Genomic DNA, 57,671 nt, shown 5'->3' with positions numbered 1-57,671 from the left:
TCCCTGGACAAGGATATTACAAATTTAAAAAAAACCGCTTCCGAAGCTGTTGCGGCTTACAAAACATTCCATGAAGTTTATACTCCCCATTCCAGGGCATGGAAAAGGCTCTGGAAGCAGTCAGACATAATCATAAAGGGAGACAGGTTAGTACAACAAACAGCCAGACTGCACATTTATCATCTGCTTGTCACGGCATCTCCGCATAATAAAAATATAGATGCCGGGATCACAGCGCGCGGCCTTAATGGAGAGGCCTACAGAGGGCATATATTCTGGGATGAGATTTATATACTTCCATTTTATAATCGCTGTTTCCCTGAAATCAGCAAAGCATTGCTTATGTATCGCTACAAGCGGCTTGATGCCGCCCGAAAATATGCAAAGGATAACGGATATAAGGGAGCAATGTACCCATGGCAAACTGCTGATGACGGAACCGAAGAAACCCAGATAGTACATTATAACCCCAAAGACGATTCTTGGGGCCCGGATTTAAGCTTGCGCCAGAGGCATGTTTCGATTGCTGTATTTTATAATGTCTGGTTGTATATTAAAAGCACCGGCGATATAAAGTTTTCCGCCGATTACGGTGCTGAAATCATGCTTGAAATAGCCAGATTCTGGGCCAGTATCGCAAATTTTGATGATACAACCGGAAAATATCATATTAAAGGCGTGATGGGGCCTGATGAATTCCATGAAAGACTTCCCGGGACAGATGAACCTGGCATTCAGGATAATGCCTACACCAATATTATGGTTGTATGGCTTTTAGACAAAGCCCTTGATCTGTTTAATGAGCTTGGTGAAAAGAGACTTAAAAAACTATCCGAAAAAATTGGCTTTGATATCAGTGAAACGGATAAATGGCGTGAAATGACCAAAAAAATGAATGTTATTGTGGATAGTAACAGCATAATCAGCCAGTTTGATGGATACATGGATCTTGAAGAGCTGGATTGGGATAAATACCGTAAAAAATATGGCGACATACATCGTCTGGACCGTATTCTGAAAGCTGAAGGGAAGAGCCCGGACGACTATAAACTCGCCAAACAGGCAGACGTCTTGATGATGTTTTATATCCTTTCGCCGGAGGAAGTTGGAAACATTCTGAACCGGCTTGGTTATAAAATAGACGATCCATTAGATTTGCTGAAAAAGAACTATGATTTTTATGAAAAAAGAACCAGTCACGGCTCGACCCTCAGCAAGGTTGTACACGCGGTTGTATCCAGCTACATCCATTCAGGCGCGACGGCCTGGGACTGGTTCCTGGAGGCTGTCAAAAGTGATATTTACGATACCCAGGGCGGCACTACTATTGAGGGAATCCACACCGGCGTCATGGCCGGCACACTGGATGTTATTATACGATATTTCGCAGGAATAGATTTTTCGGGCAGTAATCCGGTTATTAATCCCCATCTTCCGGAACACTGGTATAGCCTGGCGTTCAGGATATGTGACAAAAAAATCTGGTATAATTTTGAATTTACAGAAAAGAATCTCTCTGTAATGGTTGAAGCAAAAGGTAAACCCGATGTTACTATTACAGTAAACGGACAGCAGGTGGTGCTTCGATCAGGAAAGAAAAAAAATATCAAAACAAAAAAATAAATAGATTAAGTATATGGACGAAAAAGTAGGGGCACTGATGTATCGTGCCCCTATATCCTTAGCAGCATGAACTTGTTGAACCGCACCCGGAGCATCCTGCGCCGGCTTCAATCTTTAGACCGGAAGTAAGTTTAAAACCCATCTGCATAAAATCTACCATTATCGGCTTTGCTTTCTCCATAAATTTTTTATCAACAACATATTTAAAATTGTCAATATCATACACATGATCGGTATCTTTTGGCTCATCCAGAGCCATCGCTAAGGAAGGACCTCCTCAACCACCCTCATTTAAAAATATCCTGATCGGTTTAACCTCTTTTCCTTTAAAAAATTCGGTCAGCTCACTTGTCGCTGCCTCAGTAACTTCAAGCATAATTTTCTCCTCATAAAAAAAGTATTTTTAATGTTTAATTCTCTTCATATCCAAATTAGTCACTGGCATTGAATTTGTCAATCCAAACAAAAACATTAAATCAGTTTAGAAATATAATCTTTGTATGTTTTGTAATTATCTAAAGAAAACTGAATAAAAATAACCTGTTTGATAGAGAACTCCTCTTTCAGAAAAGCACAGGTTGTATCAACGGCAACTCTGCAGGCATCTTTAGCAGGATATCCGTAGACGCCACAGCTTATTGCAGGAAAAGCAATAGATTTAACATTATTTTTCAGGGCAAGTTTAAGGCAGTTATGGTAACAAAGAGCAAGCAGTATGGGATCTTCCTTTTTCCCGCTGTATACAGGGCCGACAGTATGAATAACATACCCGGCTTTAAGCTTAAAGCCTGGTGTAATTACCGCCTCACCTGTGGAGCATCCTCCCAGACCCCTGCAATAATCCAAGAGCTCCGGCCCTGCTGCTCTATGTATGGCGCCATCCACACCGCCGCCGCCCAGAAGAGTATTGTTTGCCGCATTGACTATGGCGTCAACCTCAAGAATAGTAATATCACCCTGCATTATTTCTATTCTATCGAGTATCTCTTTATTCATAATAAATATTCCTCGCTAATTAATGCCTGAACGAAAACTAAAAATAGATACCATTTCAGATATTTAAACATTATTCAAGAAACGAAGATTTTCGAAAAGCTGTTAGCATTTAGCCGTTAGCTATTGGCTCAAGGAACTATCTGTGTGATTTTAAAAGCTAACAGCTAAAAGCTATTGGAAAACATCCTTAATCTACCGGAAATATGGCAATTTCAGCTTTTCGTTAAGGCGCTAATTAAATGCATAGATTTAGGTTTGTTTGATCTGCAATCATAAAAGTTGCCGGTTAAAACAAATTTGCGGCATTTTTTTGCATAATTTCAAAATCTTTTTCTGTCAAACCGGCGCCGCGCACTATCCTGGCAGCCTCTTTTTGATTTATAAGGTCTCCAGGCTCATGTGCATCGGAATTAATTACAAGTCCGGCGCCGATGCTTTTTGCAAGTTTTGCAACATGGCCATTGGTTAGAGAATGCCCTTTTCTGGCAGATATTTCCAGCAGGATTCCTTTTTCCTTAGCCTTAACAACCTCTTCCCCTGTAATAAGTCCGGGATGAGCCAGTACATCAATGTCCGCTTCAAGCGCAGCATTATTGGTTCCCGGAGCTACGGGTTCGGCTATGGTTTCTCCATGCACTATAATTATTTCAGCGCCAAGGGAACGCGCCTTTTGTACAGTATTAAAAATAAGAACCGGGGGCACATGCGTAATTTCAATGCCTGGTATTACTTTTATCTTAACAACCCTGTTCAACTCATCAGCTAGTGCCGCTATTCTTGGAATTATAAAATCAATATTGGACGTGTCGCCATGATCCGTAATCCCAACTATTTTCAGTCCTTTAAATTCAGCGCGTCTTACCAGCTCCGCCGGTATCAGGACACCGTCGCTGAAAATTGAATGCATGTGCAGATCTATCATTAGAATCTCACTATTTATGGTCTTATTGTTTTAAACCTTGTATTTCCCAAAATCTTCCGGGGAAAGGTTCTCCAGATAATCAGCCCATTTTTTTCCTTCTTCACTCTTATCCAAAATCTCGGCCGGATCCGAGCCGGCGGTTATTGCAGATTTTTCAATCACCTTCTCATCTACAAAAATCGAAGCCTTAAAGCGTAAAGCAATTGCTATGGCATCACTTGGCCTGGCATCCATGCAGAATGAACTCTCCAGGCCGGTAAAATAGATTTTGGCAAAATAGGTGTTTTCCTCAAGATCGCATATCTCTATCTTTGAAATTGAAATATTGAGCCGGTCCAGAAGATTTTTGAAAAGATCGTGGGTCATTGGTCGTTCAAAATTTATATTTTGCAGGATAGAGGCTATGGATGAGGCTTCAAACAAACCGATCCAGATAGGGATCATATGGTCACTTTCCTGGGATTTTAAAATAATAATCGGTGTGTTTGATGCCGGATCGATGGTCATGCCTGCAATTTGTACTTTATGCAACATAACTATTGTCTCCTTTCTTATCAGATAATCGAGGCTCCGGAACGACAAGCTTACCCTTAAGAGAATGTAATAATGCTTTTTTTATTTTGACGTCAACAAGTTTACCTTCATAGATTCGATCAGACATTGAGCCGTCAGAAATTTTCCGATCATTATCATGGAAAAAATTCACAATTTTATTTGTTGATGTACGCCCGGTCCACTGGAGATTGTTGTTTGAATCATATTGGTTATCCATATCCTGTTTTTTACTTAAACCTTCCACAAGAACAGGTTGAATTAACCCTACCAGTGAACTGTTTTTTTGGGCGGTAAAACCTTCCTGAAGTTTCAGGATCCTTTGTAACCGCGTACGCTTTTCATTTTCAGAAATTTTATCGCTAAATCCGGCCGCCTTTGCATTGGGACGATCAGAATATTTAAACGCAAAGATGCTATCATATTCCACCTGTTTCATCAGTTCAAGCGTATCTTCAAAATCAGACTTTGATTCACCCGGAAACCCGGCGATTAAATCTGTTGATACGGCAATATCAGGGCAAATTTCCCGCAATTTCTCAATTTTTTCCAAATATTCCTCCCTGGTATATTTCCTGTTCATCCTTCGTAAAATTCTATTTGATCCTGACTGCACCGGGAGATGAATATGTTTGCATAATTTGTCAAGATTTGCAAAACATTCAATCAGCTCATCGGAAAGGTCCTTGGGATGTGATGTGGTGAACCTGATACGCTTTAATCCCTCAATTCGATTTATGGAGGCTAACAATTCGGGAAATGTGCTGATACCCTCTTTTTTCCCATAGCTGTTTACATTCTGGCCTAGTAATGTGATCTCTCCGGCGCCGGATTTAACCAGTGCTTTTATTTCCCTAATAATTGCCTCCGGCTTCCGGCTAAGCTCCTTCCCACGCACATAGGGCACCACACAGTACGTGCAAAAATTTTCACACCCCTGCATAATAGTCACAAACTTGGAAATATTTATATTCTGATCATACTGGAGAACCGATTCAAGAGAATTTTTTTGATCTGACATACCGATGTCGACTATCCTGCATCCCTGCTGTTCAATCCGCTCTACCAGTTCAGGCAGACGCCCTGCGGCATGGGTGCCGAAAACCAGATCCAGACAGGGAACGCGTTGAAGGAGCTTTTTACCCTCCTGCTGTGCTACACAACCACCAACGCCAAGAATAAGACCCGGATTTTTTTTTTTCAACCTTGCCAGACGTCCTAAAAGCGAGAAAACTTTCTGTTCCGCCTTTTCTCTGATGGCACATGTATTGACAATAATTAAATCGGCACGTTCGGAAAATGGAATCAGATTATAACCTAACGCTTTTAATCGTATGGCCATCTGCTCGGAATCGTATATATTCATTTGACAGCCGATTGTAATGATGTGCAGATATTTGTTTTTCATAATTTTGAAACTGGCTCTCCGGTATTATTAATTCCCTATAGGGAACGGGTTCGATACTGCTTCAATCATAATGTTTTTTTCAAGGTCTTTAATAATCATTTCAACTTCCTCTTCACATCCTGGAGCAATATTTATCACTACAATCCCCTTGGCAGGGTCTATGGTAGTCAATACTGCTATCCCGTCATAAGCCTCTATGATAAACTTCAGGAAGCAGATCTCCCTGCGGTCAATACGAAAATATTTTTTTATTGTTTTCAAGTCCGACAAGCCTGCATAATCTTTTCAATAGCACCATTATCCATGATTTTTCAATAATAAAATCTCCTGATTATAACGGATTTGGGGCAGGTCCCCGTGCCTCTCCTTTATGCAAATCGTTCCATGGCAACCTCTGAACAAAATCGTACTTATCTGTTGTCCAATCAAGTCTAATATTATATACGTCATTATATGGAAAAAAAATGGCATATCATGCAGCCGGATATTGAATCTGTCCGAAATATTAAAAGAATATTAAAATGTGACTATATAACGGCGGCTTTGCTCGCAAACCGTAATATTATATCAAAAAATAGTCTATCCGCATTTTTTCATGCACCAATAAGCAGCATTCGCAAACCTTTTTTATTAAAAGATATGGATGCTGCGGTAAGAAGAATCCATACTGCTATTATCAATAATGAAAATATTCTTGTATTTGGCGATTTTGACACTGACGGTATAACAGCAACTGCGATGCTTGTTGAATTTTTACGTTATACAGGAGCAAGTGTATCTTACTATATCCCGCATAGAGTCAAGGAAGGCTATAGTCTTCAACCTTCCCATATTTCCGAGTCCTTAATACCTGACAATATAAATCTTATCATAACGGTGGATTGTGGTTCAACCAGCCATGATGCTGTTAACACAGCGAATGCAGCCGGTATAGATGTAATTATCACTGATCATCACAATATATCGAACAGCATACCTGAAGCATGTGCAGTGATAAATCCCAAACAGAAAGATTGCCTTACCGGGGTGGATGATCTTGCAGGTGTAGGCGTTGCTTTTTACCTTATCATAAGCTTGAGAAAGTACCTGCGCAACATGAAGTTCTGGCAGGGAAAGCCTGAACCGAATTTAAGAAAAAGCTGTGACCTTGTAGCACTCGGCACCATAGCCGATATGGTTCCCCTTTTGGAAGAAAATCGAATACTGGCCAGAACAGGTATTGAAGTTATCAATTCAACCCGCAGACCAGGTATTAAGGCTTTGTGTCATCTTTGCGGTATAAATGATTTTTCGTTGGATGGAGAAGATATCGCTTTTAAGATCGCACCGTTATTGAATGCATCCGGAAGAATGGCTCATGCAAAAGAGGCTGTGGAGCTTTTATTGACACACGATAACCGTACCGCCGGAAAAATCGCAAAGGCTCTGATTGATATGAATCTTAAAAGACGGGAAACAGAACAGGTGGTTTTTGATGAGATTAATAATTTTCTTCAAAGAAACCATCATATGCTCGAACTGAAAGCTCTTATATTGTCGGACAAGAGAGCTGATAATGGATGGCATCCGGGTGTGCTCGGAATCGTTGCTGCAAGACTTGCAAAAAAATATCACAAACCGGTCATGCTTATAGCTGTCACAAACGGAATCGGCAAGGGATCAGGCAGGAGCATTCCAGGTTATGATATTCATGCCGGTTTAAAGAACTGTTCCGATCTCCTGGAAGGCTTTGGAGGTCACTCCATGGCTGCCGGATTAAGCATCAAAGCGGAAAATATACCTGCATTTCATAAAATTTTTGAAGATACTGTGCTGAATACTACAAAAGAAGAAGACTTAATACCCGTAATTTCCATAGATTATGAGCTTGATTTTGACGATATTACAAATGCCCTGCTCAATAATATAGAGAGATTAAAACCCTTTGGAACAGCAAATCGAGAGCCGCTTTTTATGGCCGGAAATATCAAAGTGGCCTCATCAAAAATTGCAGGCGGCAGGCACAGGAGCATGCTTTTAAAACAACAGGGATCAAAGACTGACAGGCTTATTAATGCTATTCAATTTAATGTCGATATCAACAAGCCAATGCAAAACCGTTATGATCGCATGGCATTTCATGTCAAATGGAATCGCTGGAACGGATCAAGGACTATGCAAATAATTGTAGAAGAGATGTGAAATATTTCTTGCATTAATATAAGGTAGTAGTTATTACTCTAAAAATATGTTGTAATTACTTATTAATATTTCAAGGTGTATTAAATGGCAAAAAATTTCAGGCCAAGTAATCGTGAAGCAAGCATCCTGTCTAAGATAGAATCATCTAAAGAATATGCGCGAAAAAAGGCAGTATCCGGAATAAAGGACTGTATAGACCCTCTTTCAAATTCCATCGCCATGAAACTTGTAGAAGATAAGCTTGTTGAAACAACAAACAAAAACAAGATTGAGGAACAGATAGTTAAGTGCCTCGACAAATTAAGTCGAGCAGAAGATTTCGATATCGATTATTTTATCGCGCCATATAGACAAATTGCGACGCAGCCGCATGTTGTGAGCCTGTATGTAACGGCTTTTGTGATTGAGCAGCTTATAAACCATAAAGATGTTGTTGATATATTCGGTTCGGATGAAGATATATACTTAAGTATAAACAAGCAGGTAAAGAAATACCTTCCCTGACAATGAGACCGGCCCTTCACCCCAGGCTTATTAATAAGCCTTTTGACGATCCCGGGCTTTTCATATCATTCTTATATGAAAAAAGAGCTATTCTTTTCGATTTAGGCGATATCAGCGCTCTTTCCGCAAAAGATATTCTTAAAATTACCCATGTGTTTGTTACCCACACGCATATGGATCATTTTATCGGCTTCGACAGACTGTTGCGCCTATGCCTGGGACGGGAAAAGAGGCTTTACATTTATGGCCCCAAAGGATTTTTTCTTAATGTTGAAGGGAAACTTGCCGGCTACTCATGGAATCTTGTTAATCATTATAAAAATGGATTGGATCTCATCGTAACCGAGGTTCATGCCGAATACACTATTTCCAGGGAATATAGATGCAAGGATGGATTTATTCCCAAAAAAAAAGCGGAAAAATCAATATTTAACGGGATACTGCTTAAAGAACCAGGCTTGTTTGTCCATGCAAAAATTCTTGATCATAAAATTCCATGTATAGGTTTAGCCCTCAATGAACAATTTCACGTCAATATAATGAAAGACCGTGTCCTGCAACTAGGGCTTGAAACCGGTCCCTGGCTTAGGAAATTCAAACAGGCATTGTATACTTCCAAAGATTCCAATTCGGAGATTGAAGTAAATACAGAAGGGAAAAAAATTTCATTAAAAAAACTGAAAAAAAATATTGCCAGGATAACCCCGGGCCAGAAAATAGTATATATTACAGATGTGGGATTCAATAAACCTAATCTGGGAAAAATAATTGAACTTGCCGGTAATGCGGATCATCTCTTTATAGAGGCGGTTTTTCTTGAGAACCTGCAGGATATTGCAAAAAAAAAATATCACCTTACAGCGCGCCAGGCCGGAATGATAGCCGGCATGGCGAATGTAAAAAAGTTAACCCTGTTTCATTTTTCGCCTCGATACCAGGGAGAGATAAACCTTTTGTACAATGAAGCCAAGGCTGCATATCAGGAGTTTGCCGTTTCTTAGGCATTAGGCATTAGGCATTAGGCATTAAAACAATTCACCTTATTACGGTATGCTAAACTTATTTCCTTTAATCTCTTTTTTTCCTTGATAAAACGGTCTTTCATCCCCTTAAGCCATTTTTTGTGCTCCATCACATCTTTTTTGCTTAAAAACAGCTCATGCTCCCCTCGTGCAATTTCAAAGACAGGTTTGTCGTTAATAATATTAATAACGCCTTTATTGCTGCAAAGCATACACCTGACCATATTATCCCCAAGAAACCGAAAAGTATCTCCACCGCAGAGAGGACAACTCGGTCCTGTTTTTTTCAGCCTGGCGCCAAAAAGGGAGGCCGCCATATCTGATGCGATTTTTTTATTCTCATCACTGAAAAATATTTCTCCGGGCAGCGCCCCGTAGATAATGCGGCTGTATTTATTATCCGCCAGAACAAGCTTCAAAAAACTGTTTATGCAAAGAAGGGTATAACCTTCTTTGCCTTTTATCCCGGCTATACCTGCAGCCACCGCAGGCTTGCCCCATAAACTGTCAACGTGGGCATAGAATGACAGGCCCCTGTCCAGCAATCGCTTTAGGGAGGCATTAGCTCCTAAAAAATACGCCGGTACAGATAAAATCAAAGCATCAGCTTCGATGATAGATTTTAATACCATATCAAAATCATCATTTAATACACATTTTTTCTCCTTAAAAAGGCATCTGTAACATCCTCTGCATGGCTGGATATCCAGTTCAGGAAGACGTATAAGCTGCAACTCATGCGGTTCGGATACCTGTCGACTGATCTCTTTAATCATGATTTCGCAATTGCCGAGCCTGCGTGGTGAACCTGTTAAGCCGAGAATTTTTTTCATTATAGCCGCCTATGGGTTAAGGGTAAGGATCAAATTCATATATACGAAATCTGCTTAATTTTCAATGGTTAGAATATTGATTTTGACCAATAATTATTTTATAGTTACAAATTATGTAGCCCCAAGCAAAGAGTCTCGGAGAAAAACAATATGAAAACAAAAGTAGCTATAGTCAAGTACGAAAAGCCTGTTGAATCTGTGGGAAAAGCAATTGCTCTTTCCGGAGCTTTGGACAAACTGAAAAAGGGGGATAGGGTTTTTATTAAACCGAATATTGTCTTCTGGTCACGCAGTGTTGCCATGCCGCCCTGGGGTGTTATCACAACAACCAGAGTTGTGGAGGATGTGCTGCGACAGGTTATAAAAAGAAAGCCTGGAGAGATTATCATAGGAGAAGGCACTGTCACTTCTGATCCCAAAGATAGAGAAACACCCGAGCATGCTTTTGAAACCCTGGGCTATAATAAAATAGCGCGGAAATATGGAGCAAAGATAATTAATGTTTTTGATAAAAATTTCCGACAGGTTGATCTTGGAGGTGGTATCCGTCTTAATCTGGCGGAAGATCTCCTAAATGCTGATTTTGTTATCAGCCTGCCGGTGCTTAAAACCCATGCCCAAACCAGGGTCTCACTCAGCATGAAAAACATCAAGGGATGTCTGGACATGGAGAGCCGGAAGCTTTGTCATTCTGCTGATATGATAAATGATCTCGATTTTCATGTTTCACGTCTTGTAAAGGCATTGCCTGAAGCATGCACAATAATCGATGGTATTTACACCCTGGAACGGGGACCTGCATATACCGGTAATGCCAGAAGAAGTAACATTATTCTGGCATCTTCCGATCTGCTTGCCGCCGACATTACTGGCGCGGCCCTGTTAGGATTCAATCCCGCGGAAGTACCCCATATAAAAATGTGCTGCAAAGAAGCCGATATTTTTCCGTCACCGGAATCTGTTGAGCTTGTCGGCGAGCCCCTGGAAAATATGGTGAGACCGCATAAGTGGGCTTTCCCGTATAATAAAGATGATACTCTGCCCTTAAATTTGGAAAGAATCGGCGTAAAGGGTTTTTCTTTACCCAGATATGATCATAGCATCTGCACGTACTGCTCTGAATTGATGGGTCCGATCCAGATGACCATAGGAAAGACATGGGATGGGAAAGCTTTTGATGATGTTGAAGTTTTAACGGGAAAGATTCACCGTCCCACTCCGGGGATGAATCATACAATCCTTTTGGGTCAATGCCAGGTTAAATTAAACAAAGAGAATAAGCATATAAAAAATCGAATCCTGGTACCCGGCTGTCCGCCAAAAATCGATAAACTTATTTCCGGGCTGAAAGAATCCGGCATTGAGGCCGATCCCGCTGTTTTTGAAAATCTTGATATGACTCCGGGTCTTTTCATGAAACGCTACAAAGGAAAAACCGAATTTTCTCAAAAATTTTACCGGGCTGACGAAAAATTAAATACCTCGGAAGGTTATAAATTGCCTTTTTTTCGGTGAGCAATGGGCATCAAGAGCAAGGCGGGAAGGCTCGTAATAGCGGGCTATTGCGAGCCTGAGCAACGCAGCTATTGGTGTTCATGGCCATTGAAAAAGTGCAATTTATGGCTTTTCGAGGTATAGTTTCCGTTCGAGGCATAACTCCTTTTTTACACTTTTAATCCTCAAATCTATCTGTTCAGCGATTTGTTCCATCTCTTTCAGAACTTTTAACGCGGATTCTTTATCTGTCTGTTTTTTTCCAATCAAATCTGCAATATTCAAATGATCGGCACTGTTTGCATGAAACCGATCTACAAGGGCTTTATAATAACTATTCGAAGCTGATTCGATAAGTTTAAAAAAATATTGAAACTTAAGGTTCTCTTGATAATTAACAGAATGAGAAATAACAGCTTTTTCTGTTTCCTGTTTAATACGGAAAATACTTTTTTTTAAAGCAAGAGCCTCTTCCCGTCTATTTTGTGTCTCTTTCTTAAAAATTTTCTTGATAAATTTGATAAAATTATAGAATCCAAGGCGCATTATTGCTTCTGTTTTTATTTTAGCGGAAAAATGCATGCGAACAACTACCGAAGGAACGGTTAAATCTTCCGCCGATTTTATAGAATCAAAATCGGGTAAACCTATAATTTCTCCTTTTGTATCCATGCCGTTTATTCCAAAATCCGCCAATTCACTGATATAGTTAACCAGGGCATCCTTAACCATTGTTTCATAAGGGACTGTGACGGATTCGAGCTGTTCCTTAATATATCTCTCCTTATCTTTTATAAATCTAATCATCTCAGGGTTGAGCCTCTCGGCCATAAAAGCATCTATCTCCATCCTGAAATCTTGAAAAACCATATAAAGTGTGTTTGCAAAACCATTTAAATCAAGATTATTTTCATATTTGTCATACACCAACCTGTAATTCCTGATGTACTCCATTAGATCCCCGATAATAGTTCCGGATCGACTGCCAAAAAATTTATCTATATCTAATCTGGTCTCTTTCTTGATTTTTTGTACTGCTCCGGACAAGGTGTTTTTAATCATATCCTTGATCCGGCTCATCTTTTCCTGATTATCCCTTAATCCCTCGATCATTTTTTGAGCGTTTGATGAGTCTTTACCAAGAATCTCATGGTTTATGCAGAGACAGTTTTTTATGCCCGCTGCAATAACTCCAAAACGTTCAATATGGTTCTTTAAAAGAAGGGAATAACGTTCCTGGGTAAGTTTTCTTTTAAAAGACGATTCAAAAGAGTCTGTTCCCCTATTGGAAAATTCATAAAATTCCCGATCCCCTTTCCATTGATTGAGTTTTACAAGTTCTTTTTCTTTTAAAATATTTCCGCGGGCTGAATTGTTATTCATAGATTTAAAAAGATTCAAAAGAGCAGAAAAAGTGTAGACCTCAGGATTATTTAAAAAAATTAAAAGTTCTTCCTGAATATTTTTTATTAATTGATTGAGGTCTGCAATTGTATCATGCTCGTTAAAATCACAATTAATGACAAAAATTATATTATCCATTATGCCCATTCTTTTAATAATGGATAAAAATTTAATATCAGCCTGCCTTAATCCGGTTCTGCTGCTTATTACATAAATAATCAAATTCGCATAAAAAAGATAATCCTGTATCATGGTAAGATGAAGAGGGTTCGATGAGTCACTACCCTGACAGTCGGCTATCTCGATATTATTACCAATAAAGCCGGTATCTATTTCTAACTGTATGTCCTTAAGGTAAACAGAGAGAGAATCATCACTTACGAAAATTTTATGTTCAGCAAAACGTTTTTCATCAAATTCTGCTTCGGAAGTATCCAGGCTGATCCTTTCTTTCATAACCTCATACCCTTTGAGGTATGATGATAAAAGCACAATCTGAGGATTCAGTATGTCGTTTGATATTAGCAATGCATCACTCAAAGAATCTATGGCCAGGTGAAGGTTACTGCGATCTTCTGTACGCCTGATGTCAAAGCTGTCGCTCCCCCCAGGATCTTTTAAAGACGGCATTAACACCATAGCCTGCAACATATCCAGGTTAACCTCGTCCCATGATTTAAAAAACAGTTTTGCCTTAAGCGAGTCTCCTTTTTGAATTTTAGTAACCATTGATGTAACAACACCTGCGCTTCGTTTTAAATGATCACCATGAAAAAGATAATTTGTAAACGTGCTCTTGCCGGATTTTATTGGACCGACTACCGCTACTCGGAGTATCTTTTCCTCAATTTGTTTGCGAATTTCTTCACAATTTTTCAACCATGTTTTGAATGAATCTTCAGACATACCGGGAATCGATCCGGCTTGTGAGAGTAATGACAATATATCCTGATTTATACTATACAGCTCTTTTTGAAGAGAATTAAATTTATCCATGATCCAATTTAAAATTAAGTGTCTGAACAAAAGAATGTTTAAGGACTGTCAATCTATAGATTTCCAGATAATTACCAGATTTTAAAATGCGGCACAAGGCCAGGGGGGTAGGGGGGTCAAAATCTTGACCCCCTACTTCGACGACCGATAACGCAGTGAAATTATTTATTTGAACATCTATACGGGTTGTTTTACTCAGGTTTCAATTACAACAGGGCAACTAAATTGTCAAAACGATTTGTCTTGATTTTCTTTTATGTTTCCAGGCACAGGGTGCCTGTCCTGTAAGTTCCCTAAGGTCTTCATCAAAAACGTAGGAATGAGGACAAAGTGGCTTCCCCGTTCCTTATCCTGATGAAAAAAATGTTGCTTTAAAATAGAGTACGAAGGCCGCAAGGGGCGTTTTGCTGCAAAGCTCCAAATATAATATTATTGCATAATTTATAATATTATAGTATATAAAAAAAATTGATTGAAAAGTATGGTTTTATTAAATTGTAAAGGGAATACAAAAAAATGTCGGAAAAAAATCCAGAGTGCCCATTATATAATCCCTTAAATTGCAAAGAATACTATAATCCGAATCTCTGTGCATTTGTAAGGAAGGATAAGATCTGTCTTAAAAAAAAAAAGCCTAAAGCTAAAAAATCAGGGGCAAAATCAGGGGCAAATAGTCAGGGCGCAAAATAACGAGTAAAGAATAATACATTAACAGATTGAAATGTAATCCCCCGCAAGGCTTTTCAGTGTCTATAGGTTGTGTTTTTTCGTGTTCTTGCAAAAGATGCTCTGCGGTCTGCAAGACGCCTTCTTTCTTTTAATTTTCTCATATCAATAATCCCAGCTTCTATTGCGGCGCCGACGTTCTTGCGCCTGTCGAGGCCGCTACGGCGATCAAGGCCGTTGCGGCGGTCGATATCACCTCTTCGTGGCGGAGTATAATCAGTATAGTAAAATTGGCGCCTATCAAAACCGAGACGTCTTCCTCCATTATCTATAATTAAAGCCATTGCATTTGCAATGCTCATAATTTTTTCCCTCTATTAATTTTATTTAAATACACTTAAGAAGACCAAACTTACAAGAATGATTGGTTATACAATTAGGGCAACTATTCTGAAAATAAGAAAAAAGTCACGCAAAACCAGCTCATGCAAAAAAATTCTATTATTTACATGTGGCTTTTAACAAGATTTTTTTTCATTAAAATAAAAAACCCTATGGATAATATCTATTTTATAGATATAAAAGCAAAAAAAATGCCAAAAAAAAATCTGAGCACAGATAACCTTTAATTTAAATTTTTTCCTTTTATATCAATTTATTGCGCAGGCAAAAACTCTATAAAATGATCGTTGTCAGATGGGAAGTATAGAAAAATAATTACAAATATATATACTTAATGTGATAAGTAAGCAAGGATTATGTAATTTTTTTCATACATATCAGCATTGGTCCTGTTTAGTTAGCAGCAACTTTTTTAAAAACCTTCTTTTTAAGCATGTTTTTTTGTAATTTAAAGTTCAGCAAAAAAATCGATTCTGCATGCATCTTTATTAATTTCAAGACCTTTCAGGGTTGTTGATAGTAATCTGCTATAAATTAGAATATGAAATAGTAAAACTATCTTTTAAAATTTGACTCTGAAGCATATTTTTTGCATATAATGAAATCAATAATTCCATAAAAAAAAACGAGGCGTCTTTTATTGGAGCGTAAAATTAGTTAAGACTTTTTTTCCATGTTAGAACCGGTCTTTTCACCGCAGAGAACGCAAAGAGCGCAGAGAAACTGCTTATTTTTTAATGTAATATCTCCGCGGTTCAATCCGGTTTTTTGTACAAAGTAAATGTAAGCTGAAAAATAAAGGCCGCCACAAACGATTATCTTTTCTTCTTGATTAATTTTTTTATTCAAAGCGCTCACTTTTATGTATACATTTCGATGCAAGGCAGCAGATCAAAATGGTCGTATAATAGAAAAAACTATACTTGCGGATTCAAAGGTCGATGCTAAAAAGTTATTGGAAGTCGATGGATATTATGCTCTTGAAATTAACAGCGAGGGCGGGCTTTTTGCATCAATAAAACAAAAAACAGGTCTAAAAAGTTTTAACTCAAAAGATTTTCTCCTTTTTAATCAGGAAGTTTCAGTACTGATCAGGGCAGGGCTTTCAATAGTGGCAGTTTTAGATGTTATTATTGAAAAAGGAGATAAAAGCGAACTGTTTACCATAATCAGGAAGGTTCGCGATGATATTTCTACTGGTGAATCGATTTCTGGAGCTTTTGGAAAATATCCGGGTATTTTTCCGGGCCTGTATATTGCGTCACTCAAAGCCGGAGAGAAGAGCGGCGACATTCCGCTTGCAATATCAAGGTATATTGAATATATGAAAAGTGCTGACAGGATAAAACAAAAAGTAATCTCCTCTTCATTATACCCATTGATTTTATTTTTGGCTTCCTCTTTTGTATTTCTTTTTCTGCTGGTTTATGTTGTTCCTTCCCTGACCGAGTCTTTCCTGGGAACAGATACACCGCTTCCTGTGATTACAGCTATCCTGATTGATGTAAGCGATGCAATCAGATCCAATTTTTTCTATATTCTTATTATTATAGTATGCTTGTACATTGGCATCTTTTATTTTGTAAAGACTGAAAAAGGCAGGATATTTTTTGATAGATTAAAAATAAACATCCCTTTTTTTGGGGAAATCTATTTGAATTATTCAATATCCAAACTGACACGCACCTTATCTACTGTGTTTAGCGGGGGTATCCCGCTGGTGGAAACCATAAAAATTTCCTCAGGCACTTTGAACAACAGTTTTTTGAAAATGCATCTTGAAAATGCTGTTAAAAAAATAGAAGAAGGCATCGGATTTGCGGATTCTCTCCTGACTACGAATTTTTTTCCACAACTGGCTTTGCGGATGATCTCTGCAGGAGAAGGCAGCGGAGCACTTGAACAGGTATTAAACGATATTGCAGATTTTTATGAAAACAGCGTTGATACAAAGTTGTCAATCTTGACTTCCACCATTGAACCGCTGCTTATGATCGTAATGGGGTTTCTCATAGGCTTTATAGTACTGGCAATGTATATGCCGATCTTCCAAATGGCAACAACAATTTCATAATAAATGTGAAGGGAATAATGCCTGTTAAATCATATAAAAAATTAAAATTCGGAGAGTGGGCGATCAAGCTGGGCTTCATGACCAATGAACAGCTTGATCATATTCTCTCCAAGCAGAATATTACAAAACAGCGGTTGGGATATCTCTGTATCCAGGAAGGAATTATTGATGAAGAAAAACTTGCCCAAATAATTGCTGCTCAGTGTTCATGCCCCTATGTTCAACTTGAAGATCCTCCTGAATTTGATCTTTTTGAACAGATTCCTTTTGATCTTATGACCCAACATCAATTTGTCCCTTACAAACAGAAGGACGGCAACCTGTTTATAGCTGGGGTGTCCAAAAACTCAGTTTTGTGGTTACTTTTTTTGCTCAACTTTTGGCCCTATCATGAGTGCGATTAATATCTTGGCACATTGTTGGGGTCATGAAATGCAGCATTAAAATTATCTTCCCCAACCAAATCCCGGCATTCTTTGCACTCCTGCCATATCCCTGAATGGCTGTTATTGTAATGAAAATGGCAGAGACCCTCGTGCTCGTGATGATATTGGCAATAATCTCCACCTTTTATAGATGCAAAAGAAGTGTCACAGCAAATCCATTGGTCACAACATTTTGTTTTTATTAAAGGAACAGAATCGTTTCCACAAAAGCTACAATGTTTGCCAGGGATTATTTTTGCTTGCAATCTATCATATGTCATTCAGGCACCTTCAATATTTTCAGTAAAATTTGCGTAGACCATAACAAAATGCCGTCAATAATTCAAAATTGCTGATTGAAAAAAATTATTATTCCCTATATATTCAAATATTTTAACCAAAAAGATGGTTATTGCTATGAGTAAAGTTTCAAAATTAAAAAAAGTAGAACTGCCTGGAAAGACAAAGCAGTTGATCGTACTCGTATAATTAAGTATCAGAAAGCTGAGCTGAAACGTACTAAAAATGAACGAAATAAATACAAGTCTGAACTCCGGAAAAATAGACAAGAATTAGAACAAGAACGTAAAAAGAACACATTGTCGGTTAATAGTAAGGAGGAATTGATTTTTATTTCTTTACGCCTATTTTTGGTCGGACACGTTGGATTCAGAGCAATATCAAGAATGTTTGGCATTTTACAAGCATACCTTGGGATAACCAAAACACCGTGCCCTCAAACGATCATTAACTGGGTCACCAGATATTCACTATCAAAAATCTGGAACTATAAAGGGCTTTCTTCTGTTTCTTTTGATATGGATAAGATTGTAAATGGTGCTATTTGGATGATAGATACCTCAATAGCATTGGGAGCTGATAAAATTCTTGCTATTTTGGAGCTTAGAACTGATCATTTTAAAAATCATGAAGGTGCTCCAACTCTTGAAAACATCAATTGTGTAGCAATTTCAGTGGCGAAATCATGGACTGGAGAATCCATTGCAAATTTTTTACAAAAGGTGATTCTCATCACCGGAAAACCTGCTGCATATTTGAAAGACGGAGGAATGGACCTCATGAAAGGTGTCAGACTCCTAAATGAAAGAGGATTTTCAAGTTTCTCCATTGATGATATTTCTCATGTTGTTGCCAATCTATTAAAAAAAGAATATACAAAACATCCTTCGTATGACTGTTTTATCTCTGCTTGCGGACAAGCCTCAAAAAAATTTAAGCAAACAGTACTTGCATTTTTTGCACCCCCAAAGGTTTCGACAAAAGCTCGATTCATGAATATTCATCGAATGGTGAAATGGGCTGAAATGGTTCTTAAGCACTCACCACGGGGGCGAGTTTCAAAGGGCTCTGTAGTTTCAAAACTTAGGAATTATCTTGGTAAACTTCCTGAATATAAACAGTTTATCAAGCGATTTCTTCGTGATGCATCTCCTCTTTTAAAAAGCCAGGAAATTCTTAAAGCTCAAGGCTTGAATATGAAAACCTACAAAGAGTGCAAAGAACTTTTAAAAAATATCCCTCAAAGCTCTCAAGTACGTATCGGTTTTATTACCTGGATGGAAAAACAATTAATAGTCGCTGAATCATTGGGCATGGGCAATACTGGAATGCCTATTTGTTCTGATAATATTGAATCCCTGTTTGGACTTGGTAAAACACATGGTACAGGAGAAGTAAAAGATGCAAACCGAATTGCACTTCGTTTACCGGCTTTTTGCGGATCTGTGAATAGAGAATCCGTTCGGATGGCAATGGGCGTTACAGTAAAGGAACAACAGGAAGTTGAAAATAAGTTGTTGTCTTTAACTCGGCAGCGCCGAAAAATTTTACCAACCCCCGGAAGCCTTACAGATAGTTTGTCAACTGAGTTTGACTGTGGTTTAACTCTTCTACCGGTGCCAAAAAATGATGAAAAATCAAAAGATGTAACTGATATTACAGCAAATTTTGAACAATTAGGTGGGCCCGTAAATAAGTTTACAAAACAACCTTACGCGCTCAATAATGCCGAATATAATAACCGTGCCGCAGCTTAATAAGCATTTGTTTGACCACATTCAAATATAAATAATGGGTATTATCAACAAGTTAATGCTTTGTTTATAAATGTAGTAAATTGACATACATAACTTATATTCTGAAGGGGGGGGGCAAATCCTGAGCAAGCTAATTATGGGAATTTAGACACCCCACATTAAAAGGGTACATGGTAATAAAGAAAAAGACGGCAAGAAAGCGTTCAAGCCGTTTTATGAAGAGAATATGGATATGGTGCAAGGATAACCGTCATAAGCCAATGGTCGAGCAGTATGAGATTCCTTTGCAGTAAACTGCGAGGTTTTTACCAGTACTTTGGTGTAATAAGTAACTACAAAGCGCTGGAAGTTGTGTTTGAATATACTGAGAAAGCATGGCGTCGATGGTTAAGCCGAAGAAGTCACAAGGGCGAAGTAATGTTCGAGGACTTGCGCACAACATACCCACTGCCATTACCCAGAATAGTCCATAATATTTGATGCCGTAAGGGCTGCAAAGTTATACGCCAAACGGGGTGTCGCCTGTTTGGTTGATAATCCGGTAAAAAGGATTTGAACCGAGGAACCGTATGAGGGAAATCTTCACGTACGGGTCTGTAGGGGGGGGCGTCGGGTAACCGATGCTCCTACCTGGAAACACGGACGCAAAAAACGCGCCGGTTAATTGCGACGTTCCAGGCGGCTGCGCCGCGATTAGCCACAGAGAATTGAATCTATGTTTAATGAAGAGCGTGATTATAACAAATTTGTATGGGAAGACTTGGGTGATCTTGAAAGCGGGAGACCAAACCTTGGTTTAAGTGTTCCGGTTTTTGTTTATCGATTACTCCAATATACTTTTCGAGACGTGATGATAACCGAGTTAGGTATAAACAAAACAAATGATATCATCATTAAGGCAGGCAGTCTTGCCGGGAGGCAATTTTGTGAGAATATGCTGAACAGGGAACTCGATTTTAACGAATTTGTATCTCAGTTACAAAAAGTACTCAGAGAGCAAGCCATCGGGATTCTTCGCATTGAAAAAGTTGATCTTGAGAACATGAGGTTTACATTAACAGTTGCTGAAGATCTTGATTGTTCTGGCCTACCGCCCTCCGATGAGGTTGTTTGTCAATATGATGAGGGTTTTATTGCCGGCATTATGGAGGCCTATACAGGAAAACCTTTCTATGCAAAAGAGATAGACTGTTGGGCAAGTGGTGACAGGCTTTGCCGATTTGATGTAAGACTGCAAAAGGATACTGAATGATGGAAAAAATTACCGCAAAACTTGCAATTCTTTTGCAAGGCAAAATCCCTGAAAAAATTGACACTGAAAACATTACTGATGAACGTGAACAAAATCTTGCAAAAACGCTGAATCAACTTATTACTTTTATGCAGGAGGTACATGATTTCATCATTCCGTTATCGAAAGGGGAATTAGCCGAGATAAAAATTTCGCCAAAGAATTTTTTCGGATCACCTTTCAAGGAATTGCATTCCCGCTTGCTTCATCTCACTTGGCAGGCAAACCAAGTAGCAAAGGGTGATTTTAGCCAGCGGGTCGACTTTATGGGTGATTTCTCTGAAGCATTTAACTCTATGATTGTTTCTCTCGATAATAATGAAAAGCTGCTCAAGAGGAAAATCGATGAGCTGGAAAACGCTCTTTCTCATATTAAAAAACTGGAAGGTATTCTACCAATATGTTCTAATTGTAAAAAAATAAGACTGGAAGGAACTGACCCGAAAAAGCAAGATAACTGGGTGCAAATAGAGAGTTATATAAGCGAAAAAACAGAAGCCCAATTTTCACATTCTATTTGTCCGGAATGTATGAAAAAGCTGTATCCGGATTTTGTGTAAATGGGCTAACAAGGCAAATTAACTCGGATGCAAATTCCGCTGCGCTCCAGTTGCACCGGTTATTTGCAACGTTCCAGGCGGCTACGCCGCCTGGAATCGCGGTGCTGACTTCGTCCAGCTCCTTGCCCCGGCGCTTGCGCCGGAACAAGGTACTTGACCGGTCGCCGTGGGCTTTTCAAGCAAGCATAGCTTGCTTGAAAAGCCCACGGCGACCGGTCAGCACCGCGATTAGGGCTCCAGAGAATATGAGGTGATCATATGAAACGAGATGAATTAATTGAGCAAATAAGGCAGGCTATTCATGAGGTGGAACTTGAGGCAGAAATAATCCTTTACGGTTCACGCTCCCGTGGGGATGCTCTCTCGGAATCAGACTGGGACTTACTCATCCTGGTTGATGGCCCTATTAACGATGAACGTACAGATCGAATTCGGCACAGGCTCTATGAAATAGAATGGGAATATGGAGAAGTCATCTCATCGATTGTGCGGACTCGTGAAGAATGGAATAGTAACCTCTATCAGGCTATACCATTTCACCAAAGAGTGCAGCAGGAAGGAATCAGACTATGACGGAATGGAGCAAGGATCTGGTGTTGTACCGTATGGCCCGAGCACAAGAGACTCTGGAAGATGCTCGTATTCTTGCCAATGCAAGGCGGTGGAATGCTTGTGTGAACCGGCTCTATTATGCCTGCTTCTATGCGGTATCGGCTCTTCTTGTACGTCACTGCCTGTCATCATCCAAGCATACGGGCGTGCGTAGTCTTTTTAATAGGCAGTATGTGAGGACGGGTAAGATCCCGAAGGATTTGGCACGGATCTACAATGATCTTTTTGAGAGACGTCAAGAGGGTGACTACATCGATTTTGTAAGGTTTCAAGAACCACAGGTTTTGCCATGGATCTCAAAGGCAGAACAACTCGTTGGGTTTATCATCAGCTTGGTTGAAAAAGAGATAAGTTGACTTACTTACTCTCTTTATCCGGTTCGGGAAAGCCCTGCCCTAACCAGGCGGCTGCGTCGCCGGGCACCGCGATTAGCCTTCATGCGATTTCTTAAAAAAAGACTTGACAAAAGCAAAAGGAGCTACACGATGATTTACAGAACAGAACTCTATGGAATAATCGGTGCGGGAGGATTTGGACGAGAGGTCATGCCGGTTGCACGCCAAATGATTGCCGACACTTATGGAAGCAAAGGACATGAATTGGTCTTTGTTGTTGAGAATCTCGAAAAACAAACAGTCATTAATGGGCATAAAGTGGTTAGCGAGTCATATTTCCTTTCTTGCCAAGCCGATAATAAATATTTTAACATCGCAATTGCAGACTACAAAACTCGCGAACGTATTGCCAACAAAATGCTTACGTCCAATATTAAACCTTTTACTATACAGGCCCTTAATAACGTCACTTATGACGACAATACAATAGGAGAAGGTGCAATTCTATGCCCTTTTACTACTGTAACATCCAATGCAAAGATCGGAAGATTTTTCATGCTAATATTTATTCTTATGTAGCTCATGATTGTGTAATTGGAGATTTTGTTACATTCGCTCCAAGCGTTCATTGCAATGGAAAAGTTGTTGTGGAGGATTATGAGTACATAGGAACTGGGGTTGTGATTAAACAAGGCACTAATGAGAGGGCAATCATTATAGGAAAAGGCTCCGTTGTAGGAATGGGTGCAGTGGTGACAAGAAGCGTTAAATCTGGGGTGTCCAAAAACTCAGTTTTGTGGCTACTTTTTTTGCTCAACTTTTGGCCCTATCATGAGTGCGATTAATATCTTGGCACATTGTTGGGGTCATGAAATGCAGCATTAAAATTATCTTCCCCAACCAAATCCCGGCATTCTTTGCACTCCTGCCATATCCCTGAATGGCTGTTATTGTACTGAAAATGACAGAGACTCTCGTGCTCGTGATGATATTGGCAATAATCTCCACCTTTTATAGATGCAAAAGAAGTGTCACAGCAAATCCATTGGTCACAACATTTTGTTTTTATTAAAGGAACAGAATCGTTTCCACAAAAGCTACAATGTTTGCCAGGGATTATTTTTGCTTGCAATCTATCATATGTCATTCAGGCACCTTCAATATTTTCAGTAAAATTTGCGTAGACCATAACAAAATGCCGTCAATAATTCAAAATTGCTGATTGAAAAAAATTATTATTCCCTATATATTCAAATATTTTAACCAAAAAGATGGTTATTGCTATGAGTAAAGTTTCAAAATTAAAAAAAGTAGAACTGCCTGGAAAGACAAAGCAGTTGATCGTACTCGTATAATTAAGTATCAGAAAGCTGAGCTGAAACGTACTAAAAATGAACGAAATAAATACAAGTCTGAACTCCGGAAAAATAGACAAGAATTAGAACAAGAACGTAAAAAGAACACATTGTCGGTTAATAGTAAGGAGGAATTGATTTTTATTTCTTTACGCCTATTTTTGGTCGGACACGTTGGATTCAGAGCAATATCAAGGATGTTTGGCATTTTACAAGCATACCTTGGGATAACCAAAACACCGTGCCCTCAAACGATCATTAACTGGGTCACCAGATATTCACTATCAAAAATCTGGAACTATAAAGGGCTTTCTTCTGTTTCTTTTGATATGGATAAGATTGTAAATGGTGCTATTTGGATGATAGATACCTCAATAGCATTGGGAGCTGATAAAATTCTTGCTATTTTGGAGCTTAGAACTGATCATTTTAAAAATCATGAAGGTGCTCCAACTCTTGAAAACATCAATTGTGTAGCAATTTCAGTGGCGAAATCATGGACTGGAGAATCCATTGCAAATTTTTTACAAAAGGTGATTCTCATCACCGGAAAACCTGCTGCATATTTGAAAGACGGAGGAATGGACCTCATGAAAGGTGTCAGACTCCTAAATGAAAGAGGATTTTCAAGTTTCTCCATTGATGATATTTCTCATGTTGTTGCCAATCTATTAAAAAAAGAATATACAAAACATCCTTCGTATGACTGTTTTATCTCTGCTTGCGGACAAGCCTCAAAAAAATTTAAGCAAACAGTACTTGCATTTTTTGCACCCCCAAAGGTTTCGACAAAAGCTCGATTCATGAATATTCATCGAATGGTGAAATGGGCTGAAATGGTTCTTAAGCACTCACCACGGGGGCGAGTTTCAAAGGGCTCTGTAGTTTCAAAACTTAGGAATTATCTTGGTAAACTTCCTGAATATAAACAGTTTATCAAGCGATTTCTTCGTGATGCATCTCCTCTTTTAAAAAGCCAGGAAATTCTTAAAGCTCAAGGCTTGAATATGAAAACCTACAAAGAGTGCAAAGAACTTTTAAAAAATATCCCTCAAAGCTCTCAAGTACGTATCGGTTTTATTACCTGGATGGAAAAACAATTAATAGTCGCTGAATCATTGGGCATGGGCAATACTGGAATGCCTATTTGTTCTGATAATATTGAATCCCTGTTTGGACTTGGTAAAACACATGGTACAGGAGAAGTAAAAGATGCAAACCGAATTGCACTTCGTTTACCGGCTTTTTGCGGATCTGTGAATAGAGAATCCGTTCGGATGGCAATGGGCGTTACAGTAAAGGAACAACAGGAAGTTGAAAATAAGTTGTTGTCTTTAACTCGGCAGCGCCGAAAAATTTTACCAACCCCCGGAAGCCTTACAGATAGTTTGTCAACTGAGTTTGACTGTGGTTTAACTCTTCTACCGGTGCCAAAAAATGATGAAAAATCAAAAGATGTAACTGATATTACAGCAAATTTTGAACAATTAGGTGGGCCCGTAAATAAGTTTACAAAACAACCTTACGCGCTCAATAATGCCGAATATAATAACCGTGCCGCAGCTTAATAAGCATTTGTTTGACCACATTCAAATATAAATAATGGGTATTATCAACAAGTTAATGCTTTGTTTATAAATGTAGTAAATTGACATACATAACTTATATTCTGAAGGGGGGGCCAAATCCTGAGCAAGCTAATTATGGGGATTTAGACACCCCAGATTTAGACACCCCAGATCTGACCTGTCCAGATTTGCAGATGGGCTATCAAGCGGCGTGCTGACTGAAGCTGATTTGGAGGAGTTTGCAGTGAATTTTGGGAAATAAGGCGGATGGATTCTGCAACTGAAGGGAATATCCGGCTGGGACGGATATTTGAGCCTGCAAACCCGGCCGTGAATCGCCCTGGAAACGGGGCGATGATCGGGCAAGAAATTGAACTGTCCTGAATTATTGTCAGGGCAATTGCAGCAAAATTTTAAACCCTTAAAAATTAAATAGTTACACAATATAACAGGGCTGATTATCAGCGCTTATTTTGAAATAATATTTGTAAACTATTGATTTATTTAGCATCAAAAATCGTACCGAATTTTGATGCAACCGCCCTGGAATTATTGTTGAATTATATGTGAATTGCATTTATATTTGGTAACAGTAAGGTCGACTGAAGATTTTGCCTGATAACGCAGTGAAATTATTTATGTAGAAATCTATAAATAGCGAAGAGCCGAAAAGGTTATTTCCTTTTAAGGAGATATTTGATCAGATATTTCCATACCGGCACAATTTTTATTATTTTCTCCTCTTCCTTTATGATATTTTCTTCTTCCATGGTAATTAACGTTGATTTGCGAAAATCAAGCTCATTCATGGCTTCCATAAGTGATGAAATCTCACGCTTTTTAGTAAGCGGATCCTTCAAAGACAGAGAAACCTGAACAAGGTTTCTTTTGCCATTGTTATCCAGCCATATAAAATCAACCTCATGCCCCTTTTTAGTTCTGTAATAATAAATTTCCTCTGTGCTGTGCCTGAGGTGAACGAATATTATATTTTCAAGCAAATGGCCCCTATTGGCCAATAAACCGGGTGCAACTGAAGTTACCATTGAATGGTCAATACAATAAGTTTTCTTTGCGTTGACGTTTTGTTTTGAAAGGGAAGGGCTAAAGATCTTTACGGAAAAAAGGAAATAGGCATCTTGGAACCAGCCTATACATGAAGAAACAAAATCCTTACTCACCTTATATCCGAGAAACTTGAGATAGTTGGTAATTCGGTTAATTGAGTAAAGAGATGCGGCAGAGCAAATTAACCTGTAACCGGCCTGGACAACTGCTTGAGGATGAATAGCATTAAATCTCTCGATAATATCCCTGTGCAGAATCGACTTGTAATATTCCTGGTGTATCATTATGCGAATTTTATCAGATACATTTCGCACCTCCGGGAATCCCCCTTTCCGGAAGTATTCATTAAAGGATTTTTTTACAATAAGCCGGTTTTTCGAAGTTAATTTTCTATAATCAACTTCCTTGTAATCAAGAAATTCTTTGAAAGAAAAAGGGAACAATTCCCATACAAGAGATCGTCCCCGCATCTGCGTTGCAATTTCTTTTGAAAGCATTTTGGCAGAAGAGCCTGAAAGAAAAACAGAGCATTTTTCAGTACGCAAAATCCGGTCAACAAATGGTTCCCAGTTTTTTGCCTCCTGTATTTCATCAAAAAAACAGTAAACCTCTTCAATTTCCTTTTTTTCAGGATAAAGAGAATAATAAGCTTCAATAATTAAAGAGAGGTTCCCCTGTTTAACCTCGATCAGCCTGTCATCAAAAAAATTCAGATACAGGATATTCTCCCGTTTAACACCCTGATTTTCAAGATCCTTAATAATCTGGTAAAGTAAGGTTGATTTTCCGCAGCGTCTTACGCCGACGCAAACAAAGGCTTTTCCTTTTACCAGTTCATACTTTAAATGTCTTGTTGTTCCTGTATCCAGGATCTCACTTTGAAAATCGAGAATAATTTCTTTTAATATCTCAAGCAAGAGGCTTTCCTTTCAAATCGGTCGGCTTGTTGACCGATTTTTATAAAAACCGGTAAGTTTCTTTACCGCTTTGTTGTATAAGTGTCAATCACTTTTTCTAATATTTCCTTCTCGTGCCTAAGTGCTTAAGAATAAAAAACCGGGTACGGAGTGCCCGGTTTTTATATAACCCTCTAAAAGGGGATAAATTACCTTTTCCCATTGGGGAAAAGAACGCCAGTTATAATTATCAATACCTTCGCCAAATTGAAAACTTGGCTTTAGACTACGACTTTACACACAATATATTGCGCCTTTACAGTAAGTATATCACAATATATAGATAGCAACTCAAGTCAAAATAAAAATGGCGAAGGTATTGAAAAATAAAATGGAATAACTTGCCGCTTTCTTCGTTATCTCAGGTAAGACGCTTTTTTACAAAACAAGCACTCAAGCTCACCATGAGATACAGGAGGAATACTAATATGATGCAAGCTATCATTCTTGCAGCCGGACAAGGTTCACGGTTAGAGCAGTACAATAACGGCAAGCCAAAAGCCTTAATAAAACTGGATAAATCTCGCCTTATAAATTATCAGATCTCAATTTTTCGCTATTTCGGCATCAAAGACATCTGCATAGTTATTGGATATGAGGGTGACATGATCCGATCTACTATCGGAGATCATTGTCACTATATAAACAACGCAAGATATGCTGAGACGAACAGTCTCTACTCACTGTGGCTGGCTCGAGACTGGGTCAATGATGATCTGGTTGTAATTAATAGTGATGTTCTGGCACACCCAAATATCTTTTGGCATCTCACTGTTAATCCCGGGAATTCACTTGTATACGATTCAACTTCAGGCACCGACGATGAGAGTATGAAGGTGGAACTGGCAGGAAACAAACTAAGGCATATCAGTAAATCGTTTGCCGTAATAGAAAAATCAAAAGGCGAAAGTCTCGGTATTCTAAAATTTCAGGCATCAGAGACCAAACTGCTTTTCAGGGAGGTTGAAAAAGCGCTGTCAACTGGAGGCGTTAATCAATGGGCACCGGCAGCTTTCGAGGGATTTGCCCGTAAAAAAGCGATCAACTGCATAGATATCGCCGGTTTACCGTGGGTTGAAATCGATTATGCCGAAGATCTGAAGAATGCAACAGGAAGTGTTTGGCCGGAGATACGGAAGGCCATTAATTTACCACCCTACAATCAGGTATTTGAGCTGCCGGTCCATTCGAATCCGGAACGGCTCCAAGGGGGCAACCATGTCTCATACTGATGATTCAATTTTCCAAACCATTCAGCAAGTTCGGACTCCAGGGCTACTGGAGGAAGTGATTTCCAGTGCATGGATACAATGGTCTAAGAGGATTACTATTGTGAAAGTAAAGTCGAATTGGACCCATTACAGACCTTTCAGAGGCGGCAGGGTAATGCTGAAGGCCTGTGTCATCTATAGAAACGGGGGCCAATCGCAGAAAAAAATTGATTTATTTCTCCAGATTTACTCTGATATTGAAGCCGCTCGAGCCAGAGTCAAAAAAGAGCGCTCTCGCCGCCATGAACGGCCGCCACTTTTTATTCCAAAATGGCGGGCCGTACTTTGGGCATTGCCCGATGTTCCCAGATTGCGAAAGCTCAAGGAGCTGATGGAGCCTGATAATTTTCGCTGCCTCCTTTTACCGGAAACAGAAAACAAGCCAGGAGCGTTTCGTGATTCCCCTCTCAACTTATTTCGTCTTGTGCCACGAAAACGGGCAATTCTTACCTGGGAGCATCCACGAACTCACCGCCGTTACTTTGTCAAGCTATTTAACAAGACTGATGCGCTACGAGTTTCAAACAACTACCGGCAAATCATGCAAATTTCAAAGCAGGGCAAACTTGACTTTATTGTCCCTGAATTAATCTCCTATAATCCGTCGTGTCGAGCACTCTTAATGACGGAGATCCCGGGCAAAACTTTCACGGAAGAGATGCAAAAGGCTATTCCCGGAGCCTTTGCCAGGGTTGGACGAATCCTGGGTCAACTGCATAAATCCCAGGCTAAACCCGAGATGCTGAGAAATCCGGAAAAAGAAATTGACGCTATATGCTCTCATATGGGCGAAGTTAAGCTGGCCCTACCTCAACTTAGAGTACAACTCAATGCAGTTACAGCAATTCTTGCAGATGCATATCAGTATCTCCCTATACCAAAAAGAATGTCCATCCACGGTAATCTCTTCGGTGATCAGATCCTTTATGGACAAAAAAATATTGGAATCGTTGATTGGGATGCTTTTTGCTGCGGGGATCCACTCTATGACGTCGGCCGGTTAATCGCCCACCTCCTCTTTCTTGGCGGCACTGAAGGATTGGCTTCTTCAGATGTACAAAATTGTACTGACGCGCTGCTTCAGGGTTACCAGGACGAAGTAGGAGAACAGATTAATCGACAATGGCTTAGCTGGCACGTGACTGCGCAGCTTCTTATGCGCGGCAAAATCTCATCATTAAGAAAGTTGCCCAAAGACTGGATCGGGCAGTTGACCTTCGTAGTAAAAGAAGCCGAACGGTTGGTGCATGGCCGCAGTCGATACATGAACCTGCCTGCCCTTAACAAAAAGAGCTGAATGGTGCTGATTAAATTAGCCGCCTTCGGCAGGATTTTTCCTGACAGGATAAACAAAATTTACAAGATTTTTATTTATCCTGTAAATCCTATCAAAAAAAAATTTATACTATCAGTTAACAATCGCTAAATCTAACTAATAAATAAACAGGAGATTACAACATGAATGAATCCAAAAAAATTACCGTATTATTCACTGGATACGCCCCAGTACACTTTGTATGTTTTAAACGGATCTACGACCGGCTGGTTAAAATTCCCCAGGTTGAAGTTTTCGTATCAGGAGGTTTACGGACAAAAACCGAAAATGAAAAAGTTTACAACGCCAAAAAGATGTATGAGCCTTTCGGTATTTCCGGTGAAAAAATCCTTTTTCTTAAAGATATACAAAATCGTAAGTTTGATCTTCTCTTTTCAGCCAGCTCAACTATTCTCGTGCCACTGATGAATTTTACTACCCGGGTTCAACTGTTCCATGGGGTATCTTTTCGTAACCGCGCTGTGAAGGCCGGAAATCTCGCCTACAACGTTTTATTTCTGATTGGTCATCATATGCAAAAATTATTTAACGAGACAGGACTTTTACTGGAAAATGATCCACGGGCAGTTCCCATCGGTTTTTCAAAGACAGATCCTTTACTCAACGGGGAACTTGACCGAAAAATTCTACTTGAGCAGTACGGATTCACGGGGAATCGACCAGTGATGCTTTTCGCTCCGACAGGAGAAGTTCATAACTCTCTCGAAACCATGGGGAAAGAAGTAATTCTCCGCCTGGCTGAGACCGGTAAGTACGATTTGTTGATCAAACCACATGATCACCCTAAAAATGAGACCATCGACTGGTTCGAGGAACTGACTCCCCTGGAAGGAGATCATGTTCGCCTTGCTCGTGAGCATGACGTTATTCCATTGCTGTATCTTGCAGATCTTCTCATTACCGATGCCTCTTCGGTAGCTAATGAATACACCCTGCTCAACCGGCCCATTGTTTTTCTTGATGTCCCGGAATTGATTAAAGTAACGAAAGAAAAACTTGCTCTCATTGATAACGAGAGCTGGGGCCGCAGGGGTGGTCTTTTGGTGGAACGACCCGAAGAGGTGGTGGGTGTTGTTGCAAAAAGTCTTGCTGAACCGGAAGGTTTAGCGGAAATCCGTACCAGGATTGCTCAAGATCTTTTTTACAACCACGGTTGCGCCACTGAAGCCGCGATGAACTGGTTTACTGAGCGTTACCTGAATAAGCAGGAAAAAACGCCGACAAACTACTAATGCCGGAATTGAACGCTTTTCCAAAAGAGACGTGTCGATATTTTTATTCAGATCAAAGGTAAAGGTGATGAAAACCAAAATGAAATCAAAAAAAATAGCCTATTATTTAAGGCATTGCGGGAATCAGCATTACTTTGCAGCCATTAAACCCTACCTCGATTATTTCCTGGAGCAGGGCATGCACGATAATTTTCTTGTCGTTCGCTGGTTCAGTTCTGACTGTGAAGAACTTCAGGAGTACAATGGTTACACTCACCTGCTAACGAAAAACCATGATCTGGATAGCTACGATCTGGTATTAACTCCAACCTTCCTCCGTCCTGAAGAGCGCACTGAACGGACTCGTGCAGTACAGATATTTCACGGGATGTCGGATAAACCATTCACATATAGAAGAGATTTTAATAACTATATATGTTGCCTGTGTGCAGGACGGAGGCAGGTGGATCGACTGAAACAGAACGGCAACAATCATAACATGCGGTGGAGCGTAATCGGCTATCCTAAATTTGACGATCCCGTCACAGTACCAAGGCTTTTTGAAAACGACAGAAAAACCGTGATATACTGCCCGACGTGGCGCAAAGGCAATATCAGCTCTATCGAGCTTTTTCTGGATAACACTGCGGTAATTGAGCAGATCGTTGCCGATTATAATTTAATCATCAAACCCCACCCGAACATATTCAATCATAGCCGTAAATTATTCGACCGTAAAATTGTAAACAAATTACAGGATATTCACGATGTCAGACTTGTCCGTTCCGGAAATGTTATGCCGTGGTTTCATCAGTCCGATCTTTACATCGGTGATATCTCCGCATCCGGCTACGAGTGGCTCTACTTCGATCGTCCGATGGTCTTTTTGAACCCTCAGCCTGATATTCTGCAACCCAGCGCCGACCCTATGTCGACAACCTATCTGTGGCAGTGCGGTCACTTGTGCAATCAAATAAATGAGCTTAAGGACGTAATCGATACAAATTTGCGCAGCGATTGCTACCATGATATCCGTGAGGCCATACTCAGCTACAGCGTATATAAACCCAGGGATAATGGAGCAACACAACTCGGTCTATATCAGATTGAACAAATCCTGGAAACTACCCACTTAAAGCCAGCTTAAAAAAAAGGATTACATAATGAAAAATCATTCGTCAATTCGTGTTGCAATATCATATTTGAAAAAGCAAAAACTATTGCTTGGTTCCGCGCTTTTCTGGCGATCCATTCATGAGCTTGCGCCAATGCAGGTGCCGATTTTTACAGGAATAATCATTGATGGCATGACAAATGAAAAAGTTTCAATGTACGGGCTCAACTGGTTTCCGGAAAGTCCTCTGGTTGTGTTGCAAATTGCGGCAATCGGGCTTCTGGTGGTTGCCTTTCTTCGAGGCTTAAGCGCATATGCGTGGACTTACTCATCAGCGAAGCTGAGCCGCAACTTCGTAACTGAACTTCGAAAAAAGCTTATTGAAAAAATAACCTTTCTCTCCCTGGACGTTCACCATCAATACGGTTCCGGTGATCTGCTCGACCGTACTCTTAGGGATACCGCGACTACTCGAGCATTTATGGAAAGGGTTTTCGTACAGACTTTCACAAGTTTTCTACGCACGGGATACCCCATTCTCATGCTTGTCCTCATTGACCCCATTCTCACGGTTATTGCACTTTCAGTAATTCCACCGCAACAGCTCATCTCACGTTATCTAGAAAAAAAGCTTCATGTTGCGACCCAGAAAAGCCGGGAGACTGATTCTGATCTGATGAGTGCCGTGAAAGAAAATTTAGATGGCATTGAGATAATTCAGACCTTAAACAGCGAAATAACCTCGATCGACCGCCTGGGCGGCAAAACCGATCGTCTCGAAGTGGATCAACTTCACGCAAACAGGGTTACTGCTCTTCTCAGGGGTACGGTCTGGCTGCTGACAGGCATCGGTTTTGCACTCACCTGGTGGCGGGGTGGATTGCTGGTGATAGACGGAGAGATGACAATCGGTACACTTGTTGTTTTCACCGGCTTTGTCAAATATGCATATCGTCCTTTTCGGCTGTTTACAGGTATTGTCAAGGCTTACCGTCGCGGGCTTGTAAGCCTTGAACGGATTTATGATGTACTCGGCACCCCTTCTTCGATACGGGAAAAGCAAAACGCACATTCAATCTCTATTAGCAAAGGTCGTATGGAATTGCGTAACGTCTCGTTCGCATACGGAAGTCAGCCCGTGCTCAAGGATATTAATTTGACGCTTGAGCCCCATAGCCTTATAGCAATTGTAGGGGGTAGCGGTTCAGGAAAATCCTCTCTGCTGAGACTCATGGTCAGGCTGTATGATCCGAGCCGGGGCAACGTGCTTATAGACGATCAAGCTATCAATGAAGTGACTTTAAAGTCCCTACGTTCGCAGATGTCGGTAGTGCCTCAGAGTCCTGTGCTTTTCAGTGGAACGGTATATGAAAATATTTGCCTGGCAAGGCCTGATGCCTCTCGACAGGAGGTCGAGGCTGCCTGCCGATTTTCTTCCGCACAGGAGTTTATCGAACGGCTTGAGGATGGCCTTGATACCTATCTTGGGCCGGGCGGGACGAGTCTTTCAGGTGGGGAAGCCCAAAGAATAACCATTGCCCGCGCACTGATTAACCGGCCCAAAATCCTGCTCATGGATGAGCCAACGTCCTCGCTGGATGCCGATTCGGAAGCCATCCTCCTGCAATCGCTCCTTGAGTTGAAGAAGAAAATGACAATTGTGATCGCCAGCCATCGCCTGGAAACAATCCGGCATGCAGATAAAATCGTTGTTATGGAGCGCAGCAGGGTGATCCTTGAAGGCACACATCCGGAGTTGCTGGAACAGTCGGAGATTTATAGAAAACTTTTCTCAAATGGACGCTTCACTGCTGAATTTATATGATTTTTTTACTTGTTCAAATACCTGATAGAATGTATATCTTAGCAGATAAAATTATGAGTATATCTTCATATGAAAGCCTCTCACAGAGCTCGCAGAGAAAAACCTCTGTGCCTCTGTGAGAAAAGTTCATGTTTCGTTGTGGCTATGCGTAGCTATGGCCGTTACTTACAAAGGTGCTATCCCCTTCAATGCCCTCAATATCGTAAGCTATGACCAACGCATTATGGAGATACTTGGGGCTCCTATAATACAAAGGAGTAAAGGAAATGAAATACAATTTATTTGCCGTCGTGATTGCCATGGCAATTGCCTTAGGAACTGCTGGTTGTACTACCATGAGCCATGATTATCCAGCTACCAGCCTGGGACAAGTCTCTCCAGTGATGACTGAATACTCACTAGGACTGGCCTGTCTCGGTGAATTGATTGATCAAACCAACAAACCGCCTCTTCGTGCCAAGATAAATCCGAATCGTTGGGATAAGACACAAGGTCTTTGAAACTCGATATTGTTACCAAGTGGGTGCTCGGGAAACGGTTTGTTTCCTTCATCTCTGCAGGGCTTGCTCTGGCATTGATGTTAAGATAGTCCCACCTGACTAAAGACTAACCAGCAGGTCAGTAGCGAAGTCCACAGGTAAACCCGGTAACGGGAGTCTGGAGCTGGACGGAGCAAGATTGCAGGCTCTGTATTGAGCCCCGAAAAATGTATGGTTGTGGTCATTGTGATAATCCTGCTTGCAGGAAAAAGCCGACGCTTTGGAGACAGCGGAAGGCAGCAGTCCTGAATATGCTAAGGCAAGTATTCAGGACACCACCGGGGTCTTAGACCAGGGCATGTACTCAAAGGGGTAGCTCGGGAACTTGGGAGACCCGGATGTTTCCTTGGGTAAAAAGAACGGTAACAGGAAATCCAGCGCAAGCGAAATCCCGGCGTTGCATAGGAATGTCCCGCCTTGCAACGAGTCTGCCATTGGCAGAAACACAAACATTAAAAGATGGGCGATACAAGGTATCAGGGGAGGATAGCGAAGAGCGAACGAACCTGAGATAAACATTCGGAAGTCTTAGCAGATCATAGTACCGATGATTAAGAATTGAACTATCTTGATCGGAAAGGTGGGGAAGTGATGCCCAAGCGACCCACTGCAGGGAAGGTGAAGCAGGGTATAACGTTTTTTTGGCAGGAATTATGGGAGATACACAGATGTCACAAACCATATCAACAAAAAGCCGAGAAATTGCAAGAACGGTCGCTTGCAATTCCAGACCGATAGAATGGGGACAACCACCGGTGTTAACAGGTGGGTCATCCCTTATCAAAATCGAGCTGCTTGCTCAAAGTAATCCTGAACTGGTATTTACATCAGTAGTCCATCGGATAGACTTTGATTTACTGAAACAATCCTTTCGTAAAATTCGGAAAAGCAAATCTGCAGGAGTGGACAAGGTTACGGCAAAGGAGTATGCCGAAAATCTTGATCAAAACCTCTATAATCTGTATGAACGACTGCGGAGAGGACAGTACGTTGCGTCTCCTGTAAAGCGTATCTGGATAGACAAGGAAGGAGGGAAAAAGCGTCCAATTGGCATACCTGTACTTGAGGATAAAATTGTCCAGAAAGCAGCAGCAGCCATATTGAATGTCATATTTGACAGGAATTTTTACAATTTTTCCCATGCATTCAGAAAAGGTCGGAGCCAACACATGGCAATCAAAGATTTACGTGAGCAATGCTTGAAGCAGAATATCAGCTGGATAGTAAGCGCAGATATTACAGGACTATTTGACAATATTAATCACGAGTTACTTAAAGACATGATACGTCGGAGAGTAAGTGACGGCGGAATGATTCGCCTGATAGGGAAGTGGTTGAATGCAGGCGTAATGGAGGAAGGCAACCTGACGTACTCTGAAACGGGCACTCCACAGGGAGGAGTAATTTCCCCTGTGCTCAGTAATATCTTTCTTCATTATGTTTTAGATGACTGGTACGTGAAAGAAGTGATCCCCCGGATGAAAGGGAGATGCTCCATCATACGCTGGGCGGATGATTTCATCCTCGGGTTCGAGTATGAAAAAGACGCATTGCGTGTCATGGATGTATTACCCAGGCGGTTCGAACAGTTCGAGCTGTCACTTCACCCGGAAAAGACAAAACTGATTCGATTTTCCAAACGCATTAGCGGAAAGGGAAACGGGACGTTTGATTTTTTAGGGTTTACATTTTACTGGTCAAAATCATTAAAAGGGTACATGGTAATAAAGAAAAAGACGGCAAGAAAGCGTTCAAGCCGTTTTATGAAGAGAATATGGATATGGTGCAAGGATAACCGTCATAAGCCAATGGCCGAGCAGTATGAGATTCTTTGCAGTAAACTGCGAGGTTTTTACCAGTACTTTGGAGTAATAAGTAACTACAAAGTGCTGGAAGTTGTGTTTGAATATACTGAGAAAGCATGGCGTCGATGGTTAAGCCGAAGAAGTCACAAGGGCGAAGTAATGTTCGAGGACTTGCGCACAACATACCCACTGCCATTACCCAGAATAGTCCATAATATTTGATGCCGTAAGGGCTGCAAAGTTATACGCCAAACGGGGTGTCGCCTGTTTGGTTGATAATCCGGTAAAAAGGATTTGAACCGAGGAACCGTATGAGGGAAATCTTCACGTACGGGTCTGTAGGGGGGGCGTCGGGTAACCGATGCTCCTACCTGGAGACCGTCTATGTTGACAAGATCAGGGATCAGACGGTCCCACGCAGATATGAGGATCGTCGGCTCAGTCATGGTGCACAGTGGTGGATCCACACAGCAATTAATAAACTTGGGACCAACCGAATTCGTTCGACAACAGATAAGGTTGAGGACGCGGATAAAAAATCGAACTATCTGGTGCTTTCGGGTGCATGGACCCAGGATGATAGGTATGTTAAAAAAAAGGGCGGCGGATTTAATGCGCGACTTGGTGATTTTCAGTTCGGTATCTGGTCAAAGCAACGGTTCGACGTGATTGCCGGCGATTTCGTTTCGGTTGTAAACGGACTGGTACTGCATGCATCAGCGATCAGTTTAGCTGTTAGCCGCAATGACACGGAAGTCCTATTGAGGGTCGAAGATGCTGATGACTTTTTTGAGTTGGATCTATCCAGCACTTTGAATGAAGGCCCGCAGTTCGCACAGCGGCGTATCACAGAAGCGGCAGTAATGATTCATCTTTCACGTTATTTCGGAATCAACTGTCGATCCTGTATCGAAGCAGGGTGGGCTAATCCTCAAAAATTCAGGCAAAAACTGGAAGAGTACAAATCGCTTTTGCCTGGTGGTAACATCAAAGCAATGCAGTTTGCGCTGAAAAAAGCGGGCTACGATCCTGGTCCGGCGGATGGCAAGTGGGCTGAACGTAGCTCGCGCGCCTTAATGCGTTTTCAAACCGATGAAGGCTATCCTGTTAATGGTCGACCCTCAGCAGTAGTCTACGCCATGCTCTCACTACGTTCGAACAAGACCGAAGATCCCGGGACTTCTTCCAAACAATCGAATTAGGAGTTAAGCTGAGTTATTGGTAATATGATGAAAAGATGTATTTTATTTCTAATTAGCTTGCTGGTAATCATCAAAGTATTCCAGATATCTATCGCTATAGTTGATAGAGGTACGATTGAATTCAGCGGAGTGCAATTAGCCTATGCTGACGACGGCGATGATGATGATAGCGATAGCGATGATTATGACCTCGATGACGATGACGGCGATGATGCTGACTTCGATGATGCTGATACTGACGACGATGATGGTTTCGAGAATGACGCTGATGACGGCGATGATAATGCCGCTGATGATGATCTCGGCGATGTTGTTGATGGCGGCGATGACGATGATGCTAACGACGACACTGATGGTGCTGCTGCTGACGATGATGACGACGATGATGATGCTGACGATGACCACGACGATGATGCTGACCACTACGATGATGCTGACGATGACCACGACGATGACGATGATGACGATGATGACGATGATGACGATGACGATGATGATGATGACGACGTCAACTCGGACAGGGATAAAGAGGTTGACGTCAACTCAACCCGGGACAAAATTACAAAACAAACAATGCTTAAGAAAGTGCATGTTGTATTTCCGTCATCTACCTCTAAAGACTATTATGAACCGGAGATTATTCTTGCTGTGAACGTGGATGAGACCGGGCTTAAAGAGGCAATGCGTCTCGGTTTGCGCCTGGAACAAAAAATAAATCTTAAAAAACTTAATCTGGAGATCACTCGTTTTCGAACAGAACCAGGGATCGAGGTACGGGACGTTCTGCGTGAATTACAGAAAAGCAAAAGCAAAACTTTATTTGACATCAATCATTATTACGAGCTTGCCGTGGATAAAGAAAAATGTAATGATATTCGTTGTTATCCCCTTAAAATAATGAACTGGACGACCAGTGAATTCAAAGGCAGGGGCATCAGAATCGGCATAGTTGATACTGCGGTCGACACCCAGACGCCATGCATGGTGGACCGGCATATTTTTACCAGCTCTTTTGTCGATGAACATAATTCAGCCGGCACGGAGCACGGCACTGCTGTTGCATCACTGCTCATCGGTAAGCCCGACAGTCAGTTCCCCGGCTTGATGCCGGAGGCTATTTTATATGCGGCAGGTACATTTTTTATCGATCAGGCAGGCCGCGTGCAGACTTCGGCGATGCTGATTGCCAGAGCTCTTGACTGGCTGGTGGCCCAGGATGTTTCCGTCATCAACATGAGCCTGAGCGGTCCGAAAAACAAAGTGCTTGAAAGGTCGATAGAGAAGGTACTGCAACGAGAAAAGGTCGTTGTCGCGGCTGCCGGCAATAACGGCCCTCAGGGGTCTCCCGCGTACCCGGCAGCCAGTAAGGGCGTTATCGCCATTACCGCCGTTGATCGGTTTCAACGCCCTTATTCCAGAGCCAACCGGGGTTGGTACATTGATTTTGCGGCTCCGGGTGTCGGCATCTGGACTCCCTGTATTGACGGACGGGGCCGGTTCCGTAGCGGTACTTCTTACGCCGCAGCCTATTTTACTGCCATGGCCGCCGAGCAGTTTAACCGGTCCGGGATGGAGCAGGGACATAAGGCTCTTCGTAAAGTGTCCAAGAAAAGAGCGCTTGACCTGGGTCCTCCCGGCAAGGATTCGATATACGGTTGGGGGCTGGTTCGCTGCCCGTTCCTTAGCCTACAGCCTGAATAACCTGAATAGATAAAAGGTCATATCTCTAAAGAGATTCGGTGAGGAAATTTGATGAGCATAAGCTGGCTTATATTGTTTGCAATGATCAATACGGGAGAAGCGGATACATTCCGGCAGCAGATGATTGATCTTTTGCCACGGCTGCGAAGATTTGCCTACACTTTGACATCAAATCGGTTTGACGCCGATGATCTTGTGCAGGCGGCCTGCGAACGCGCTCTGGGCCGTAAGGAACAATTCAAGATCGGCACACGCATGGACAGCTGGATGTTCAGGATCATCTATACACTAAGGGTTGATTCATTGAGATCAAAACGTTTCCGTACCCATCATTCCAGTTTTAACGAAGAGTATGATGCCGGGGGGGCGGCCGACAATGGTAGCATTAGAATAGGGGCCAAGCTGATGCTCGATAATGTGATGCAGGCCATGGAGCAACTTTCCGAAAGCAGCCGAGTAGTTTTGGCGCTTGTCTGCGTCGATGGCTTGTCGTACAAGGAAGCCGCTATGACCCTTGATGTCCCGGTGGGTACGGTCATGAGCCGCCTGGCCCGTGCCCGTGTCAAGCTGAATACTCTGGTAAACGGAAACAAAGCGATAAAAGGATCGCATTAGCAGAAGAGTGAGGTGAGGCTTATGACCGAACTGACCGATGAAAAATTGATGGCTTATGTGGACGGTGAACTTGACGACCTTGAGACTGAGGAGGTTCGAAAAGCCTTGCGAACAAACGCCAAGGCACGACAACGAACTGAAATCTTTAGGGAAAGCACAACCCTTCTTCAGAAGGTGTATGACGCCCCGTTCCATGAGGAGGTCCCCCGACACCTTATTGACGGAATCAAAGATTTTCAGATTGACGATCATCGTCTCCGATTTATGGACCGCATCGCATCATGGCTTCAGGTGACTTCCTGGCAGCCAATCCACGCCTTGGCGTTTTCCATGATTCTTATAATCGGAATCGGAACAGGCTGGTTTGCTGCCCGTCTCTCAAGGCCGGAGTTGACCGTGTTTTCACCCATATTTCAGGGCGGAGATTTTAGCCGTGGGATGGAGACCACGGTCAGCGGTGTGAGTTTTAATGCCACTGACCGGCAAGCCCGTGTGACCCCGATCGCCACCTTTTTGGACCAACATGGGCATTACTGCCGGCAATACGAGGTTGTCCATTCGGAAAACGGAAGCAGCCTGCTGTCGTATGGCGTAGCCTGTAGAACAGGGTCAGGGGATTGGTTGACCAGGGTGTCCGTCACCCCCGAGCCTTCTGATTTTTTTCCGGCAGACATGGAAAACAGTTATGTTCCCGCGGGCGACGATGAGTTTGCAGCGACGATTTTTTCCGAACTGATGTCAGCGCCTCCCTTAACCATAGAACAGGAGGAGGATCTCATGCGCGGGGGATGGGTTACCCGGCCAGAGAAATCCGAGAATGTTTTAGGGGACGCACTTTAGTTTTACAGTTTACAAATAATAATTGATATGCTAAGTGTTTAGGGTGTTTTAGGGGACGTTCGTTTCGAGCGTTTTTGACTAAAACTCCGATATAAGGAATATGGCGAAGATGTGTTGGCCGCAAAAAAACTTTGTTTTTTTTTAGAATTTTTTATCGCGCAGCAATTCAGTGTACTTGGCGTAGATTTGGTCTCGAGTGATATTGAGTTTTTTTTCCGTATCACGCACAGAAACATTTGCCAGCATGAAAACTTCATGTGACGGGAAGATGCCGAAGTAGTCATCTGCAAAGACAATCAATTTGTTCCGATTGATAACCTTAAGCTTTCGGCGGTATATCTGCCAGGTGCCTGGTTTGCCCAGGGCTTCCAATTTTAGTTGATCTTGCTGCCATTTTAGGAAAGCAGTAGTGAGAGCTTTTATGGCGTGTCCTTCCGGTGAGCCTGCATGATTTTAAAAAATATAAATGTTATGCTCTGTTCAATACCTTCGCCAAACTAAAATTTAGTTGGGGATGAAAAATGAGCAATTATTGTGTTATGATATGCGATCATTACAAAGCATATTATAAGGAAGAACTGCTCATGAATGAAATTACCACGCTTTTAACTTGTATGCACCCCTTACTTGACGCAAACACTTACCGTCATTTTCTGATTATCAGTCAAGCCTTGCTGATGATGACAGGTAGGATTACCATGCTGAGCATCAGTCGCTGGACTGAGAAAGGAGGGAGCTATCGTACGGTACAACGTTTTTTTTCAAAAAATATCCCTCTGAGCAACAACCATGTCCTGGCCAATTCAAACAATGCCAGGATTGGCAATCCTATTCTACAACCAGGTCCGTATGATGGTGGAAGATATCCCAGAGATCTAATTGCCCGTTTATCCCGATATGTTTCTATCCGTTTTGGTGGTTCATCCAATTATGTTGATGCAGCCATTGCTGAAGGCCAGTTTCATGATCTTGATCGCCAGATCTACTGGATTGGATATGTCAAAGGAGTGAGAGCTGTTAGAGTAGGCGAGATAGTGCAAAAAACCGGTAGAACGACTAATTATACAACAGGCAGGGTAACGGCTATCAATGCTACAGTTAATGTAAATTATGGTGGTAGCCGTGTGGCTAGAATGGTACGACAGATTATTACTACTAACATGTCAGCGGGGGGCGATTCCGGAAGCCTTTTGTGCGATTTGAATGAAAACGCTGTTGGACTGCTCTTTGCGGGATCTTCAAGGGTTACTATCCATAACGACATCAGGTATGTCCAGCGTCTCCTCGGTATCAGGGTCGTCTAAACATTATGTTCCAATGTAAAAGGAAAGGGGGAGGCGTTTATTCCCCCTTTCTATTCTTTTATGGTATGATATCAATCATGTTATGTTTTTAGGTATGGAGTTCAATAGTTATGGGATTAAAAATTATAGAAGCTATAAATGAAGCAAGTGAATGGATAGAATTCGATGGAGTTGAGGGAGTGGGCCAAGGAGAAAAGGATGGAAAGGAGTGTATCATCGTTTTGGCTTCATGTTCTCCGTCTAAACTTTCTGGTATAATTCCTGAAACATTTAAGGGGGTTTCCGTGGTCATTGAGGAATCCGGCGCCATCTCTATCCAGGACTAAAGATTATCCGGCAAGGTATCCCTTTGAAGTTGGAGGTTCCGAATTCTTTGCCTAATTTAGCTGTGGAAGTCAGGATATTGAAATTCGATTTTTTCCATCCGTAAACAGAATCTGCTCCCTTTTCCAGAAACCACCATCCGTGTGATGCATTTATAACCCGCGGTTCGACGGTATCTGTACTGCAGGCGGTCTGGCGAATTTCCCCGTGGATTGTTTTAATGATAACAGTTTCACCCTCGTTGATTCCATATTTTTCAGCAGTTTCAGGGTGTATCTCTACTTTAGGTTCGGGTCTCTTTTTATGCAATTTTTTAATCCACCTGCAAGAGGAATGGAGACAATATTACCAGCCCGCTTTTATGGCGCAGATCAGCCACAGGATAGAATCCGCATGTATGCAAGCCTGTTATTTCACGGGGAGCATGGCACACACATCCTGGGACGCGATGATATTGGGTGAACCGAAAATATTGGCCAGGCGGATTAAAATAAAATGCTCCAGACCTTTGGGCATACCGACTCCGAAGGCCACGCTTTTAGCCCCGTATTTTTCTTTTATGTTCAAAAAGTTTTCTGCAATTTCGTCCAGGGCTTCATCCCATGATATTTTTTTCAATTTCCCCTGGCCGCGTTTTCCGCTTCTTTTCAAGGTATATTTTAATCTGTCAGGGTGGGTCAGCCTGTCTGGTGAAGCAATAGCCTTGGTGCAGATATATTCCTTGTTTAAATACCCCCCTGGATCGCCCTTGATTTTTACTATTTTGTTATCACGAACACCAACCAGGACATCGCACCCGCCGTGATCCATTCTTGCGCAATGTGTCTTTATACATTTTAAATCATCAGGCATACATATTCCCGGCCTCTTTTTTCTTCCAATATTTTCCCGCGATACACAAAGCAGACATAACCCTGTTTGCATCGATAAGTTCGGGTAATGAAATTGCTTCGTTAAAACCGCCCAAATGGGGACCACTCTGAATTATAATATCTCTTTTCCCCTGTTCAGGCAAATCTATTTGATTATTATTATCATCAAAAATTTTTTTTTCTCTTAAAAAAGATATGTACTGATCCTTTGTCATTTCAATCTGATCCGCTATTCTGAATACCTCCTCCATATATCGATCGACTCCCATCTCTTCGATCATCCTGTTTACCAGTTTATTCAAATTTATAGGGAGATCGCCTCGAAAGTCAGTTCCTACAAATCCATTGTAATAGTTTAGGAATATACCGTTTACCAGCTCCTTTAAAAAAGATTTATTAAAAAGATAGCGCGCATCTATAGGATTTCCCTCCGAATCGAAACCGATCAGGTCACTTTTTTTATTACGAAAAAAACTGCCGGTTACAAGGAGAAGGCTTAAAAAATGATTTCCGATATACCTGTAAAGGTTAAAATTTTTTCCTTGAAAACTTTCCAGGTGTTCAAAATCTCTGATACCCGAAATTCCAAGGTTTGGAAAAGCGCATGAATCGAGCCACCTGTCGATTCTCCCTGCACGAAACCATTCATACAGGCCGTTATCTCTTCTTCTGCCAGCCTGTACCCTGTTATGGAACAGGGGGATGGGAGCGGTATGGATAATACCCGACGAGGCCAGCCTGCCAAGCAGCCATGCATTCCTGAATATTACTTCCCTGAATTCATGATCTGAAATTTTATTTACTGTTTCAGGATCATTAGGATATTTAAAATAATCTTTGTCAGCAATAAAACCGATTGCATATCTTTTGGAATGTATATCTTTATTTTCCGGAAATTGACCAGGTTGCCCATTTAATCTGAACAGATGCCGGTTTTTTATCCTGACTGCCACAGGAATCCTGAACTTCAAAGGAAATGAATATTGTTCCGATCCAAGATGATCCATCCATAGAGCTTCTTCCCGGAGCAGGTTGGGGGAATCCCCTGAAAGAGCCATTTTAAATACAAGCAGCTTCTCTTTCTGCTGTACAGGAATAACCATACTCCTGCCCATGCAAAGGGGGCTGCCGGCAGCCTCGAAACCATTTTTGTCAAGTATTTCATGCCAGTCTACTTCAGGAATTGTATCTATATTTTTAGTTGTAATTTCCGGTCCGTAGATTGAAAACGGCAAAGCGCTCATTGCCTCTGATGTTGCCCTGTGAGCATGCCCGGTGGTGGTACTTTTCATGACATATGTCATGGCTGAAAAGGCTGTATCAGCCATAATTTTATTGTCAGAGTGAATTATTACGGAGCTGAGGGTTTCAGCCGCAAGCCGGAACAGGAACAGGCTGCGCCTTTGCTGTGAAAATTCTGAACTTATGAGAAGATCCTGCATTGCCATAATTATTTCAAGGTCTATAATTTCGGGATTATTTTCTGTGAGGGACAGGATATGGTAAACTGCATAATATTTTGTTGTATAGTTGGCGGTCTTATCAATTATTTCACTTTCAGATTCTGATTTGAGTTGTTGTATATATCTGTCTTTCATATATGTGCCATGATTCGAGCCTGTTTCCATGCAGTAATTTCCTTTGATGATGCAAAAAAGGGGTAATGTCCTCACTATAAAGATAAAGAGATTGATCTTATCAAATTATTTTATTAAAACTAAATGTTGCATATTTAGTGCCTGAATAAAAACTAAAAACAGATACTATTTCAGATACTTAAACATTAATTCAAGAAACGAAAATTTTCGAAAAGCTGTTAGCCTTTAGCTATTGGCTCAAAAACTTCGATTTGGAAAACATTCTTAATCTACCGGAAATATGGCAATTTTATCTTTTCGTTCAGGCACTATTTAAAATATCATTTTATTCAATATTTTTCAACGGTCTCAGCCTGAGAAGCGAAAGTATGTAGATTCTCTTGCCGGCCGGTAAGCAAATGCCTAAATATTATGCTTCAAACATCTTTTTTTGGGAAATCGGATACAGGTCTCAAGCGGCCTAATAATGAAGATGCTTTTATTATAAAACCCGAATCCGGATTTTGTGCAGTAGCCGATGGTATGGGTGGAGCTGCGGCCGGTGAACTTGCCAGCTCGATTTTTATTGAAACGGCAGCTGAGGTTTTTTTAAACTATAAGGGTAGATCTGAAAAGAAAACTGTGGAGCTGGTTCAAAAGGCATTTAGCTTAAGCAATACAAAAATTTTGGATCATACAGCCCGTAATCCCGATCATGAAGGGATGGGGTGCACGGCAGAATTGTTGGCCTTTTCAGAGAAGGGGTTTGTCATCGGCCATGTGGGAGACAGCCGAATTTATCTTTATAGAAATAAAGAGCTTGAACAACAGACAAAGGATCACTCCCTTGTTCAGGAGCAAATAGATCAGGGTTTAATCAAGCCGGAACAAGCCATGACCCATCCAATGCGAAGTATCATTCTTAGGGCCGTAGGTGTCAAAGAAAGTATGGCCCCGGACATATTAAAGGGAGAAAATAAATCAGGGGATTTATTTCTTCTATGCTCGGATGGCCTGACGGACATGGTGGCGGATGCAGCTATACTGGAAGTGCTCAGTTTGCCCGGCACCTTATCGCATAAAACAGATAAGCTTATCGAATCGGCGAAGTCAGCCGGGGGCAACGATAATATAACAGTTGTATTATCTATTGTTCATCCATAAAGGGTCTTTTTGCCCTTTGTTACTACTTTGTTACCGTTTCAACAGCCGAAGCCGCCTTCTCCTTCATATCCTCAGAAACCGTGTCGATATTTTCTTTTACGCCTTCAACAGCTTCGTCAGTCTGTTCCTCTACCGTTTCAACGGCTGTCCCGGCTTTTTCCTTCACAAGATCAGCAGCTTCGTCAGAGATATCCGTCACAGCCTCAACAGCTTCCTTGGATTCACCTTGAGCGGATTGATCAGCTTTTTCGCCTTGCCCACACCCAAAAAAAACGAGCATGCAGACCATTCCAAGTAACAAAACAATGTGTTTCATCTTAATCCCTCCTTGTTGTTGATCGTTATTAATTATTCGCCAGGCTTGACTCCAAAACTTTTTATCGTTTCATAAGTCAGCCACCAACTTCGATTCCCTTAAAATTTGTTTACCATAACTTCCACCAGGCTTTTCCCTTATCCTTCTTGCCCTCTTTTTTCCCTTTATCGATAGATTCCTGATGCGCCGCTTCTTTTCTTCCTTGTTTACCTTTCTCAAACTCGCTTATTCTCTCACCCTCTTCATTCAATCTCTCTTCTGCTTTTTTCTTCTCTTTTTGTTTTTTTTCAAGCTCCTTCTGCTTGCCCTCGAACCGCTCTCTTTCTTTTACACTCTCATGCATAGATCTTTTTTCTAAATCATTAATTGCCATGGATTCTTTCTTATTCTGATAATCCTTGCCTTTGCCTTGTGGCTGGGCAAAAATAATACCTGTGCTTGAAAAGAGAAAGATCAATAACAGGATCACTACTTTTTTCATAATTTTTCCTCCTGTCTGAGATTATGATTTTTATCAATAACTAAAAGTTTGGGCCTTTAATTGATGAAATCTTTGTCGATCCGGTCATCATTTATTTCCAATATTTCATTAATAATATCTGTATTAAGGCTAATAAACAAGGACGAAATAAAATAATCCAGTTGATCTTTTTCAGAGTGAAGTCTATAATATTTTTTATAGAATTTTAGCAACAATTTTATACTGCTCTATAAAAACGAACAGCTTCCCGGGAAAGTTTATTGTTTTTATCCCTGTTTTTGTGAAATTAATTATCTAAAAATCTATAACATTTTAAGTAAAATTCGGGTTATCCGCAACAATCGACCCATGATTGAAAAATAGCAACTTTGTCCTCGCCAAACTTAAGCAGGTTGTTTTTTATCTCTTGAACAGATTTTTCTTTTGCATACATCATGCTGTTTTTGGAGAAAAATTTGTCTGCAAAAGCTATTATCTTCTCTTCAAGGGATATCGGGACCATATTCCGTTCAGGCAGGGGCAGCTTCTGTCGTTTGATATCCTGCATTTTTATGCCGACCCCGATATGCCGTTCACATACAAGCCCATGTTTCGGCAGACCGATTTTAGTGAGCATTTCCCGGCCAAGGTATCCATGACAAAGATAATTATATTTGCCGGTACATCCCAGGGCAGGAGCATTGGTCATGCAGATGCCGATATCGTGCAGCATTGCAGCTTCACTGATAAAATTTAAATCAGGGTTCAGATGCATTATTCCGGCGGCAACTTCCAGGGCTTTTTGGGCAACATATTTTCCATGCTGGAGAAGAATCTTATATGTTTTGGTGTCTGGATCGTAAAATTTTTTTATTATTTCTACAGGATCAAAAGGAGATTCAATATTTTTCGGCAAGCAATACCCCCTCTATGAACGGGTCGATTTCACCATCCAGCACACCGTTGACATTCCCTATGTCAAGATGGATGCGGTGGTCTTTCACTATTTGATAAGGATGCAGGACATAGGAGCGTATCTGGCTGCCCCAGGCAATATCATCTTTGCCATTATGTATTTCCTGTAATTTTTCATCCTGTTTCTGCTTTTCAGACTGGTAAAGACGTGACCTGAGCACTTTCATGGCCATCTCCTTGTTCCGGTGCTGGGATTTTTCCTGCTGGCACTGTGCCACAATGCCGGAGGGAAGATGCGTTATGCGAACGGCGCTGCTTGTTTTATTAACATGCTGGCCTCCGGCGCCGCTGGCCCTGTAAACATCAATGCGTAAATCCTTATCTTCAATATTCACAACAATTTTATTGTCCAGTTCAGGATATACAAAAACGGAAGCAAAGGAGGTATGCCTTTTATGGTTGGCATTAAAGGGAGAAATTCTAACCAGTCGGTGTACTCCATTTTCCGTTTTAAGGTACCCATATGCATTCTTCCCGGTGGCTGTAAAGGTGACACCTTTAATCCCGGCCTCATCTCCTGGTTGAAAATCTATAATTTCAATCTTGAATTTTTTACGCTCGATCCATCTGGAATACATCCTGAATAGCATTTCGGCCCAGTCCTGAGCTTCAGTCCCCCCGGCACCGGCATTTATGGAGAGGATGGCATTGTTTGTATCCTCAGGTTTATTAAGCATAAGCTCGAGAGAAAACAGCTTTATTCCATCCGCAATCTCACGAATCTGTTTATCTGCCTCCTGTAATGTCGCTTCGTCGGATTCTTCAAGGGCTAAATTCAAAAGTACTTCGCTCTCCTCGAGTGCATAAAAAAGTTTCTTAAAACTATCTATTCTGCCTGACAGCCGGGTTCGTTCCTTTAATATCTCCCTGGTCTCATCGGGTTTGTCCCAAAAATCTTTTTTCGCAATTATAGCTTCGATTTCTTCCAGTCTTTTTTCCTGGACGGCAAGGTCAAAGATACTCCTTTAACTGCTCTAATTTATTATTAAGATTTTTTATGGTCTGTTTCAATTCCAGGGACATAGCAACCTCCGGTTCCCTAAATTAATCTCGCATATAAAGACGAAGCAAGATTATAGTTATGATTATACATGTTATGGCAAACCAGTCTCCGAAACGTGTATAAATAGTTTTTTGGCGCATTAAAGGCAGGGATTTTGTAATCACAGCCTCTTTGAATATATCAGTCTGATCCAGAATTTGGCCTGTTGGATCTATAAACCCGCTTATACCGGTGTTGGCAGATCTTATCAGGGAACGTCTGTTTTCCACAGCTCGGAAGACTCCCATCGAAAAATGCTGGTAAGGAGCGCTGGATCTGCCGTACCATGCGTCGTTGGTAATATTAATTAGTAAATCGGCATTATTTTTGGCCATTGCCCGGGCCAGGTCCGTAAATATAAGTTCATAACATATAAGGATACCTAATCCAAGCTTCCCCTGCCGGATAACCGCCCCTTTTTGGCCGGGGACAAAATCTCCGACTCCTTTTACCATTTTCCCAATAAAAGGCAAGAATCTCTTTAGCGGGATATATTCGCCAAAAGGAACCAAGTGTGCCTTATCATATTTACCACGGACTTGTCCACCCGGACCGAGCAGGTATGCGCTGTTAAAATAATTTATCATTTTATCTTTTTTGATAATAAATGACGGTGCTCCTATCAGGAAATTTGATTCAAAATTTTGAATTCCGTTTTTCAGCAGGTCGGATAATTTTTTATCATAAAGAAAATAGAATGGAGCGGAAGTTTCCGGCCAGACCACTAAATCCGGTTTTGCTGATTTGGCCAGGGATGAGAGATTGAGGTATTTGTGGACGCTGGAAACCTGGTAGGCCGGATCCCATTTAATTCCCTGTTCAATATTTCCCTGTACCACCGCAACCTTGCGGGTGGGTGCGGCTGATATTGTTTTTCCCACCGTAATCAAGCGCTGCTTGCCGTAACAGAATGTCAACCCAACGGTAATGGCTAAAGCCGTCAAAGCCGCGGCCGCAATTTTTCCGGAAACAATTTGTCCATGCCATTTTTTTTTGGTCAGCCAGAGCAGGGTTATAAGAGCGGTCATATTACAAACAACTATCAGGAAGGAAACCCCGTACACGCCTGTTAGATCGGAAATCTGGATCATGATCAGGTTTTTGTACTGGGAATAACCGGCCAGCTCCCACGGGAATCCGGAAAAAAGCAATGATCTGATATATTCCAGCGTTACCCAAAGCACGGGGGCAATTGCAAGCGCTGCAATCGGCTTTTTAGAGACCCTAAATAAAATTCCTGAAAACAGTCCCATATATAGAGCAAGATATGCCGCAAGCAGGAATAGTACCGGCCAGCTCAGGTATAAGGGAAGGTTGCCATAGGTACCCATGGTATCCACAAGCCAGTACAAGAGAGTAAGATAGTGAACCAGGCCTGCAATAAATCCGAGTCTGAAGGAGCTGTTGAAAGACAGATTCCTGCTTGTAAAGATTAAAGGCACAAGAGCAATCCAGGCAATCCAGTGAAATCCTGCCGGGGGAAACGAGATGGTTAGCAGTAGTCCGCTTAAGAGAGAATAAGTGACCTTGATTATATAATTATTGTCATGTTTCAATATGTTATGCAAAAAGGTATCTAATCTTCCTGTAGCTTATCGATTTTTACAACACCTTCATTCTCAGTGGTTGTCACATCGGTTAATAAGGTATCATCTTCAAGCAGTTTCTCAATTTCATCAGATAATTCTACTTCGTCAGTCTCTTCAAGGTTGTATTCCTGGTCATCAAAAGAGATTTCAACGGAATTTTCAATATTTGAAGTATAAATTTCTTTCACCGTCTCCGCAATTTGATCAATATAATCCCGATATGGGAAAAAGTTATCGTTACGCAATGTTTTAATAATGTCCTTATTACCTTTTTCAATTGCAGATTCAATTTCTGCGCTATCGTATACACATTGATATACAAGAAAAAACTGATCTTTTTCCAGCTCTGAATACTCTTGAATTTCTAATCCGTTTTTATTATTTTTCCCCATAACAAATTTTTGTTTCACCGATTATCTCCTTAAAATGTCAAAATATTTTCAAAGTCTATCATGTTGCAGGAATCTATAAAAGATAATATCTATTTGCAATATTATCAAGTTTTATTATATAGATCTCCAGGTCAATAATGTCACTGCGTTATAGGTCAAAACTTGATTAGGGGCACGATGCATCGTGCCCCTACCAGTGTTCACCCAGGAATGAGAGAAAATATAATCAATGTTCAACAATAATGATTTAATTCAGATTAAGGATATGAATCTTACAATGAGTGAGATCATATCGCAAATAGAACTTTTCAAAAAGAGCAATTTTTATTTAAACTTGAAGGGTTCGTGTAAAGTAGGTGACGGGATAACCGTTTTGGATCGTCATTATACGGACAGGCTGGCGGCATTATATACAAAAGAATCGTTGTCCGGCAGAACAATGAAATTTGTACCAGCGTCAGGAGCTGCCAGCAGGATGTTTAAGGTATTACACTCCCTCAATAACCTTGATGCCAAGCTTAACGATGATTTTATAAAAACGGAAGCGGATGCAGACGTTGCCAGGGCCTTTGGGGCATTTGTAAAAGGGATCCGGAATTTTGCATTTTATGATGATTTAAAAGCTGTTATGCAAAAAAATGGTCTTGATCTCAACCGATTTTTGGCTGCAGGAGAGTATAAAGACGTTCTGGAATATATTTTGACACCCAAAGGACTCAATTATGGAAATTTGCCTAAAGGGTTGATACTTTTTCATAAATATTCATCTGATTCAAGAACCCCTTTTGAAGAACATATGGCTGAAGCCGCAGAATATACAAAGGATCATAACGGAGTATGCAGAATCCATTTTACCGTTGCGCCCGGTCATGCTGCATTAATCAGGGAGCATCTTGATAAAATAAGCAGATTTTATGAAAAGTCGGGAATTAATTTCAAGATAACATACTCTTACCAACAACCATCCACTGATACCATTGCCGTTGACGAGCATAATAATCCCTTTCGGGACACAGATGGAAAACTCCTGTTCCGCCCTGGAGGACATGGCGCTTTGCTGGATAATCTTAATTCGGTTAAGGGTGATATAATTTTTTTGAAAAATATTGATAATGTTGTGCCTGACCGGCTAAAACAGGATACTTTTTTATATAAAAAGGCTCTGGGCGGGTTTCTGGTGGAATTGCAGAATGAAATCTTCAATTTTATGAGAAATCTGTCATGCGGCGATATTGATCAGCATAATATTAAAAAGATGTTCGAGTTTATCAGACACCGTCTATTGATAGGTATACCGGATGATGTCAACGATGCTTCAGAAAAAGAACAAGGAGCTTATCTTTTTTCAAAATTAAACCGGCCCCTCAGGGTATGCGGTATGGTGCGGAATGCAGGTGATCCCGGGGGGGGACCGTTCTGGGTGGAGGGGAAAGATAAAAACATATCCAGGCAGATCGTAGAATCCGCACAGATAGACCCTGGGTCAAAAAGACAGCAGTCTATACTCTCCTCTGCAACCCATTTCAATCCTGTGGATATTGTATGCGGCGTGCGTGATTTCCAGGGCAACCAGTTTGATTTAAAAAAGTATGTTGATAATGAAGCTGTATTTATTTCAAACAAATCAAAAAACGGCAGGCAGCTGAAAGCCCTGGAGCTTCCGGGTCTCTGGAACGGTGCCATGTCATCCTGGAATACTGTTTTTATTGAAGTTCCTGAAATTACATTTAATCCTGTGAAGACCGTAAATGATCTGCTCAGAGCAGAACACCAGGGTTAAAGTGAAAAATTAAAGTGAAAAATAAAAATGAAAAATAAAAATAATACCCAATCTTTTGTTAAACCTTTCCCATCATTGTTTGCGAAAGGCTTTTGTATGGGAGCCGCCGATGTGGTGCCCGGGGTTTCCGGCGGCACAATGGCGCTTATTCTCGGCATTTACAGGGAGCTTATTTTTTCCATCAAATCATTTGATTTGAAATTTTTTATGCTTTTGTTCTCCCTGGAAACCAAAAAAGCCTTTGACCGTGCAGCATGGAAATTTGTCCTGCCTTTGCTGGTTGGCATTTTAACTGCTGTTTTCACACTTGCCGGAATTTTAAGCTGGCTTCTTGACAACAGACCGGTACCCTTATGGTCATTTTTTTTTGGTTTAATATTAGCCTCTATATTTACCTTAATTCAACATTTCAAAAAGCGCTCATTATGGATTCTTTTATGGATTATCCTTGGAGCATTCTGTACCTATTATCTCGTGGGAATAATGCCGGCAGCAACTCCTGATAAAGCATGGTTCCTGTTTTTGTGCGGGGCAATGGCAATCTGCGCTATGATTTTGCCGGGAATTTCAGGCGCATTTATCCTGGTTCTTTTAGGGAAATATCATTTTATATTAGAGGCTGTTCATCAGCGGGATTTTCTGATTCTATTACTGGTGGCGGCCGGAGCAGGAGCCGGATTATTCACTTTTGTCTGTATTCTCAACTGGTTTTTTAAAAAGTATCCCAATGTTACAATAGCCGTGTTAACCGGTTTCATGATCGGATCATTAAGAAAGATCTGGCCCTGGAAAAAGACGATATTCAGCGCTGTTGATTCGCATAAAAATCTTGCCGGCACATTACAGAAAAATATTTTGCCGGAACATTGGGATGTTGATGTTATGATGGCTATCGGCATATCTATTGCTGGATTTCTGCTTGTTTTTTTGTTAAACTTCTGGGCGAAAAAGAGAGAATAGTTTAATTTCAGGAATGGGTGAAGTTTGAATCAGATCCTTATTTATGATATAGGGCCGAAGTAGTAGAGACAATGCATGCCTTGTCTCTACGATCGAATTCCGGACACAACCAATCCGGCTTTATTGTGCCAGATAAGCCATGGGCGTTATTAACTGATTTATAGAGGGAGTTTAATGGAGAATAACCAAGACAAGGGCAAGGCAATCGATACCGCCATTATTCAGATAGAACGCCAATACGGCAAGGGCTCAATTATGAAACTTGGCAGTCAGGCCGTGGTGGATGTGCCGATTATTCCTACCACTTCCCTTGCCCTTGATAAGGCTTTAGGTATCGGCGGCCTGCCACGTGGCAGGGTCATTGAAATTTACGGCCCGGAATCATCCGGTAAAACAACACTTGCCCTGCATGCTGTTGCCGAGGCCCAAAAAAACGGCGGTATAGCAGCCTTTATAGATGCCGAACATGCACTTGATGTGGGTTATGCAAAAAAATTAGGCGTAAATTGTGATGAACTTCTGGTATCACAGCCGGATACAGGAGAGCAGGCGCTTGAAATTGCGGATATGCTTATTCGGAGCGGAGCCATAGACATACTGGTTATCGACTCGGTTGCCGCGCTTGTCCCAAGGGCTGAAATCGAAGGCGAAATGGGTGATTCACATATGGGTCTTCAGGCCCGGCTGATGTCCCAGGCTTTGAGAAAGCTCACAGGCACACTTAGCAAGACAATGACAGCCTTGATTTTTATTAATCAGATTCGTATGAAAATTGGTGTTGTTTTCGGAAATCCCGAGACCACTACCGGCGGAAACGCCTTGAAATTTTATTCCTCGGTCAGGCTGGATATTCGCAGAATCGGCGCTCTGAAAGACGGCCAGGAGGTTATCGGCAACAGAACAAGGGTTAAGGTGGTTAAAAACAAGATGGCGCCTCCTTTCCAGGAGGCTGAATTCGATATCATGTATGGAGAAGGTATATCAAAAACCGGCGATCTGCTTGATATGGGTGTAAAAGCCGATATTATAGATAAAAGCGGTTCCTGGTATTCCTATGAAGGTGAGCGGATTGGTCAGGGCCGAAATAATGTAAAGCAATATTTCAAGGAGAACCGGGAAACTTACGATCTGATTTTGACTAAAGTAAGAGCATCGCTTGGGCTTTTTGAAAAAGAGGAAGATGCCGTTAAGGAAAAACCTGTTGCAGACGCTAACTGATTTTTCCATTGGAGTTTATAATGACCGGCAATGAAATACGCAGGCAGTTTTTAAAATATTTTAAAAATAAAAATCACTATATCTCAAGGAGCGCTTCGCTTGTGCCGTCGGATGACCCGACCCTGCTTTTTACTAATGCAGGGATGGTGCAGTTCAAACGTACCTTTTTAGGCGAAGAAAAGAAGGACTATGCGCGGGCCGTAACCTCCCAGAAATGTGTGCGGGCCGGCGGCAAGCATAACGATCTTGAGAATGTTGGCTATACTGCCCGGCATCATACTTTTTTTGAAATGCTGGGAAATTTTTCATTCGGCGATTATTTTAAAAATAAAGGTATTGAATATGCTTGGGATCTGCTGGTAAACGGTTTCGGCCTGCCAGTGGAGAAACTTTGGGTTTCAATCTACCTGAAAGATGATGAAGCTTTTGATATATGGCATAAAAATATCGGCGTTTCCCAGGATAGAATCGTGAGATGCGGCGAAAAGGATAATTTTTGGTCCATGGGGGATACCGGTCCTTGCGGTCCTTGCAGTGAAATACATATAGACAGAGGAGAAGATTTCGGCTGCGGCAGCCCGGACTGCATGGTAGGCTGCGAATGTGACAGGTTTCTTGAGATCTGGAATCTTGTTTTCATGCAGTACAATCGGGACGATTCCGGCAAACTGACCCCCCTGCCCAGGCCCAGTATAGATACCGGTATGGGGCTGGAGCGACTGGCCTCAATCATACAGGATGTGCCCACAAATTATGAAACGGATTTACTACTGCCGATAATAAGAAAAACCGAAGCTCTTTCGGAAAAAAAATTCGGAGATTTGCCGGCAGACGATATTGCCATGAAGGTAATAGCTGATCACACACGGGCAGCGGCATTTTTAATCGGCGACGGCATTCTCCCTTCCAATGAAGGGCGTGGATATGTGCTGCGACGGATCATGCGCCGGGCCATCCGTTACGGGCGTAATATCGGCCTGACCAGACCGTTTTTACATGAAACCGCAAATGTTGTTTTTGATATAATGCAGTCTGCCTACCCAGAGCTTAAAGAGGGCGCTGCCTTTATCGACAATGTGATTAAAAATGAGGAGATCCGTTTTTCCGAAACCCTGGACAACGGTTTGAAGCTGTTAAACGATACTTTGTCGGATTTACAGGATAACGGGCGCACATCGATTTCCGGGGACGTTATATTTAAACTTTACGACACCTACGGATTCCCGGTCGACATTGTAAAAGATGTTGTTAGAGACAAAGAGATGCTGCTTGATATGGAGGGATTTGACAGGGCCATGGAAGGGCAGCGCGCTCAATCCGGATCTGCTGCAACTTTAACAAGAATCAGCGAGGCCTATAAAAATCTTTCATCAAAAGGTGTTAAACCTGAATTTACCGGGTATGATACTCTTTCATCCGATGCCGGGGTTATTCTCCTTGTTCAGGATGGGACGGAAGTCCCGGAAGCTTCTGAGGGTCAGGTTGTAGAGATAGTTACGGCGTCAACACCGTTTTACGGGGAATCCGGGGGGCAGGTTGGTGATAAGGGAGAGATTTCAGGCGATAATTTTAAGATAGATGTTCTGAACACCATTAAGGACCCGACCGGCCTGATAATTCACAAAGGAAAAGTAGCATCAGGAAAGATAAAAAAGGGCGATTCTTCTGTCCTTAGTATTGATGTAAAAGCACGCCATGCAATTGCCTGTAATCATACTGCCACACACATACTCCATTCAGCTCTTCGTCAAATTATCGGTGATCATGTTAAACAGGCTGGTTCATTGGTAGCTGCTGACAGACTCAGGTTCGATTTTACACATTTCTCACAGATAGAGCCGGAAATGCTTGACCAAATTGAGGTATTTGTTAATGAGCGCATCAGAAGGAATCTCCCTCTCAAGGTGGAAGAGATGGATGCTGATACAGCTTTTAAATCCGGGGCAATGGCTCTTTTTGAAGAAAAATACGGGGATAGAGTAAGGGTGGTTTCGATTAAGGATTTCAGCCGGGAACTCTGCGGCGGAACACATACCCGGCGAACCGGGGACATAGGTTTTTTCAAGATAATAGCAGAATCGAGTGTGGCATCAGGAATAAGGAGAATCGAGGCTTTAACAGGCGAATCCGCATTGATTGAGATCCGCAAAAAATTCAGGATAGTACAGGATATATCACGTTTGTTGCGGGAAAAGCCTGATGAACTTATCCCAAGGATTGAAAAGAATATCCAGGCTCAGAAGTCTCTTGAAAAAGAGGTGGAAAGTCTGAAAGCAAAAATTGCCATCCTTAAGGCGGATTCTGAGGGTGATGAGATTCAAACAATAAACAATGTTAACCTGATTGTAAAAGAAGTCTCTATCGATAAACCTGCGGCTCTCAGGGAGATTGCAGATAAGTTCAAGGATAGAATAGGGTCGGGCATTGTCGTTCTGGGCAGTGTTAATAAATCCAAAGCGCTTCTGATAGCCATTGTAACAAAGGATCTTACTGATCGTTATCATGCAGGCAATATAATTAAAGCGGCAGCTTCTGTTGTTGGCGGCGGCGGCGGCGGCCGGCCGGACATGGCCCAGGCCGGCGGTTCAAAGCCGGATAAAATTGCCCAGGCTTTGGAAAAAGCTGTTGAAGTGATAAAGGCAATGTGATCGCAGAATAGTTTATGAATGTGATGAATATATTTTTTGGTTTTTGAAACAACAATGGGACATAGATGCACACAGATAGGTTAAACGCAAACAGAAAACACTACTGGATATCCGCTCCTCCAATATTTTGTACAAACAACAAGTTTTAAGTTTCAAGAAATACACCACATAACAATTAAAATTTTTCTTATGATCTTGAGCTTAACATTCCATTCAAATACTTATGCACAATACTGGAAATAAGTGTTTGATAAGGTATTCCCTCTTCTATCGCTCTTATTTGAATT

Annotated in this window: 58 protein-coding genes and 1 pseudogene (2 of these 59 only partly in view); 35 read left to right on the top strand and 24 right to left on the bottom strand. The window is 41.3% G+C overall.

Features of this window, described 5'->3' with window-relative positions; translation table 11 throughout:
- A protein-coding gene (locus BuS5_RS16125; RefSeq protein WP_027353756.1) for a beta-phosphoglucomutase family hydrolase crosses the window boundary here: on the top strand, nucleotides 1-1,623 show its 3' portion. It extends 1,545 nt beyond the left edge of the window; 1,623 of the gene's 3,168 nt are visible here — the last part of the coding sequence; its start codon lies beyond the left edge, outside the window; it ends in the stop codon at nucleotides 1,621-1,623.
- Nucleotides 1,624-1,681: 58 nt separating this feature from the next.
- Here the strand turns inward: BuS5_RS16125 and BuS5_RS20585 are convergent, their stop codons facing one another.
- From BuS5_RS20585 to BuS5_RS16095, 6 genes are all read right to left on the bottom strand, one after another.
- Entirely contained in the window at nucleotides 1,682-1,999 is a 318-nt protein-coding gene (locus BuS5_RS20585) for an IscA/HesB family protein (protein WP_198012238.1), read from the bottom strand.
- Between the two features lie 95 nt (nucleotides 2,000-2,094).
- A complete protein-coding gene (locus tag BuS5_RS16115; protein WP_027353754.1) occupies nucleotides 2,095-2,619 on the bottom strand; it encodes an O-acetyl-ADP-ribose deacetylase in 525 nt (174 codons plus the stop codon).
- A gap of 286 nt (nucleotides 2,620-2,905) precedes the next feature.
- Nucleotides 2,906-3,541 (bottom strand): histidinol phosphate phosphatase domain-containing protein, encoded by a 636-nt coding sequence (locus BuS5_RS16110; protein ID WP_027353753.1) that lies wholly within the window; start codon nucleotides 3,539-3,541, stop codon nucleotides 2,906-2,908.
- A gap of 30 nt (nucleotides 3,542-3,571) precedes the next feature.
- Nucleotides 3,572-4,075 (bottom strand): bifunctional nuclease family protein, encoded by a 504-nt coding sequence (locus BuS5_RS16105; protein ID WP_027353752.1) that lies wholly within the window; start codon nucleotides 4,073-4,075, stop codon nucleotides 3,572-3,574.
- Nucleotides 4,065-5,501: a tRNA (N6-isopentenyl adenosine(37)-C2)-methylthiotransferase MiaB gene (gene miaB / locus BuS5_RS16100; RefSeq protein ID WP_035265254.1), complete on the bottom strand. Its 1,437-nt coding sequence runs from the start codon at nucleotides 5,499-5,501 to the stop codon at nucleotides 4,065-4,067. The genes BuS5_RS16105 and miaB overlap by 11 nt, the downstream gene beginning before the upstream one ends.
- A gap of 27 nt (nucleotides 5,502-5,528) precedes the next feature.
- The gene (locus BuS5_RS16095) at nucleotides 5,529-5,762 is read right to left on the bottom strand and encodes a DUF4911 domain-containing protein (protein WP_027353751.1); all 234 of its coding nucleotides are present in this window, start codon (nucleotides 5,760-5,762) and stop codon (nucleotides 5,529-5,531) included.
- A gap of 192 nt (nucleotides 5,763-5,954) precedes the next feature.
- Between BuS5_RS16095 and recJ the strand changes: the two genes are divergently transcribed.
- From recJ to BuS5_RS16080, 3 genes are all read left to right on the top strand, one after another.
- Nucleotides 5,955-7,682 carry a single-stranded-DNA-specific exonuclease RecJ gene (gene recJ / locus BuS5_RS16090; protein WP_027353750.1) on the top strand — a complete coding sequence of 576 codons (1,728 nt, stop codon included), beginning with the start codon at nucleotides 5,955-5,957 and terminating at the stop codon, nucleotides 7,680-7,682.
- Between the two features lie 84 nt (nucleotides 7,683-7,766).
- Nucleotides 7,767-8,186 (top strand): hypothetical protein, encoded by a 420-nt coding sequence (locus BuS5_RS16085; protein ID WP_027353749.1) that lies wholly within the window; start codon nucleotides 7,767-7,769, stop codon nucleotides 8,184-8,186.
- Between the two features lie 2 nt (nucleotides 8,187-8,188).
- Nucleotides 8,189-9,187 carry a ribonuclease Z gene (locus BuS5_RS16080; RefSeq protein ID WP_027353748.1) on the top strand — a complete coding sequence of 333 codons (999 nt, stop codon included), beginning with the start codon at nucleotides 8,189-8,191 and terminating at the stop codon, nucleotides 9,185-9,187.
- Nucleotides 9,188-9,204: 17 nt separating this feature from the next.
- Here the strand turns inward: BuS5_RS16080 and BuS5_RS16075 are convergent, their stop codons facing one another.
- The gene (locus BuS5_RS16075) at nucleotides 9,205-10,041 is read right to left on the bottom strand and encodes a flavodoxin family protein (protein ID WP_051374737.1); all 837 of its coding nucleotides are present in this window, start codon (nucleotides 10,039-10,041) and stop codon (nucleotides 9,205-9,207) included.
- A 150-nt stretch (nucleotides 10,042-10,191) separates the two neighbouring features.
- Between BuS5_RS16075 and BuS5_RS16070 the strand changes: the two genes are divergently transcribed.
- Nucleotides 10,192-11,556 carry a DUF362 domain-containing protein gene (locus tag BuS5_RS16070; RefSeq protein WP_051374736.1) on the top strand — a complete coding sequence of 455 codons (1,365 nt, stop codon included), beginning with the start codon at nucleotides 10,192-10,194 and terminating at the stop codon, nucleotides 11,554-11,556.
- Nucleotides 11,557-11,658: 102 nt separating this feature from the next.
- Here BuS5_RS16070 and BuS5_RS16065 read toward each other — a convergent pair whose 3' ends face one another.
- Entirely contained in the window at nucleotides 11,659-13,935 is a 2,277-nt protein-coding gene (locus BuS5_RS16065; RefSeq protein ID WP_027353747.1) for a dynamin family protein, read from the bottom strand.
- A gap of 516 nt (nucleotides 13,936-14,451) precedes the next feature.
- Between BuS5_RS16065 and BuS5_RS16060 the strand changes: the two genes are divergently transcribed.
- Nucleotides 14,452-14,625: a hypothetical protein gene (locus tag BuS5_RS16060; RefSeq protein ID WP_198012237.1), complete on the top strand. Its 174-nt coding sequence runs from the start codon at nucleotides 14,452-14,454 to the stop codon at nucleotides 14,623-14,625.
- 53 nt (nucleotides 14,626-14,678) lie between these two features.
- Here BuS5_RS16060 and BuS5_RS16055 read toward each other — a convergent pair whose 3' ends face one another.
- Nucleotides 14,679-14,963, bottom strand: a complete 285-nt coding sequence (locus tag BuS5_RS16055; protein ID WP_027353746.1) for a hypothetical protein — start codon at nucleotides 14,961-14,963, stop codon at nucleotides 14,679-14,681.
- 697 nt (nucleotides 14,964-15,660) lie between these two features.
- Nucleotides 15,661-15,852: a hypothetical protein gene (locus tag BuS5_RS16050; RefSeq protein ID WP_027353745.1), complete on the bottom strand. Its 192-nt coding sequence runs from the start codon at nucleotides 15,850-15,852 to the stop codon at nucleotides 15,661-15,663.
- A 13-nt stretch (nucleotides 15,853-15,865) separates the two neighbouring features.
- On the opposite strand from BuS5_RS16050, the gene BuS5_RS16045 reads away from it, so the two are divergent.
- Together BuS5_RS16045 and BuS5_RS16040 are read left to right on the top strand one after the other, a co-directional pair.
- The gene (locus BuS5_RS16045; RefSeq protein ID WP_027353744.1) at nucleotides 15,866-17,077 is read left to right on the top strand and encodes a type II secretion system F family protein; all 1,212 of its coding nucleotides are present in this window, start codon (nucleotides 15,866-15,868) and stop codon (nucleotides 17,075-17,077) included.
- A 17-nt stretch (nucleotides 17,078-17,094) separates the two neighbouring features.
- A complete protein-coding gene (locus BuS5_RS16040) occupies nucleotides 17,095-17,481 on the top strand; it encodes a hypothetical protein (RefSeq protein WP_274427810.1) in 387 nt (128 codons plus the stop codon).
- Here the strand turns inward: BuS5_RS16040 and BuS5_RS16035 are convergent.
- On the bottom strand, nucleotides 17,478-17,783 hold the full coding sequence (locus tag BuS5_RS16035) for a hypothetical protein (RefSeq protein ID WP_274427721.1): 306 nt from the start codon (nucleotides 17,781-17,783) through the stop codon (nucleotides 17,478-17,480). The genes BuS5_RS16040 and BuS5_RS16035 overlap by 4 nt on opposite strands.
- A gap of 405 nt (nucleotides 17,784-18,188) precedes the next feature.
- Here BuS5_RS16035 and BuS5_RS16030 point away from each other — a divergent pair, with 405 nt between their 5' ends.
- The 8 genes from BuS5_RS16030 (at nucleotide 18,189) to BuS5_RS15995 (ending at nucleotide 22,936) form a co-directional block, all read left to right on the top strand.
- On the top strand, nucleotides 18,189-19,559 hold the full coding sequence (locus BuS5_RS16030) for a hypothetical protein (RefSeq protein ID WP_274427805.1): 1,371 nt from the start codon (nucleotides 18,189-18,191) through the stop codon (nucleotides 19,557-19,559).
- Between the two features lie 170 nt (nucleotides 19,560-19,729).
- Complete coding sequence (locus tag BuS5_RS16025) at nucleotides 19,730-19,852, top strand: hypothetical protein (protein WP_274427809.1); 123 nt, start codon at nucleotides 19,730-19,732, stop codon at nucleotides 19,850-19,852.
- Nucleotides 19,833-20,039: a hypothetical protein gene (locus BuS5_RS16020; RefSeq protein WP_274427808.1), complete on the top strand. Its 207-nt coding sequence runs from the start codon at nucleotides 19,833-19,835 to the stop codon at nucleotides 20,037-20,039. Before BuS5_RS16025 ends, BuS5_RS16020 begins: the two co-directional genes overlap by 20 nt.
- 235 nt (nucleotides 20,040-20,274) lie before the next feature.
- A complete protein-coding gene (locus BuS5_RS16015) occupies nucleotides 20,275-20,811 on the top strand; it encodes a 4-vinyl reductase (protein ID WP_274427807.1) in 537 nt (178 codons plus the stop codon).
- Nucleotides 20,808-21,410, top strand: coding sequence for a hypothetical protein (locus BuS5_RS16010; protein WP_274427806.1), 603 nt, complete (start codon nucleotides 20,808-20,810; stop codon nucleotides 21,408-21,410). The genes BuS5_RS16015 and BuS5_RS16010 overlap by 4 nt, the downstream gene beginning before the upstream one ends.
- Nucleotides 21,411-21,668: 258 nt before the next feature.
- A complete protein-coding gene (locus BuS5_RS16005) occupies nucleotides 21,669-21,983 on the top strand; it encodes a nucleotidyltransferase domain-containing protein (protein WP_027355169.1) in 315 nt (104 codons plus the stop codon).
- Nucleotides 21,980-22,378, top strand: a complete 399-nt coding sequence (locus BuS5_RS16000; protein ID WP_027355168.1) for a HEPN domain-containing protein — start codon at nucleotides 21,980-21,982, stop codon at nucleotides 22,376-22,378. The genes BuS5_RS16005 and BuS5_RS16000 overlap by 4 nt, the downstream gene beginning before the upstream one ends.
- Nucleotides 22,379-22,507: 129 nt before the next feature.
- Entirely contained in the window at nucleotides 22,508-22,936 is a 429-nt protein-coding gene (locus BuS5_RS15995) for a PglD-related sugar-binding protein (RefSeq protein ID WP_051375260.1), read from the top strand.
- Nucleotides 22,937-23,198: 262 nt separating this feature from the next.
- On the opposite strand, the gene BuS5_RS15990 is transcribed toward BuS5_RS15995, so the two are convergent.
- On the bottom strand, nucleotides 23,199-23,504 hold the full coding sequence (locus tag BuS5_RS15990; RefSeq protein ID WP_274427706.1) for a hypothetical protein: 306 nt from the start codon (nucleotides 23,502-23,504) through the stop codon (nucleotides 23,199-23,201).
- A gap of 405 nt (nucleotides 23,505-23,909) precedes the next feature.
- Between BuS5_RS15990 and BuS5_RS15985 the strand changes: the two genes are divergently transcribed.
- Nucleotides 23,910-25,280, top strand: coding sequence for a hypothetical protein (locus BuS5_RS15985; RefSeq protein WP_274427805.1), 1,371 nt, complete (start codon nucleotides 23,910-23,912; stop codon nucleotides 25,278-25,280).
- A 674-nt stretch (nucleotides 25,281-25,954) separates the two neighbouring features.
- Here BuS5_RS15985 and BuS5_RS15980 read toward each other — a convergent pair.
- Complete coding sequence (locus BuS5_RS15980) at nucleotides 25,955-27,265, bottom strand: ATP-binding protein (protein ID WP_027354836.1); 1,311 nt, start codon at nucleotides 27,263-27,265, stop codon at nucleotides 25,955-25,957.
- A gap of 467 nt (nucleotides 27,266-27,732) precedes the next feature.
- On the opposite strand from BuS5_RS15980, the gene BuS5_RS15975 reads away from it, so the two are divergent.
- The 11 genes from BuS5_RS15975 to BuS5_RS15925 all read left to right on the top strand — a co-directional run bounded on the left by BuS5_RS15975 (nucleotide 27,733) and on the right by BuS5_RS15925 (nucleotide 40,763).
- Nucleotides 27,733-28,536, top strand: a complete 804-nt coding sequence (locus BuS5_RS15975; RefSeq protein WP_198012315.1) for a phosphocholine cytidylyltransferase family protein — start codon at nucleotides 27,733-27,735, stop codon at nucleotides 28,534-28,536.
- Complete coding sequence (locus BuS5_RS15970) at nucleotides 28,523-29,872, top strand: aminoglycoside phosphotransferase family protein (RefSeq protein WP_027354838.1); 1,350 nt, start codon at nucleotides 28,523-28,525, stop codon at nucleotides 29,870-29,872. Before BuS5_RS15975 ends, BuS5_RS15970 begins: the two co-directional genes overlap by 14 nt.
- A 161-nt stretch (nucleotides 29,873-30,033) precedes the next feature.
- Nucleotides 30,034-31,143 carry a CDP-glycerol glycerophosphotransferase family protein gene (locus BuS5_RS15965; protein WP_027354839.1) on the top strand — a complete coding sequence of 370 codons (1,110 nt, stop codon included), beginning with the start codon at nucleotides 30,034-30,036 and terminating at the stop codon, nucleotides 31,141-31,143.
- Between the two features lie 79 nt (nucleotides 31,144-31,222).
- On the top strand, nucleotides 31,223-32,269 hold the full coding sequence (locus BuS5_RS15960; RefSeq protein ID WP_035266321.1) for a CDP-glycerol glycerophosphotransferase family protein: 1,047 nt from the start codon (nucleotides 31,223-31,225) through the stop codon (nucleotides 32,267-32,269).
- Nucleotides 32,270-32,285: 16 nt separating this feature from the next.
- A complete protein-coding gene (locus tag BuS5_RS15955; RefSeq protein ID WP_027354840.1) occupies nucleotides 32,286-34,061 on the top strand; it encodes an ABC transporter ATP-binding protein in 1,776 nt (591 codons plus the stop codon).
- Nucleotides 34,062-34,327: 266 nt separating this feature from the next.
- On the top strand, nucleotides 34,328-34,561 hold the full coding sequence (locus BuS5_RS15950; protein WP_027354841.1) for a hypothetical protein: 234 nt from the start codon (nucleotides 34,328-34,330) through the stop codon (nucleotides 34,559-34,561).
- A 692-nt stretch (nucleotides 34,562-35,253) separates the two neighbouring features.
- Nucleotides 35,254-36,627, top strand: coding sequence for a group II intron reverse transcriptase/maturase (ltrA, locus tag BuS5_RS15945; RefSeq protein ID WP_036019348.1), 1,374 nt, complete (start codon nucleotides 35,254-35,256; stop codon nucleotides 36,625-36,627).
- Nucleotides 36,628-36,716: 89 nt separating this feature from the next.
- Entirely contained in the window at nucleotides 36,717-37,607 is an 891-nt protein-coding gene (locus BuS5_RS15940) for a peptidoglycan-binding domain-containing protein (RefSeq protein ID WP_035265055.1), read from the top strand.
- A 24-nt stretch (nucleotides 37,608-37,631) separates the two neighbouring features.
- Nucleotides 37,632-39,308 carry a S8 family serine peptidase gene (locus BuS5_RS15935; protein WP_157487359.1) on the top strand — a complete coding sequence of 559 codons (1,677 nt, stop codon included), beginning with the start codon at nucleotides 37,632-37,634 and terminating at the stop codon, nucleotides 39,306-39,308.
- Nucleotides 39,309-39,359: 51 nt separating this feature from the next.
- Nucleotides 39,360-39,923, top strand: coding sequence for an RNA polymerase sigma factor (locus tag BuS5_RS15930; protein WP_051374701.1), 564 nt, complete (start codon nucleotides 39,360-39,362; stop codon nucleotides 39,921-39,923).
- A 12-nt stretch (nucleotides 39,924-39,935) separates the two neighbouring features.
- Nucleotides 39,936-40,763 (top strand): hypothetical protein, encoded by an 828-nt coding sequence (locus tag BuS5_RS15925; protein ID WP_274427804.1) that lies wholly within the window; start codon nucleotides 39,936-39,938, stop codon nucleotides 40,761-40,763.
- Nucleotides 40,764-40,904: 141 nt separating this feature from the next.
- Here BuS5_RS15925 and BuS5_RS15920 read toward each other — a convergent pair whose 3' ends face one another.
- On the bottom strand, nucleotides 40,905-41,135 hold the full coding sequence (locus tag BuS5_RS15920) for a hypothetical protein (RefSeq protein ID WP_027353648.1): 231 nt from the start codon (nucleotides 41,133-41,135) through the stop codon (nucleotides 40,905-40,907).
- 149 nt (nucleotides 41,136-41,284) lie between these two features.
- Between BuS5_RS15920 and BuS5_RS15915 the strand changes: the two genes are divergently transcribed.
- Entirely contained in the window at nucleotides 41,285-42,067 is a 783-nt protein-coding gene (locus BuS5_RS15915; protein ID WP_232223032.1) for a transposase, read from the top strand.
- Between the two features lie 110 nt (nucleotides 42,068-42,177).
- A complete protein-coding gene (locus BuS5_RS15910; protein WP_027353647.1) occupies nucleotides 42,178-42,393 on the top strand; it encodes a hypothetical protein in 216 nt (71 codons plus the stop codon).
- Here the strand turns inward: BuS5_RS15910 and BuS5_RS15905 are convergent.
- The 3 genes and pseudogenes from BuS5_RS15905 to BuS5_RS15895 form a co-directional block, all read right to left on the bottom strand.
- Nucleotides 42,380-42,715: pseudogene (locus tag BuS5_RS15905) on the bottom strand (molybdopterin dinucleotide binding domain-containing protein); the annotation flags it as partial. The gene BuS5_RS15910 and the pseudogene BuS5_RS15905 sit on opposite strands and share 14 nt — an antisense overlap.
- An 84-nt stretch (nucleotides 42,716-42,799) precedes the next feature.
- Nucleotides 42,800-43,243 carry a molybdopterin-dependent oxidoreductase gene (locus BuS5_RS15900; protein WP_027353646.1) on the bottom strand — a complete coding sequence of 148 codons (444 nt, stop codon included), beginning with the start codon at nucleotides 43,241-43,243 and terminating at the stop codon, nucleotides 42,800-42,802.
- Nucleotides 43,236-44,891 (bottom strand): SidJ-related pseudokinase, encoded by a 1,656-nt coding sequence (locus BuS5_RS15895; protein WP_051374698.1) that lies wholly within the window; start codon nucleotides 44,889-44,891, stop codon nucleotides 43,236-43,238. The genes BuS5_RS15900 and BuS5_RS15895 overlap by 8 nt, the downstream gene beginning before the upstream one ends.
- Before the next feature lie 381 nt (nucleotides 44,892-45,272).
- On the opposite strand from BuS5_RS15895, the gene BuS5_RS15890 reads away from it, so the two are divergent.
- Nucleotides 45,273-46,004 (top strand): Stp1/IreP family PP2C-type Ser/Thr phosphatase, encoded by a 732-nt coding sequence (locus tag BuS5_RS15890; RefSeq protein WP_035265051.1) that lies wholly within the window; start codon nucleotides 45,273-45,275, stop codon nucleotides 46,002-46,004.
- A 22-nt stretch (nucleotides 46,005-46,026) separates the two neighbouring features.
- Here the strand turns inward: BuS5_RS15890 and BuS5_RS15885 are convergent, their stop codons facing one another.
- From BuS5_RS15885 to BuS5_RS15860, 6 genes are all read right to left on the bottom strand, one after another.
- Nucleotides 46,027-46,320 (bottom strand): hypothetical protein, encoded by a 294-nt coding sequence (locus tag BuS5_RS15885; RefSeq protein ID WP_027353645.1) that lies wholly within the window; start codon nucleotides 46,318-46,320, stop codon nucleotides 46,027-46,029.
- 109 nt (nucleotides 46,321-46,429) lie between these two features.
- Nucleotides 46,430-46,801, bottom strand: coding sequence for a hypothetical protein (locus BuS5_RS15880; RefSeq protein ID WP_027353644.1), 372 nt, complete (start codon nucleotides 46,799-46,801; stop codon nucleotides 46,430-46,432).
- 328 nt (nucleotides 46,802-47,129) lie between these two features.
- Entirely contained in the window at nucleotides 47,130-47,696 is a 567-nt protein-coding gene (locus tag BuS5_RS15875; RefSeq protein WP_027353643.1) for an HDIG domain-containing metalloprotein, read from the bottom strand.
- A protein-coding gene (gene prfB, locus BuS5_RS15870) for a peptide chain release factor 2 (RefSeq protein WP_157487358.1) occupies nucleotides 47,680-48,778 on the bottom strand; the annotation gives its coding sequence in 2 pieces (ribosomal slippage) (nucleotides 47,680-48,708 and nucleotides 48,710-48,778; 1,098 coding nt in all). Before prfB ends, BuS5_RS15875 begins: the two co-directional genes overlap by 17 nt.
- A gap of 21 nt (nucleotides 48,779-48,799) precedes the next feature.
- Nucleotides 48,800-50,353, bottom strand: a complete 1,554-nt coding sequence (gene lnt / locus BuS5_RS15865) for an apolipoprotein N-acyltransferase (RefSeq protein ID WP_084445813.1) — start codon at nucleotides 50,351-50,353, stop codon at nucleotides 48,800-48,802.
- A gap of 20 nt (nucleotides 50,354-50,373) precedes the next feature.
- A complete protein-coding gene (locus BuS5_RS15860; protein ID WP_027353641.1) occupies nucleotides 50,374-50,796 on the bottom strand; it encodes a hypothetical protein in 423 nt (140 codons plus the stop codon).
- Nucleotides 50,797-51,007: 211 nt separating this feature from the next.
- Between BuS5_RS15860 and BuS5_RS15855 the strand changes: the two genes are divergently transcribed.
- The 4 genes from BuS5_RS15855 (at nucleotide 51,008) to alaS (ending at nucleotide 57,384) form a co-directional block, all read left to right on the top strand.
- Nucleotides 51,008-52,558 (top strand): DUF4301 family protein, encoded by a 1,551-nt coding sequence (locus BuS5_RS15855; RefSeq protein WP_051374697.1) that lies wholly within the window; start codon nucleotides 51,008-51,010, stop codon nucleotides 52,556-52,558.
- A gap of 27 nt (nucleotides 52,559-52,585) precedes the next feature.
- Nucleotides 52,586-53,518 carry a DUF368 domain-containing protein gene (locus tag BuS5_RS15850; RefSeq protein WP_035265040.1) on the top strand — a complete coding sequence of 311 codons (933 nt, stop codon included), beginning with the start codon at nucleotides 52,586-52,588 and terminating at the stop codon, nucleotides 53,516-53,518.
- Nucleotides 53,519-53,692: 174 nt separating this feature from the next.
- On the top strand, nucleotides 53,693-54,736 hold the full coding sequence (recA, locus tag BuS5_RS15845; RefSeq protein WP_027353638.1) for a recombinase RecA: 1,044 nt from the start codon (nucleotides 53,693-53,695) through the stop codon (nucleotides 54,734-54,736).
- Nucleotides 54,737-54,756: 20 nt separating this feature from the next.
- Entirely contained in the window at nucleotides 54,757-57,384 is a 2,628-nt protein-coding gene (alaS, locus tag BuS5_RS15840; RefSeq protein WP_027353637.1) for an alanine--tRNA ligase, read from the top strand.
- Nucleotides 57,385-57,571: 187 nt separating this feature from the next.
- On the opposite strand, the gene BuS5_RS15835 is transcribed toward alaS, so the two are convergent.
- On the bottom strand, nucleotides 57,572-57,671 hold the 3' end of the coding sequence (locus BuS5_RS15835) for an antitoxin (protein WP_027353636.1). Its footprint extends 197 nt past the window's final position; 100 of the gene's 297 nt are visible here — the last part of the coding sequence; the start codon falls outside the window, past its right edge — the gene reads right to left on this strand; the stop codon is at nucleotides 57,572-57,574.

The organism is Desulfosarcina sp. BuS5 (assembly GCF_028752835.1).
GTDB lineage: Bacteria > Desulfobacterota > Desulfobacteria > Desulfobacterales > BuS5 > BuS5.
Note: the sequence above shows the minus strand (reverse complement) of the source record. Positions and strands in the feature narration are given on the sequence as shown.

Coding starts and splice junctions, on each gene's coding strand:
- BuS5_RS16115 (WP_027353754.1), bottom strand. CDS start 2,619: ATGAATAAAGAGATACTCGATAGAATAGAAATAATGCAGGGTGATATT.
- BuS5_RS16110 (WP_027353753.1), bottom strand. CDS start 3,541: ATGATAGATCTGCACATGCATTCAATTTTCAGCGACGGTGTCCTGATA.
- BuS5_RS16105 (WP_027353752.1), bottom strand. CDS start 4,075: ATGTTGCATAAAGTACAAATTGCAGGCATGACCATCGATCCGGCATCA.
- miaB (WP_035265254.1), bottom strand. CDS start 5,501: ATGAAAAACAAATATCTGCACATCATTACAATCGGCTGTCAAATGAAT.
- recJ (WP_027353750.1), top strand. CDS start 5,955: ATGGAAAAAAAATGGCATATCATGCAGCCGGATATTGAATCTGTCCGA.
- BuS5_RS16085 (WP_027353749.1), top strand. CDS start 7,767: ATGGCAAAAAATTTCAGGCCAAGTAATCGTGAAGCAAGCATCCTGTCT.
- BuS5_RS16080 (WP_027353748.1), top strand. CDS start 8,189: ATGAGACCGGCCCTTCACCCCAGGCTTATTAATAAGCCTTTTGACGAT.
- BuS5_RS16075 (WP_051374737.1), bottom strand. CDS start 10,041: ATGAAAAAAATTCTCGGCTTAACAGGTTCACCACGCAGGCTCGGCAAT.
- BuS5_RS16070 (WP_051374736.1), top strand. CDS start 10,192: ATGAAAACAAAAGTAGCTATAGTCAAGTACGAAAAGCCTGTTGAATCT.
- BuS5_RS16065 (WP_027353747.1), bottom strand. CDS start 13,935: ATGGATAAATTTAATTCTCTTCAAAAAGAGCTGTATAGTATAAATCAG.
- BuS5_RS16060 (WP_198012237.1), top strand. CDS start 14,452: ATGTCGGAAAAAAATCCAGAGTGCCCATTATATAATCCCTTAAATTGC.
- BuS5_RS16055 (WP_027353746.1), bottom strand. CDS start 14,963: ATGAGCATTGCAAATGCAATGGCTTTAATTATAGATAATGGAGGAAGA.
- BuS5_RS16045 (WP_027353744.1), top strand. CDS start 15,866: ATGTATACATTTCGATGCAAGGCAGCAGATCAAAATGGTCGTATAATA.
- BuS5_RS16040 (WP_274427810.1), top strand. CDS start 17,095: ATGCCTGTTAAATCATATAAAAAATTAAAATTCGGAGAGTGGGCGATC.
- BuS5_RS16035 (WP_274427721.1), bottom strand. CDS start 17,783: ATGACATATGATAGATTGCAAGCAAAAATAATCCCTGGCAAACATTGT.
- BuS5_RS16030 (WP_274427805.1), top strand. CDS start 18,189: ATGTTTGGCATTTTACAAGCATACCTTGGGATAACCAAAACACCGTGC.
- BuS5_RS16025 (WP_274427809.1), top strand. CDS start 19,730: ATGGTAATAAAGAAAAAGACGGCAAGAAAGCGTTCAAGCCGTTTTATG.
- BuS5_RS16020 (WP_274427808.1), top strand. CDS start 19,833: ATGAGATTCCTTTGCAGTAAACTGCGAGGTTTTTACCAGTACTTTGGT.
- BuS5_RS16015 (WP_274427807.1), top strand. CDS start 20,275: ATGTTTAATGAAGAGCGTGATTATAACAAATTTGTATGGGAAGACTTG.
- BuS5_RS16010 (WP_274427806.1), top strand. CDS start 20,808: ATGATGGAAAAAATTACCGCAAAACTTGCAATTCTTTTGCAAGGCAAA.
- BuS5_RS16005 (WP_027355169.1), top strand. CDS start 21,669: ATGAAACGAGATGAATTAATTGAGCAAATAAGGCAGGCTATTCATGAG.
- BuS5_RS16000 (WP_027355168.1), top strand. CDS start 21,980: ATGACGGAATGGAGCAAGGATCTGGTGTTGTACCGTATGGCCCGAGCA.
- BuS5_RS15995 (WP_051375260.1), top strand. CDS start 22,508: ATGATTTACAGAACAGAACTCTATGGAATAATCGGTGCGGGAGGATTT.
- BuS5_RS15990 (WP_274427706.1), bottom strand. CDS start 23,504: ATGACATATGATAGATTGCAAGCAAAAATAATCCCTGGCAAACATTGT.
- BuS5_RS15985 (WP_274427805.1), top strand. CDS start 23,910: ATGTTTGGCATTTTACAAGCATACCTTGGGATAACCAAAACACCGTGC.
- BuS5_RS15975 (WP_198012315.1), top strand. CDS start 27,733: ATGATGCAAGCTATCATTCTTGCAGCCGGACAAGGTTCACGGTTAGAG.
- BuS5_RS15970 (WP_027354838.1), top strand. CDS start 28,523: ATGTCTCATACTGATGATTCAATTTTCCAAACCATTCAGCAAGTTCGG.
- BuS5_RS15965 (WP_027354839.1), top strand. CDS start 30,034: ATGAATGAATCCAAAAAAATTACCGTATTATTCACTGGATACGCCCCA.
- BuS5_RS15960 (WP_035266321.1), top strand. CDS start 31,223: ATGAAATCAAAAAAAATAGCCTATTATTTAAGGCATTGCGGGAATCAG.
- BuS5_RS15955 (WP_027354840.1), top strand. CDS start 32,286: ATGAAAAATCATTCGTCAATTCGTGTTGCAATATCATATTTGAAAAAG.
- BuS5_RS15950 (WP_027354841.1), top strand. CDS start 34,328: ATGAAATACAATTTATTTGCCGTCGTGATTGCCATGGCAATTGCCTTA.
- ltrA (WP_036019348.1), top strand. CDS start 35,254: ATGGGAGATACACAGATGTCACAAACCATATCAACAAAAAGCCGAGAA.
- BuS5_RS15940 (WP_035265055.1), top strand. CDS start 36,717: ATGAGGGAAATCTTCACGTACGGGTCTGTAGGGGGGGCGTCGGGTAAC.
- BuS5_RS15935 (WP_157487359.1), top strand. CDS start 37,632: ATGATGAAAAGATGTATTTTATTTCTAATTAGCTTGCTGGTAATCATC.
- BuS5_RS15930 (WP_051374701.1), top strand. CDS start 39,360: ATGAGCATAAGCTGGCTTATATTGTTTGCAATGATCAATACGGGAGAA.
- BuS5_RS15915 (WP_232223032.1), top strand. CDS start 41,285: ATGAGCAATTATTGTGTTATGATATGCGATCATTACAAAGCATATTAT.
- BuS5_RS15910 (WP_027353647.1), top strand. CDS start 42,178: ATGGGATTAAAAATTATAGAAGCTATAAATGAAGCAAGTGAATGGATA.
- BuS5_RS15900 (WP_027353646.1), bottom strand. CDS start 43,243: ATGCCTGATGATTTAAAATGTATAAAGACACATTGCGCAAGAATGGAT.
- BuS5_RS15895 (WP_051374698.1), bottom strand. CDS start 44,891: ATGGAAACAGGCTCGAATCATGGCACATATATGAAAGACAGATATATA.
- BuS5_RS15890 (WP_035265051.1), top strand. CDS start 45,273: ATGCTTCAAACATCTTTTTTTGGGAAATCGGATACAGGTCTCAAGCGG.
- BuS5_RS15885 (WP_027353645.1), bottom strand. CDS start 46,320: ATGAAACACATTGTTTTGTTACTTGGAATGGTCTGCATGCTCGTTTTT.
- BuS5_RS15880 (WP_027353644.1), bottom strand. CDS start 46,801: ATGAAAAAAGTAGTGATCCTGTTATTGATCTTTCTCTTTTCAAGCACA.
- BuS5_RS15855 (WP_051374697.1), top strand. CDS start 51,008: ATGTTCAACAATAATGATTTAATTCAGATTAAGGATATGAATCTTACA.
- BuS5_RS15850 (WP_035265040.1), top strand. CDS start 52,586: ATGAAAAATAAAAATAATACCCAATCTTTTGTTAAACCTTTCCCATCA.
- recA (WP_027353638.1), top strand. CDS start 53,693: ATGGAGAATAACCAAGACAAGGGCAAGGCAATCGATACCGCCATTATT.
- alaS (WP_027353637.1), top strand. CDS start 54,757: ATGACCGGCAATGAAATACGCAGGCAGTTTTTAAAATATTTTAAAAAT.